Here is a 41,891-nt window from a genome sequence, read left to right as displayed (position 1 = left end):
AAGGTCTTCCTCTCCGCCGTCGCCCTCGCTGCAACCGTCATGTTCTGGCTATGACGCGAGAACGAGTCCTGACCGTAGCCGAATGCGGCGGGCGGCGTCGGAACCGATCAGCCCCGCATCGGCCTTTACCTGACCGGCCTCAACGCGGACGGGAGGGTCGGTGGCGAGGATATCCGGCTGGCGGCGAAAAAACCGGCCTTGTCCGGGACAGGATCGACCCCGGGCTGAAGGCGGCGCTGCTGGCGGGCGGGATCGGCGTGGACTTCATCCCACTTGTCGGGCAGGCCATCGCCGTCCCGGCCTTCGCCGGAACGACCGCCTGTGTCTATCCGGTGGCCGAACTACGGGGTATCGGCCGGGAATGCCCCGCCGCTACAGGATGAAATCCGCCGCCGTCAGGGCCGGCCTTCCCGTCAGTTCGATGCTGAAATCGGCGAGGCCGTCGCCGTCCAGATCGCCCTGCACCAGCCCGTTGCGGGTATAGCGGATCTCGCCCGCCCGGCCGGTGAAGGCGGCGGCGCCGATGAAGCTCAGCCCCTCCTGCATCGCGCGCAGGTTGATCCTGTCCACCCCCGCCTCGAAATCGCCGATCACGTCGCGCCCGCCGTCCGCGCCGCCGCCAGCCTCGGCGGCGGAGAGGAACACGAACTGGTCCACGCCTTCGCCGCCGAAAAGCCTGTCCTTGCCCAGGCCGCCCAACAGCCGGTCGTTGCCCGCGCCGCCGTAAAGCGTATCCACCCCGCCGCCGCCGAAGAGCGCGTCGTTGCCCTCGTCGGCGTGCAACATGTCGCCCGCCGCCCCGCCGTGCAGCACGTCGCGCGCCGCGCCGCCGGACAGGCTGTCCCGGCCCGCCCCGCCGTGGAGGTGATCCTCGTCCCCGGCACCGTCGAGAGTATCCGCCCCGAGGCCGCCTTGCAGCGTATCCCGGCCCGCGCCGCCCGAAAGGCTGTTGCCGCCCGCGTTCCCCACGATCAGGTTGTCGAGCGCGTTGCCCGTGCCGTCGATGTCCGCCGTGCCGGTCAAGGTCAGGGTGGCGGTGCGCCCGTTTTCCGGCAGCACGAAAGTGACCGCACTTTCGACGCCGGTCCCCAGGCCCACCGGGTCCGTCGGCGCGCTGGTCAGGGTTTCGTCAAGGCCCCGGCCGTCGGTATAGCCGACCCGCACGGTGATCGCCTGCCCGGCCTGCGCCGGGCCGGGCACGAAGGTCGCGCCCGTGGCCCCGGCGATTTCCACCCCGTCGGCGGACCACCGATAGGTGAAACCGCCGAGCCCGTCCGCATCCGCAACGGCCGAGGTATCTGCCGTCAGCACCCCGCCCTCCCACGGATCGCCGGCGATCGTCACCGATCCGGTCGGGGCGGCGTTGTCGGCAGGCCGCCCGTCGGCATCGAAGCGCTGGATGAAGATGTCGGTCCCCTGCCCGTCGGAGGTATCGCTCTCCCACGTGACCACGAACCCGCCACCCGCGAGCGCGGTGATCCGGGGGTTGTAGTCCACCAGACCCCCCGCCATCCCCTGCAATCGGGTCGGGCCGCCAGTCGCCACGCCAGCGGCATCGAAGCCTTGGACGATAATGTCGGTCCCCTGCCCGTCGGAGGTGTAGCCCAGCCATGTGATCACGAACCCGCCACCAGCGCGCCCGATGACCTGCGGGGAATAGTCCCCCAGATTCCCCGCCATCCCCTGCAACCGGGTCGGGCTACCCGCCGCCACGCCAGCGGCATCGAAGCCCTGCACAAAAATGTCGTATCCCTGCCCGTCGGAGGTATTGCCGTACCACGTGACCACGAACCCGCCCCCCCTCCAGCGCAGTGATCCAGGGGGCGTAGTCCACCAGATTCCCCGCCATCCCCTGCAACCGGGTCGGGCCGCCCGCCGCCACGCCAGCGGCATCGAAGCCCTGCACGAAAATGTCGTATTCCGGCCCGTCGGAGGTCTCCGCCGCCCACGTGACCACGAACCCGCCGCCATCCAGCGCGGTGATCCGGGGGGCGTAGTCCCCTAGATACCCCGCCATCCCCCGCATCCGGGACAGACCGCCACTCGTCTCGCCAGCGGCGTCGAAGCCCTGCACGAAAATGTCGTATCCCTGCCCGTCGGTGGTCTCCGCCACCCACATGACCACGAACCCGCCGTCATCCAGCGCGGTGATCCGGGGGGTGTAGTCTGTCAGATTCCCCGCCATCCCCTGCAGCCGGGTCAGGCCGCCACTCGTCTCGCCCGCGGCATCGAAGCGCTGAACGAAAATATCGAACCCCTGCCCGTCGGAGGTATTGCCGTACCATGTGACCACGAACCCGCCATCGTCCAGCGCGGCGATCTGGGGGAAGTAGTCCCCCTGAATCCCCGTCATCCCCTGCAACCGGGTCGGGCCGCCAGTCACCACACCTTCGGCGTCGAAGCCCTGCACGAAAATTTCGGCCTCTTGCCCGCCGTACCACGTGACCACGAACCCGCCACCCGCGAGCGCGGTGATCTGGGGGGAAAGGTCCGCCAGATGCCCCGCCATCCCCTGCAAGCGGGTCGGACCGCCCGTCGCCACGCCAGCGGCATCGAAGCGCTGCACGAAAACATCATGTGCCTGCCCGTCGGAAGTGTCGCCGTTCCACGTGACCACGAACCCGCCATCGTCCAGCGCGGTGATCTGGGGGGAGTATTCCTCCAGGTCCCCCGCCATCCCCTGAAGTCTGATTTCCGCTATGACCGCCATTTCCGTCCCCTCCGATACCCGAACCGCACCGCGGCCCCGCCCGCGCGGTTCGCCCATCGCATCGGCATATCCCCCGCGCCCCGCCGCTTCATCCCCCGAACGGGGGAGGCGCGCGCCTGCCCATCGGCGCCCCCGCCGATTGACGCCGCCCCCGGAACCCGCTACCGCCGGGGCGGGGCGTCTGTCGCGCCGCGGGTTCAGGGGGGCAGCATGGTGACATCCGGGCAACCGCCGCAGGCCGTCGCGGACAGCGTGGCCGCCACCGCCCGCCGCGTGCTGACGACAGAGGCCGACGCGCTGCGCCTGCTGGCCGACCTTCTGCCGCCCGATTTCGTCCCGGCGGTGGAACTGATCCTGAACGCGCAGGGCCGGGTGATCCTGTCGGGCATCGGCAAGTCCGGCCATATCGCGCGCAAGATCGCGGCCACGCTGTCGTCCACCGGCACGCCCGCCTATTTCGTCCATGCCGCCGAGGCCAGCCATGGCGATCTCGGCACGCTGACGGAACACGACATCTGCATCCTGCTGTCGAATTCGGGCGAAACCACCGAACTGTCGGATCTCATCGCCCATACGCGGCGGTTTTCCATCCCGCTGATCGGCATCACGGGGCGCGAGGGCAGCACCCTGGCCGAGGCCGCGGACCTGCGCCTGCTGCTGCCCCCCGCGCCCGAGGCCTGCATCATCGGCATGGCGCCCACGACCTCGACCACGATGGCGCTGGCGCTCGGCGATGCGCTGGCGATCGCGCTGATGGAACGGCGCGGCTTTGCGCCCGAACATTTCCGCACCTTCCACCCCGGCGGCAGGCTCGGCGCGCGGCTGGCCAAGGTCAGCCAGATCATGCGCGGGGCCGATGCGCTGCCGCTGGTCGCGCCCGACACGCCGATGACGGATACCATCCTGGTGATGACCGAAAAGGGCGCGGGCGCGGCGGGGCTGGTCGAGGGCGGGCGGCTGACCGGCATCATCACCGACGGCGACCTGCGGCGGAACATGGCCGGGCTGATGGGCAAGACCGCGCGCGATGTCGCCACCATGACGCCGCTGACCGCCCCGCCCGGGATGCTGGCGGCAGAGGCGGTGGCGCTGATGAACGCGCGCAAGGTCAACATGCTGTTCGTCGTCGATGACGACCGCCGCCCGCTTGGCACGCTGCATATCCACGACTGCCTGCGCGCGGGCGTCGCATGAACGGGGACCGCATGAAGACCGTCATCATCATCCCGGCCCGCTATGCCTCCAGCCGCTACCCGGGCAAGCCGCTGGTGGGGCTGCGGGGGCCGGACGGCGTGACGAAACCCCTGATCCGGCGCAGTTGGGAGGCCGCGATGGAAGTGCGCGGGGTGGCGGAGGTCCATGTCGCCACCGACGACGACCGCATCGCCGCCGCCGCCCGGTCCTTCGGCGCCAGCGTGATCATGACTGGCACGGACTGCGAAAACGGCACCGTCCGCTGCGCCGACGCCATGGCCCGCACCGGGATCGCCGCCGATCTGGTGGTGAACCTGCAAGGCGACGCGCCCCTGACCCCGCCGTGGTTCGTCGAGGCGCTGATCGGCGCGATGGCCGCCGACCCGGGGGCAGAGATCGCCACCCCCGTCATCCGCTGCGACGCCGAAACGCTGGCCCATTTCCTGGCCGACCGCCGCGCGGGCCGCGTGGGCGGCACCACGGCGGTGTTCGGGCGCGACGGGCGGGCGCTGTATTTCTCCAAGGAAGTGATCCCCTATACCGGCGGCGCGGTGCCCGACCCGATCCCGGTCTTTCACCATGTCGGCCTTTACGCCTACCGCCCCGCGGCGCTGGCGGCCTATGCCGGCTGGCCCGCCGGCCCGCTGGAGGCGCTGGAGGGGTTGGAGCAGTTGCGGTTTCTGGAAAACGGCCGCCCCGTGCTGTGCGTGCCGGTCGAGGGGCGGGGCCGGGTGTTCTGGGAACTCAACAACCCCGTCGATGTTGAACGGATCGAAACCGCCCTCGCCCAGATGAAGGAAACGCCATGACCCAGACCGTCCGCATCGGCGATTTCGCGGTCGGCGGCACCCGGCCCTTCGCGCTCATTTCCGGGCCCTGCCAGCTGGAATCGCTCGACCATGCCCGCCGCATGGCCGAAGGCATCGCCCAGGCCTGCGCCCCCACCGGCACGCGCTTTGTCTTCAAGGCGAGCTATGACAAGGCCAACCGGTCGTCCCTGTCGGGCACACGCGGCTTGGGGATGGAGCGGGGGTTGGAGATCCTCGACCGCATCCGCGACGAATTCGGCTGCCCGGTGCTGACCGATGTGCACGAAACCCACCATTGCGCCCCGGCGGCAGAGGTGGTGGACGTGATCCAGATCCCCGCCTTCCTGTGCCGGCAGACGGATCTTCTGCTGGCCGCCGGGGCGACGGGCAAGGTGATCAACATCAAGAAGGGCCAGTTCCTCGCCCCCTGGGACATGGCGAATGTCGCCGCCAAGGTGGAAAGCACCGGCAACCGCAACATCCTGCTGTGCGAACGCGGCACGACCTTCGGCTACAACACGCTGGTGACGGATTTCCGCGCCCTGCCGATCATGGCGCAGACCGGCTGGCCGGTGGTGTTCGACGCCACCCATTCGGTGCAGCAGCCGGGGGGACTGGGCACCGCCAGCGGCGGGCAGCGCGAATTCGCCCCGGTGCTGGCGCGCGCGGCCTGTGCGGTGGGGGTGTCGATGCTGTTCATCGAGACGCATCAGGACCCGGACAATGCGCCGAGCGACGGGCCCAACATGATCCCGCTGGATCAGATGCAGGGCCTGATCGGCAGCCTGCGCGCCATCGACGATCTGGTGAAGGGCCGCTGAGGGGATCGGGCGCACCCGGATAGGGCGCTATTCCTTTTCCATCGTGCATTGCAGCGGGTGCTGATGGCGGCGGGCGAAATCCATCACCTGCGCCACCTTGGTTTCCGCCACCTCGAAGGAAAACACGCCGACCACCGCCAGCCCCTTCTTGTGCACCATCAGCATCAGTTCGAACGCCTGCGCGTGGTTCATGCCGAAAAACCGTTCCAGCACATGGACGACGAATTCCATCGGGGTATAATCGTCGTTCAGCAACAGCACCTTGTAAAGCGGCGGGCGCTGCGTGCGGGTACGGGTCTTGGTGACAACCGATGTGTCGTTTCCGGGTCCGTCCTTGCGGTCCTGCATGGTCGGGGGACACTGGGTCACGCGCTGCTCCGTCGCTCTGTTCCGGTCTGGAATATGACGGCAATATAGCGTCCCGGTCCGCGAACGGAAAGGGCCGCAGGGGGAATGATGATCACTACCGTGGGCTTCGACGCCGACGACACGCTCTGGCAGAACGAGGCGTTCTTCCGCCTGACGCAGGCGCGCTTTGCCGGCCTGCTGGCCGAACATGCCGAACCCGGCCACCTGATGACCCGGCTGGAGGCGGCGGAAAGGCGCAACCTCGGCCAGTACGGCTATGGGGTGAAGGGGTTCGTGCTGTCGATGATCGAGACCGCGATCGAGGTCACGGGCGGCGACGTGCCCGCCAGCGTGATCGCAGAACTGATGGCGGCGGGGCGCGAGATGCTGGCCCATCCGATAGAGCTTCTGCCCCATGCCCGCGCGGCGGTAGAGGCCGCGGCGGCGGAATTCCGCGTGGTGCTGATCACCAAGGGCGACCTCTTGGACCAGGAACGCAAGCTGGCGCAATCGGGCCTCGGCGATCTGTTCCACGGGGTCGAGATCGTGTCGGAAAAGACGCCCGAGGTTTATGCCCGGCTTTTCGCCCGCCATGGCGCGGGGCCGGGGCGGGGGCTGATGGTGGGCAACTCGCTGCGTTCGGACGTGTTGCCGATGATCGCGGCGGGCGGTTGGGGGGTGCATGTGCCGCACGGGTCCGGTTGGGTGCTGGACCGGGCCGACCCGCCGGCGGGCCATCCGCGGTTCCACGAACTGCCCGATCTGGGTGCGCTGCCCGGGCTGATCGCCGGTCTGGGCTGAACCGCAGCATCTTGGGGCACAGGCCGCCCCCACCCCAAGACATCGTGTCGGCGGCCTGCGGCCTATCTGAACAATGCCGCGAAAGACCTTGAAAAAACAGGTTTTCCAACACGCCCCTTTCTGCTAGCCTTCTTCAAGGCACCCGGCACAGATCGGGGCCAGAGGCAGCAAAAGGGCAGTGACGTGGGACAGCGTTCGGGGCTTCGGGCCCTTTCCTTCTCCGTTCGGATCACCGATCGCGGTTTGGCTGCCATGACAGCGGTCATGGTCTGGCTGTGTCTGACGATGCTGCCGCTGGCGGCGGCGGCCGCGCCCTATGCGGCGGTGGTGATGGATGCGCGCAGCGGCAAGGTGCTTTACGCCCATAACGCCGACACGCGGCTGCATCCGGCCTCGCTGACCAAGATGATGACGCTCTATATCGCGTTCGATGCCGTGCGGCGGGGCGAAATCTCGCTCGACACCATGGTCACGGTCTCGTCCAAGGCGGCGGGCGAGGCGCCGTCGAAACTCGGCCTGCGCACCGGGCAGAAGATCGCGCTGCGCAACCTGATTCGCGCCGCGGCGATCAAATCGGCCAACGACGCCGCCACGGCGATCGGCGAGGCGATTTCGGGCAGCGAGGCGGCCTTCGCCAAGCGGATGACCCGCACGGCCAAGGCGCTCGGCATGAAGAACACAACCTTCCGCAACGCCAACGGCCTGACCGAAAACGGCCATCTGTCGACCGCACGCGACATGACCGTGCTCGGCCGGCGGCTGTTCTACGATTTCCCGGAATACTACAACCTCTTCTCGCGCATCACCGAGGATGCGGGGGTGGCCAGGGTGTCGAACACCAACCGGCGGTTCCTCGAATCCTACAAGGGCGCGGACGGGATCAAGACCGGCTACACCCAGGCGGCGGGGTTCAACCTGACCGCCTCGGCCGAACGCGGCAACAAGCGCATCATCGCCACGGTGTTCGGCGGCACCTCGACCGCGCAACGCAACGCCAAGATGGCCGAACTGCTGGATCTGGGCTTCAAGAACGCGCCCGCCGGCGGCGCGGTGCAGAAACCGCCGCTGGTGGCGATGGACGCGCTGGCCGAACCTTCTGCCCCGGCCAGGGCGCAGCCCGCGGCCAAGACGATCCGCGTGTCCGGCGCGGTGAAGAAATCGCCGCGCCCGATGCCCCGCCCCGCCGCGCCCGAACCCGAGGTTCTGGTCGCGCTGAACGAGGGGATCGAATCGGTTCTGGCCGAAGTGGCCGAAGACGCCCCCGCGGAAGCGGTGATGACCGCCTCGGCCGCGCCCAAACCCCGGCCCGAGATGCCGGTGGAAACGGCCGAACCCGTCGCCGAACAGCTCGCGCAGGCGGTGACAGAGGTCGTGACCGCGCCCGAACCCGCGCCCGCCGCCGAAACGCTGGTCGCGACCGGCCCCGACCCCGAGGCCGAAGCCGACACCCCCCAACCCCAGGCCGAAGCGGCAGAGGACGCCGACAGCCTGCCCGAGAACGTGCGCATGACCGCCGCCCTTGTGGTGCCCGAGACCGAGCCCCCCGTGACGCGCCCGCAGGCGCGGCCCGGCGAGATCGTGATGACGGCGGCCCGCACCACGACCGGCCCCGCCCCCCGCCCCAACCCCGGCGCCGCCCCCGAGGTGGTGACGCGCATCTCGACCTCGGGCGGGCGGCACTGGGGCGTCACGCTCGGCCGCTTCCCCTCGCGCGGGGCGGCGGAACGGGCGCTGTTGCAGACGGCGCTGACGGAAACGACGGCGCTCGACGGGGCGCTGCGCAAGGTGGTGTCGCGCGGCGGCGGCTATGACGCGAACTTTCTGGGGCTGAGCCAGGACCAGGCCGACCTCGCCTGCCGCCGCCTGCAGGCCCGCGCCATCCAGTGCTTCACGATGGGGCCCTGAGCGGCTGAACCTGCCATCCGTCACGCGCGGCGCCGGGGGCCAGCCCCCGGACCCCCGGAGTATTTGGGGCAAGATGAAGCCGCAGCAGCCGCTTCAGGAAGACGCCCTCTTCATTTTCTGTCCATAAATATCCCGGGGGTCCGGGGGCTGGCCCCCGGCGCCGACCGAAAGGCCGGGCACGACCGCCACCCGCACGAAAAAGGCGACCGGACGGGCCGGTCGCCTTGGAACAGGGGCCGCGGCGGCGGTCACATGCCGGCGGGTTGCGCCTCGATGAAGGCCTTCAGCACCGCGCTGCCCGGCAGGCCCTGGCCGTCCATGCGGGCGGCCCAGTCGGTGGTCACGTCCTCGAGCTGCTTCTGCCATTCGGCGGTTTCGGCCTCGGACAGGACATGCGGCTGATAGCCGTGCTTCTCGATCAGCGTGGCGCGCACGCGCTTGTCCTCTTCATCCATCCATTTGCAGAACTCGCCCTGGATCTCGTGGGCGATGCCGGTGATCTTCTGGCGGTTTTCTTCGGAAATGCTCTGCCATTTCTTGTCCGACATCACCATGATCACCGAGGACGAGCCCAGGATCGGCCCTTCGAGCCCGTATTTCAGCACCCCTTCCAGCCCGTAGGAAAACACCGCCTGATAGGGGAAGAAGGCCCCGTCCACCGTGCCCCGGCGCAGCGAATCGTTAATTTCGGAGGCCGAGATCGTCACCGCCACCGCGCCGAGCGCCCGCGCCGTGCGTTCCATCGCCGCGCCCGAGGCCCGGACCTTGAGCCCCGCCATGTCGGCCATCGACTTGACCTGTTTCGAAGTGGTCATGACGTTGTAGTTGGGCAGCACCGCCGTGAACACCGGATGCAGGCCGCGCTTGGCGAATTCGGCCTCGTAGAGCGGCCCGCCGGGCTTGGCAAGCTCCCACAGCTTGCCGCTGGCCTCGCAGCTGTCGGCGTAATGCACCGGCAGTTCCGAGACCGAGGTCAGCGGCAGCTTGTCGGACATGGTGGCGGGCACCACGATGGCCAGATCCGCGATGCCGGAATCGAGCTGGCCGATATAGTCCTTGCCCAGTTGCCCGCCGGGGAAGGGGGTGAAGGTGACTTCGCCGTTGGTCGCCTCGGTCACGCGGTCCATCAGAACCTTGCCGCCGCGCGCCCACATGTAGTGGGTTTCGGCGAACATATGGGTGAACTTGAGGTCCTGCGCCGCCACGGGGCCGGCGGCCAGCGCCGCAAGGGCGATGAGGGGGATGAGTTTCGGCATGGTGCTACTCCCTGACTGTGTTGTTGTCACGTCTCGTCGGCGGGGGGCGCGATGACGACGCCCGTTTCGATCAGCGCCTCGACCTCGGCGGGGTCCAGCCGCGCCTCGGCCAGGATCTCGCGGCCATGCGCGCCCTGGCGCGGCGGGACGATGCGATAGCTCACCGGCGTGCGGCTGAACCGCAGGGGCGAGGCGACGCCGCGATAGCCCTCGGCCCCCTCGACCACCGCGCCGCGCACGGCCGCATGCGGGTGGCTCAGCGCCTGCCCCACGTCCAGCACCGGGGCAACCGGCACGCCGGCGGCGTTCAGCCGCGCCACGGCCGCGTCCGTGGTCAGGCGCGCCAGCACGGGGACGATGGCGGCCTCCAGTTCGTCATTGTGCTGCACCCGGCCGGTCGTGACCTGCATCCGCGGGTCGTCGCGCAGCGCCGGCAGGCCGAGCGCATCGCACATGTTGTGGAACTGGCGCAATGTCACCACCAGCAGCACGATATGCCCGTCGCGCGTGGGGTAGATGTCATAGGGCGCGGCAGAGGAATGGCGGTTGCCCATCTGTTGCGGCACCACCCCGCGCAGCAGCCAGTTGCAGGCAAAGGGATGCAGCAGCGACAGGGCGGAATCGTAAAGCGTCACCTCGATCGCCTGCCCCTGCCCCGACCGCGCGCGTTCCAGCAGCGCGCCCTGGATGGCGATGACGGCATAAAGCGCGGTGGCGTAATCCACCGCCGGCAGATGCAGCCGCAGCGGCGGCCCCCCGGGAAAACCCCCGAAGCCGAGGATCCCGCCATAGCCCTGCGCGATCGGGTCATAGCCCGGCAGACCGCCGAGCGGGCCGTCCGCACCGAAAGCCGTGATCTGGCAATGGATCAGCTGCGGGAACCGCGCCTTCAGCACCGTTTCGTAATCGAGCCCCCATTTCGCCATCGTGCCGGGCTTGAAATTTTCCACCAGCACATCGGCGCCTTCCAGCAGCCGCAACAGCAGCGCGCGCCCCTCGGGTTTTTGCAGATCGACCGAGATGCTGCGCTTGTTGCGGTTGGTGTTCACATAGGCCGCGGCGCTGCCGTCGTGCCAGGCGGGGGCGCCCATGCGGCGGGTCTCGTCGCCCGCGGGGGGTTCGACCTTGATCACATCCGCGCCCATGTCGCCCAGGATCTGCGTGCCCGCAGGCCCCGACAGGACCGCGCTCAGGTCGATCACCCGAAGCCCCTGCAACGCACCGCCCTGCGCCTGTTCCGTCATGCTATCGTCCTTTCCACACCGGCTTGCGCCGTCCTTCGGCAAAGGCGCGCGGGCCTTCCTGCGCGTCCTCGCTGGCATAGACATCGCGGTAGATGTGCCATGCGGCCTCGCAGGCCGCGTCGCAGCCCATGCTCATCGCGTTGAGGATCGCGCGCTTGCCCGCCACCACCGACAGGGGCGCGTTGTCGCGGATGCGGGCGGCCAGCCGCATCGCCCGCGCGCGCACGGCCTCGGGCGTGTCCTCCAGATAGTTGATGAAGCCGAGGTCGCGGAACCTCTCGACCGGGTACAATTCGCCCGTCATCGTCATTTCCATCAGGATCGGCTGCGGCAGCATCCAGACCAGCGGGATCCCCCAGGGCGATCCGCGGCCGATCTGGGTTTCGGTGATGCCGATCCGGGTGCCCGCCAGCCCCACGCGGATATCGCTGTTGAGCGACATCATCATGCCCCCCGCCATGATATGGCCGGTCATCGCCGCGATGATCGGCACCCGCACCCGGCGCATGCGGGCCTGGAACGGATCCTTGAGGAAACGGATGACATCCTGCCCCGTTTCGGCCCTCAGCCGCGCGGCCTCGCGCAGATCGAGCCCGGCGCAGAAGGTGCCGCAGTCGGCAGAGGTCAGCACCGCCACGCGGATCGCCGGGTCGGCATCCACCTTTTCCCAGATCTCGTGAAGGCCGTTGCAGACGCTGGTGGACAGCGCGTTGCGCGCCTCGGGGCGGTTGATGGTGACGGTGGCGATGCCGTCCTCGACCGCGAACAGCAGGTCATCGGTCATGCCCTGTCCTCCAGCCGCGCGGGGCGGCCGTAATGCATGATCTTGCCGGTCAGCCGGCGGCCGATGATGCGTTCGGCCAGTTGCGCGGCCTCGATCAGCGCGTCGAGGTCGATGCCGGTGGCGATGCCCATCTCCTCGCACATGAACACCATGTCCTCGGTGCAGATATTGCCGGCGCCCTGCGCATTGCCGTGGCGCGCGAAGGGGCAGCCGCCGAGCCCGGCGATGGAACTGTCGATGTATCTTACCCCCATCTGCAACGCGGCATAGAGGTTCGCGCCGCCGAGGCCGCGGGTGTCGTGCAGGTGGACGCCGATCTCGGCCTCCGGCACCCGGTCGCGCACCGCGCCGATGCGGCGGCGCACCTCCTCGGGGTTGGCGCGGCCCACGGTGTCGGCGAGGTAGATCACCGGCAGCTTGCGGCCCGTCTCGCGGCACAGGTCCACGATATGGTCCACGATGCCGGTGACGCGCGACAGCGGCACCTCGCCTTCATAGCTGCATCCGAAGGCGGTGATGATGTTGGCGGCGACCAGCGGCACGCCGTATTCGTCATAGACCGCCAGCATCCGGCGCTGACGGTCGCGCATCTCTGCGGCGGTGCAGTTGTTGTTGCGCAGGCTGAAGCGGTCGGTGGTGTAGAACATCAGCGTGCCGTTCAGCGTGATGCCCGGCATGTCCGCCGCGCGGCGGAAACCCTTCTCGTTCAGCCACAGCGCGGTATAGGCGATTCCCGGGGCGCGGGTGAGCGCCTCGAACACCGCGGGGGTATCGGCCATTCCGGGAACTGCCCTGGGGTTGACGAAGGATCCGACCTGGATCTGCGGCAACCGGCTTTGCGACAGCGCGTCGATCAGCGCGGCGCGTTCGGCCGCCGGATAGACCTTCGATTCGATCTGAAATCCTTCGCGGGGGCCTTCCTCGTGGAATTCAACGGATTTCGGCAGGTCGCTCATCCCATCCTCCCATGACAGGCAGGCGGAACGTCCCACGCGGGGGGCGGGCTGTCAAAAGCGGCTAAAGCTGGATGGGGTGAAGGTTCGCCCTATGCCTTTCGGCGCAACGCGGCCACCGCCAGCAACCCCGCGAACAGGATCGCGGCCACGGCGATCACCGATGGCCCCGCCGGCGTGTCGAACCGCAGCGAGACCGCAAGCCCCCCGAGCGTCGCCAGCGCCCCGATGCCCACGGCGGCCAGCGCCATCGCCTCGGGCGTGCGGGCCAGCGTCCGGGCGGCGGCGGCGGGCACGATCAGCATGGCGGCGATCAGCAGCGCCCCCACCACCTTCAGCGCCACCGCCACCACCAGCGCCAGCGCCAGCGTCAGCACCAGCCGCTCGCGCCCCGGGTCGATGCCGGCGGCATGGGCCAGATCCTCGTTCAGCGTCGCGGTCAGCAGCGCCGACCAGCGCCAAGCGATCAGCCCGGCGACCGCGACCGCCCCCAGCCAGATCCAGCCCAGATCGCCCCGCCCCACGGCCAGGATGTCGCCGAACAGGAACGCCTGCACATCCACCCGCAGCCCGGGCACGAAGGACACCGCCACCAGCCCGAAGGCCAGCGCCGCATGCGACAGTACGCCCAATGTGGTGTCCATCGCCCATCCGCGCCCGGCGAGCCCCGATACCGTGGCCGCCATCGCCAGCGCCACCACCAGCGTCCCCGCCGCCACCGGCAGGCCGGTGGCCAGCGCCAGCGCCACGCCCAGGATCGCGGCATGCGCCGTCGCATCGCCGAAATAGGCCATCCGCCGCCAGATGACGAAGGCGCCGAGCGGCCCCGTGGCCACCGACACGCCGATCCCGGCCAGCGCGGCGCGGGCGATGAAATCGTCAAGAATGGGCATGATGGTCGTGGCCGCCGTGATGGTGGTGGTGATGATCGTGCCCCGGTTCGCCCGGATCATGCGCATGGTCGTGTTCGTGCCGGTAAAGCGCCAGCGCCCCTTGCGTGCCGAGCCCGAACAGCGCGCGGTATTCCGGCGCGTTCGACACCACCCGCGGCGTGCCCTCGCAGCACACATGGCCGTTGAGGCACACCACCCGGTCCGAGGCCGCCATCACCACATGCAGGTCATGGCTGACCATCAGCACCGCACAGCCGCTGTCGGCCCGGATCTCTTCGATCAGCCGGTAGAACGCGGCCTCGCCCGGCTGGTCGAGGCCCTGCGTTGCCTCGTCCAGCACCAGGATCTCGGGCGCGCCCATCAGCGCGCGCGCCAGCAGCACGCGCTGCAACTGCCCGCCCGACAGGTCCGTCAGCTGCCGGGTGCCCAGATCGGGGGCCAGCCCCACCCGGTCCAGCGCCGCCGCCACCTCTGCCGCGCTGCGCCGCCGCGGCAGCGACAGGAAACGGGCGACCGGCATCGGCAGGTTGCGGTCGATGGCAAGCTTTTGCGGCACATAGCCCACATGCAGGCCCGCCCGCCGGTCCACCCGCCCCGCCGCGGCCGGAACGATGCCCAGAAGCGCACGCAGCAACGTGGACTTGCCCGAGCCGTTGGGGCCGACGATGGTCACGATCTCGCCCTTGTCGATGTGGAAATCGACGCCCTGCAGAACCGCCGCGCCGCCCATCCGCACCACCAGCCCCCGGGCCGTGATCAGCCGCATCACGCCGCCCCCTGCGCGCAGGCGGGGCACAGGCCCTGCGCCTCGAGGCTCAGCCGTTCCACGGTGAACCCCACCTCGGCCGCCGCCGCCTCGAACGCCGCGCGGACGCGGGCGGCCGGCGCCTCTGCCACCATGTTGCAGGACCGGCAGATGAGAAAGGCGGGCTGATGCGCCTCGCCCGGATGCATGCAGGCGGCAAAGGCGTTGAGCCGCCGCACCCGATGCGCCAGCCCGTTTTCCACCAGAAAGTCGAGCGCGCGATAGACCACCGGCGGCTGGCGGGCGAATCCTTCGGCCACCAGCCGGTCCAGCACGTCATAGGCGCCAAGCGCCCGGTGCGATTCGAGCAGGATCTCCAGCACCCGCCGCCGGACCGGCGTCAGCCGCAGGCCGCGTTCGGCGACCAGCGATTCGGCCCGCGCCATCACGCCGCCGGCGCATTGCGCATGGTCGTGGGTGTCGAAGGCCGCAAGCGGCTGGAGAGGGACGGGCATGAAAGCTCCTTGACGAGGTACGTTATAATATATCACTACTGACGCCAAAGACAATGCTACCCGCCTTTGACGGAGGATTCCATGCGCCTTGCCCTCGCCGCCCTGATCGCCGCCACGCTGCCGCTTGCCGCCCTGCCGCTTGCCGCGCAGGCGGCGCCGCCGCAGGTGCTGACCGACACGCCGGTGGTCCAGTCGCTCGCCGCGCAGGTGATGGGCGACCTGGGGCAGCCGGGGCTGCTGCTCGACCGGGGGGCGGACCCGCACAATTTCCAGCTGCGCCCCAGCCAGGCCACGGCGCTGCGCGACGCCGGCCTGCTGGTGCAGGTGGGGCCGGAACTGACCCCATGGCTGACCCGCGCGCTGGACGGGATCGGGCGCAAGGGCCCGGTGCTGGCCCTGCTGACGGCAGAGGGCACCACCCTGCGCCGGTTCGGCGACGCCGCGCAGGCGCATGACCACAGCGACCATGGCCATGACCATGACCACGATCACGACCATGCCCATGACGATCACGGACATGACGATCACGGCCACGACCACAGCCCCGACGCCATCGACCCCCACGCCTGGCTCGACCCCGCCAATGCGCAGGTCTGGCTGAAGGCCATCGCGGCGGAACTCGCCCGGCTCGACCCCGAAAACGCCACCACCTACACCGCCAATGCCGCCGTCGCGGCGGCGGAGATCGCGGCGCTGGATGGCGCGCTGGCGGCCGAACTCGCCGCCCTCGGCGGGCGGCCCTTCGTCGTCTTCCACGATGCCTATGGCTATCTGGCCGACCACTACGGCCTGACCATCGCCGGCGCCATCGCGCTCGGCGATGCCGCGGCCCCCGGCGCGGCGCGGCTCGGCGCAATCCGCGATACCCTGCGGCAGGGCGGCGCGGTCTGCATCTTCCCCGAGGCGCAGCACGACCCCGCCCTTGTCGCCACGGCGACCGAGAGCACCGCGACCCGCGTCGGCGGCAGGCTAGACCCCGCAGGCACGACGCTGGAACCGGGCCCGGGGCTCTATGCCGATCTCATGCGCGGGCTCGTCACCACCATCGCGGATTGCCTGAAGGGCTGACCCCCGGGCGGCGCGCGCCATGCCCGGCGGCGCAGGGGGCATTCTGCCCCCTCTTGGCTGCGCCAATTCACCCCCTGAGGATATTTAAGGACAGAAAGTGAAGAAGGGCGCGCCCTGCACCACTTTCTGTCCTTAAATATCCCCGCCGGAGGCTCCCGCACTCTCCACCGAACCGAACGCCGGGCGGGGACGCACCATCAGCCCCGCATCCCGGTGCGGAACCAGGCGACGATCCGGGCGCGCTCGGTCTCTTCCATGAAGCTGAGGTTGGCGGGCGGCATCGCGTGGCTGACCCCGGCTTGCAGATAGATCGCGCGGGCGTGGCGGGCGATATCCGCGGGTGTGTCGAAGGCCACGCCGCGCGGCGGCCAGTGCAGGCCGGGCCAGCCGGGCTCGGCCGTGTGGCACATGGAACAGCGGCCCGCCACGATGTCCTGCACTTCGGCAAAACCCTCGGCCGCCGCCAGCCGGGCGGCCTGCCCGGTCAGCGCGGCGTCCCCGGCCGGCGCACGCATCGGCGCCAGCGACAGCCACATGATGACAAGGAAGATCAGCGCCGTCACCGCCCAGGTCCACCACGGCCGGCCCTTGCGGGCGTGCATGGTGTTGAAGAAATGCCGGATCGTCACCCCCATCAGGAACACCAGCCCCGCGATCAGCCAGTTCCAGCGGGTGGCGAACACCATCGGGTAGTGGTTCGACAGCATCAGGAACAGCACCGGCAGCGTCAGGTAGTTGTTGTGGGTGCTGCGCTGCTTGGCGATACGCCCGTATCGCGCATCCGGCACCCGCCCCGCCCGCAGGTCGGCCACCACGATCTTCTGGTTGGGGATGATGACCATGAACACGTTCGCCGACATCACCGTGGCCGTGAACGCCCCCAGATGCAGCAGCGCCGCGCGCCCCGTGAACACCTGCGCATAGCCCCAGGCCACCAGCAGCAGGAGGACATAGAGCCCGATCATCAGCCTCGTATTGTCCTCGCCCAGACGGCTTTTGCAGATCAGGTCATAGGCGATCCAGCCGAAGACCAGCGAACCGGCAGAGATCGCGACCGCGCCCCAGACCGGCAGGTCCATCACCGCCGGGTCGATCAGGTAGAATTCGGCCCCGAGGTAATAGACCAGCACCAGCAGCGCGAACCCCGACAGCCATGTGGAATAGCTTTCCCATTTGAACCAGATCAGGTGTTCGGGCAGCCGCGCCGGGGCGACGAGGTATTTCTCGATATGGTAGAACCCCCCGCCATGAACCTGCCATTCCTCGCCATCCGCACCCGAGGCGGGCTTCGGGTCGCGGCGCAGGCCGAGGTCCAGCGCGATGAAATAGAACGACGATCCGATCCAGGCGATGGCCGTGATCACATGGATCCAGCGCACCGCCAGTTCCGCCCAGGCCCCCAGCACCGCCAGATCCCACATGCCTGCCCCTTGCGCCTCAACTGCCCCGGTAGGTCGAATAGCCGTAGGGTGACAGAAGCAGCGGCACATGGAAATGGGCATCCGGGTCGGCGATGCCGAAGCGGATCGGGATCTGGTCGAGGAACGGCACCTCGCCCCGCGCGACCTGCTTGCTGGCGCGCAGATAGGCGCCGGCGGCGAACAGCAGTTCGTACCGGCCCGCCGCCATGTCCTCGCCCGTCAGCAGCGGCACATCGGTGCGCCCGTCGACATTCGTCACCGCCTCGGCCAGCAGGCTGCGCGCCCCCTTGTCCAGCCGGTAGAGCGTCACCGCCACGCCCGCCGCCGGCCGGCCGCGCGCGGTGTCGAGGACATGGGTGGTAATCCGGCCCTTGGGCATGGCGATCTCCGATTCCGCTTCATGGTGCCGCCAACGGGCGGCGGGGCCAGATTGCCGCCTTGCCCCCCGCCGCGCCACCCCCTTTTCCGAGAGGAAGAAGCACTGGATTATCGCCGCGCCCCGCGCGATCATCGCCGCGCCGCAGATCCGCCCGGACCAGCACAGGATGCCCCGATGACCCGTTACCCCCGCGACCTTCTGGGCCATGGCGCCACGCCCCCCGACCCCGCCTGGCCCGGGGGGGCGCGCATCGCCATCTCCGTCGTGCTGAACTACGAGGAGGGGGGCGAGAACTGCGTGCTTCACGGCGATGCGGCGTCGGAGGCGTTCCTGTCCGACATCGCGGGCGCGCAGCCCTGGCCGGGGCAGCGGCACTGGAACATGGAATCGCTCTACGATTACGGCGCGCGGGCGGGGTTCTGGCGGCTGCACCGGCTGTTCACCGGGCGGGGGATCCCCGTTACCGTCTATGGCGTGGCGACCGCGCTGGCCCGCAGCCCCGAACAGGTCGCGGCGATGCAGGCGGCGGATTGGGAAATCGCCAGCCATGGCCTGAAATGGGTCGATCACAAGGACATGCCCGAGGAAGAGGAACGTCGCCAGATCGCCGCCGCCATCGCCCTGCACACCGAGGTCACGGGCAGCCCCCCGCGCGGCTGGTACACCGGGCGCTGTTCGGCCAATACCGTGCGGCTGACGACGGAAACGGGCGCCTTCGACTGGATCTCGGACACCTATGACGACGACCTGCCCTATTGGCGCGCGGTCGGCGCGCGCGACCAGCTGGTGATCCCCTATACGCTGGAGGCGAACGACATGCGTTTCGCCACCGCGCCGGGCTATGTCACCGGCGAGCAGTTCTTCCAGTACCTGAGGGACACGTTCGACACCCTCTATGCCGAAGGGCTGGCCGGCGCGCCCAAAATGTTCTCCATCGGCCTGCATTGCCGGCTGGTCGGGCGGCCGGGCAAGATCGCGGGGCTGGTGCGGTTTCTCGACCATGCCGCGCGGCACCCCGGCGTCTGGTTCGCCCGCCGCATCGACATCGCCCGTCACTGGGCCGCGACCCACCCGCCCCGGCGGCGCGAACGCCCCTCGGCGATGGACCGCGAGACATTCGTCGCCCGCTTCGGCGGCGTGTTCGAACATTCGCCCTGGATCGCCGAACGCGCCTTCGGGCTGGAACTCGGCCCCGCGCATGACGGGGCTGTGGGGCTGTGGAACGCGCTGGCCCGGGTGTTCCGCACCGCCACCCGCGTCGAACGGATGGGCGTGCTGCGCGCGCATCCCGACCTTGCGGGGAAACTCGCCCGTGCCCGGCGGCTGACAGCTGAATCCGCCGCCGAACAGGCCAGCGCCGCGCTGGACGCGCTGACCGACGAGGAACGCGCGGCGTTCGAGGCGCTGAACACCGCCTATACCGCCAAGCACGGTTTTCCCTTCATCATCGCCGTGCGCGACCACGACAAGGCGTCGATCCTGTCGGCTTTCCGCACCCGCATCGCCAACGATACCGAAACCGAATTCGCCACCGCCTGCGCCCAGGTCGAACGCATCGCCCTGCTGCGCCTCAAGGAGCTGCTGCCATGAGCCCCTACTACACCCCGCCCGGCAGCCTGCCGCCCCAGAACCGGATCATGCCGGGCCGGGCGGTGTTCGCCACCGCCTATGCCTTCATCCCGCAGGGGGTGTTTTCCGACATCGTGACCAGCTTCCTGCCCGGGTGGAACGACACGAGGCTGTGGCTGATCGCGCGCCCCATGACCGGGTTTTCCGAAACCTTCAGCCATTACGTGATGCGGGTCGAACCCGGCGGCGGGTCGGACGCGCCCGACCCGGAAACCGGGGCGGAACATGTGCTCTTCGTCACCGAAGGGCTGGTGGCGCTGACCATCGGCGAGGCGGCCTTCGAACTCGACGCCGGCGGCTATGCCTATATCCCCCCGGGCACGCCGTGGCGGTTGCGCGCCGAAGGCGCGGCGCCCGCACGGTTCCACTGGATCCGCAAGCTGTGGGAACCCGCCCCGGGCCTGACCCCGCCCGAAGCCTTCGTGACCAACGAGACCGAAATCGCCCCCGTCGCGATGCCCGACACCCAGGGCCGATGGGCCACCACCCGCTTCGTGGACCCGGAGGACCTGCGCCACGACATGCATGTCAACATCGTGACCTTCCAGCCCGGCGGCACGATCCCCTTCGAGGAAACCCATGTCATGGAACACGGGCTCTACGTGCTGCAGGGCAAGGCGGTCTACAAGCTCAACCAGGACTGGATCGAGGTCGAGGCCGGCGACTACATGTGGCTGCGCGCCTTCTGCCCGCAGGCCTGCTACGCCGGGGGCCCGGGCGCGTTCCGCTACCTGCTCTACAAGGACGTGAACCGCCACGCGAAACTCCGCGGCCCCGGCGCCTTCGGCCCCGCGCGCTGAGCCGGCCCACCAAGCGGCAGAAAGCCTGCCCCCTCACTTTCTGTCCCCAAATATCCTCGGGGGGTCCGGGGGGCGAAGCGCCCCCGGCGCTGCCCTCCCCCCAAGCGAAAGGCCCCCCCGATGCGCCAGATCACCGCCGAACCGCTTACCCCCGCCGCCTTCGCCCCCTTCGGCGACATGATCGAGGCCGCGGGCCCGCCCGACCGGCTGATCAACGCGGGCCTTTGCGGGCGCTACCACGACCGCGCGCGGATGGATTTCGCGGATGGGCGCGCCGGGATCTCGGTCTTCCTGTCGGAACCCCGCGCCCTGCCCTATACGTTCGACCTGATCGAGCGCCACCCCGAGGGCAGCCAAGCCTTTCTGCCGATGACGCAGAACCCCTTTCTCGTCATCGTCGCAGAAAGCCCCGGGGCCCGCCCCCGCGCCTTCCTGACCAGCGGCGCGCAGGGGATCAACCTGCACCGCGGCACCTGGCACGGGGTCCTTACACCGCTGCACGGCCCCGGCCTTTTCGCCGTGGTGGACCGCATCGGCCCCGGCGCGAACCTCGAGGAAGTGCGCTACCCGGCCCCCTGGACCGTCATTGCATAGGCCGGGCCCTACGGGCCGTCGCGGAACCCGCCCATCCGCAGCGCCACATCCAGCATGCGGTTGGAAAAACCCCATTCGTTGTCGTACCAGCCGAAGACGCGCAGCGTGCCGCCCGGGGTGCGCACGGTTTCCGGCAGGGCCATGACGATGCTTTCGCCGCGCGCGCGCAGGTCGCTCGACACCAGCGGGCGGTCGGTCCAGCCGATCACGTTCCCCGCCGCCCCACGCAGGATCGCGTTCACCTCGGCCGCATCGGCCGCGGCCCGCGTCGTCACCGTCAGGTCCACCGCCGACACGCTCGCCACCGGCACGCGCACCGCGGCCCCCATGACGCGCCCCGCCAGTTGCGGCAACACCCGGTCCAGCAGGCGTTGCGCCGAACTCGTCGTCGGCACCATCGACAGCGCCGCCGCGCGCGACCGCGCCGGATCGCCGCGCGGGGCATCCACCGTGGGCTGGCTGCCGGTATAGCAGTGGATCGTGGTCATCCAGCCTGAGTCCACCCCCAAAGCCCCGTCCAGCACCCGCAACAGCGGCGCCAGCGCATTGGTGGTGCAGGACGCGTTCGACACCACCCGGAAATCCGGGCCCAGCCCCTCGTCATTGGCCCCCAGAACCACGGTGAACTCCGCCGCCTCGGAGGGGCCCGAGATCAACACCCGCCGCGCCCCGGCGGCGAGGCCCCGCCCCGACATCTCGACCGTATCGGCCTTGCCGGTGCATTCCATCACCACGTCGATGTCCGCAAGGTCGAGGGTGGAGATATCCGCCGCCCGCGTCAGCCGCAGCACCCGCCCGTCCACCGCCAGCGCGCCCGGGCGCAATTCCACCCGCCCGGGGAAGGGGCCGAAAACGCTGTCGTATTCGAAGAGATAAGCGCAGTCCTCGGCGCTGGCGATGTCGTTGACGGCGACGATCTCGATCCCCGGCCAGAGCCCCCGCGTGGCCCAGGCGCGCAGCACCGTGCGCCCGATCCGCCCGAATCCGTTGATCGCCACCCGCACCGTCATGGTCGCCTCCTGCCGCCGGTGCCCTCGTGCTACGCCTGCGCCGGGGTGGCTGCAAGCCCTCTGCCCGAGCGTCGTGAAGGTGGAGGGGGCGGTGGCCTCCGGCGGGGATATTTAGGGACAGAAAGTGACAGGGGCGCGACGGATGCCCGGCGGGGATATTTTTGTCACGGTGAAAGCGGGGCGCGCGGGCCTTCGCCGACGGGGCGGCCTGACAGGGGCGCGCTTTCATGGCAGGAGGGGCCGACCCGAGGAGTGACCGATGCCCGCCCAAGCCCCGATCCTGACCGTGACGCTGAACCCCGCGCTGGACCTGTCGGCCCATGTCGGCCGGGTCGAGGCCGGGCCCAAGCTGCGGCTGTCGGCCCCGCAGGTGGACCCGGGCGGCGGCGGGGTGAACGTGGCGCGCGCGGCCGGCATCCTCGGCGGGCAGGCGCGGGCGCTGGTGGCGCTCGGCGGCGCGGTGGGGGCACAGCTGGCGGCGCGGCTGCGCGAGGCGGGGGTGGAGGTGCTGCCGCTCGACGCCCCCGGCGAGACGCGGCAGAGCCTGTCGGTGACGGAAACCGCGACGGGCCGGCAGTTCCGCTTCGTGCTGCCGGGGGCGGAATGGGACGCCGGGACGACCGGGGCGGCGCTTGCCGCCATCGCCCGTGCCGCGACGCCCGACACGCTGGTTGTGCTCAGCGGCAGCCAGCCCCCCGGGGTCGGGCCCGATTTCCCCGCCCGGCTGGCGCGCGCGCTGCCGCAGGGCGCGCGGCTGGTCATCGACACCTCGGGCCCCGCGTTCGACCGCCTGCTGCATGCGCCCGACCCCGGCGCGCGGCCTGCCGTCCTGCGCATGGATCAGGCAGAGGCCGAAGGCGCCGCCGGCCGCCCCCTGCCCCGGGCCGCCGACACCGCCGCCTTCGCCGCCGGGCTGGTCGCGGCCGGAGTGGCGGAGATGGCGGTGGCGGCGCGGGGGGCGGATGGCTCGGTCCTTGCCGCGCCGGGGCTGCGGCTCCACTGCATCCCGCCCGAGGTGCCGGTGAACAGCAAGGTCGGCGCGGGCGACAGCTTCACCGGCGCCTTCACGCTCGCGCTTGCCCGCGGCGAGGGGGCGGAGGCCGCGCTGCGCCTCGGCACCGCGGCGGCGGCGGCGGCGGTGATGACGCCGGGGACGGAACTCTGCCGGCGCGCGGATGTCGAACGGCTGGCCCCCGCCTGCCGGATGGAACGGCTGTAACCCGCGCACCCGGCGGCACGGGCGCGCCGGGGCGCTGCCCCGGACCCCGGGATATTTGAGGACAGAAAGTGAAGAGCGCCGCGCCTCTTGCCCCGAAGCGGATGCGGCTTCATCTTGCCTGAAATACTCCGGGCGCGCCGGCGGGTAGCGCCACTGGTTCGAGAACCGGCAGGCGCGGGGCCGGCCCCCGGCGCTGTCCGCGCCCTACGCGGGCCGCCGGCGGATCACCCCCGCCGCACCGCCACCACCCGCAGTTCCGCCGGCATGAACCGCAGCAGCAACACGCCGAGCGCCAGCAGCATCGCCGCCGCCGTCAGGAACACCGGCGCCACGCCCCACCGGTCCATCACCTGCCCGGCGAGCCACACCCCCACCGCCTGCGACAGGAAATAGAACGTGGCGAAGATCGCCACCGCCGACCCGCGCACATCGGGGGCCATCTGCGTCGCCATCGTCTGCAACGTGTTGTGCAGCATGTAGAACCCCACGCCCATCACCGCGATCGCGGGGACATAGAGGTGATGCACCGGCGTCAGCGCCATCACCGTATAGCAGCCCGCCACCAGCACCGTCCCCCAGAACGCCAGCCGCTGCGAGCCGAGCCGCGCCAGCATCCGCCGCGACTGGCTGACATAGAACAGCCCGCCGAAGCAGTAGACCGCCAGATACATCCCCACCGAGGCGAAGTCGAAGCCGAAGCGGTAGTGCAGGCTCGCCCCCACATAGGTCAGCGCGCCGAACATGGCGAAGGCCTCGATCGACACCATCACCAGCACGAACCGCACCACCGGCCGCCGCCAGAGCCCGGCGAACACCCGCAGCGTATGGCGCATGCCGCCCGCCCCCGCCTCGGACACGATCACCACGGCGGGGTTGCGGCGCAGCTCGTAGCTCATGCCCACCAGCGCGAACAGATAGGCCGAACCGATCAGCAGGAAGGCCGAGCGCCAGCCGAAGAATTCCCCCAGCACGCCGCCGCCGATCTGGCCGGCCAGAAGGCCGAGGATCTGGCTCGACATGAACCGCGCGAGGATGGGCTGGCGATCCTCATGCGCCACCACGTCGCCCACCCAGGCGATGGCAAGGGGCACGATCGCCGCCGCCATCATCCCCGACAAGAGCCGCGCCCCCGCGATCTGGCCGAGCGTGGTGGAAAAGGCGCAGGCGAAGGTCATCGCGCAGGCGCCGAAGCAGGAAAAGAGGATCACCCGGAACTTGCCGAAACGGTCCCCCAGGGGCCCGAACACCAGCTGGAACGCCCCGTAGGCGAAGGCATAGGCGGTGGCGACGAAGGCGACCGAGCCGATGGAGACCCCGAATTCCACCGCCATCTGCGGCAGCACCGCATCCATCACCCGCGTCGTGGCGGCCGCGGCGAAAGAGGCCAGCGCCAGGAACAGGATCGCGCGGCGGTGGCCGCCCTGCGTGGCGGCGAACGATGCGTCCTGCGTGGTCAAATCCGTCTCCTTGCCTCTGGCGCACGCCGGTTGCGCCCCCCGGTTGCGCCCCGGCGTTGCGGGCGCCAGAATGCCGCCCCGCCCGGCGCCGGTCTGTACCCCCGGCAGGGACAGACAGCAACGCCGCCGCCCGCCATCTTCGCCCGGGGCTGCGGCAGAGGAGAACGCGATGATCTACGAAATGCGCCATTACCTGATGGACCGTGGCCGGATGAACGACAACCACGACCGGATGGAAAACCATACCCCCGCGCTGTTGCGCAAACACGGCGTCAACGTGATCGGCCGGTGGGCGGCGCTGACCGGGCCCGGCATGCCGATGTTCTGCTACATCATGGAATGGGAGGACTTCGCCGAACGCGAGGCCGCCTGGGGCGGGTTCTACGCCGACCCGGAATGGCCGCGCATCCGCACCGCGACCAACGCCGGGTCCGAAATGGTGCAGGAAAACAAGCTCACCTTCATGCGCCCCAACCCGGTGTTCCGGCAGGTGGACAGCGAACGCGACGCGCGCGCGGGCGGGCTGCACCAGCTGATCGTGCAGAAGACGGCGATCGGGCTGACCGGCGCGGTCAACGATTTCCTGGCCGAAACCTGGCTGCCCCGGGTGCAGGCGGCGGGCGCCCGGGTGATGGGGCTCTGCGACGTGATCAGCGGCCCGCCCATGCCCTCGGTCGTCACGCTGCTGTCCTGGCCGGACGAGACCGCCTGGTTCCGCGGCTGGCGCGCGTTCGAGAACGACCCCGCCGTCATCGCCGCCTATGCCGAACAGCGCCGCACCCACGGGCAGGCGCTGCTCGGCGCGGCGGAAACCTGGCTGATGGAACCCGCGGCCTATGCGCTGCCGGTCGCCAGCCTGCGCACCAGTCCGCGCTGAGAGGAGGCCCCGGCATGCTGCACACGCCCGTCACGCTCGGCGAGATCGCGCTGAAGAACCGCATCGTCATGGCCCCCATGACCCGTTGCCGCGCCGAACCGGGCCGCGTGCCCGGGCGGCTGATGGTGGACTATTACACCCAACGCGCCGGGGCCGGGCTGATCCTGACCGAGGCGACATCCGTCTGCGCCGACGGCGTGGGCTACCCGGATACGCCCGGGCTGTGGTCGGCCGAACAGGTCGCGGGCTGGCGCGCGGTGACGGGCGCGGTGCATGCGGCGGGCGGGCGGATCGTGGCGCAGCTGTGGCATGTGGGGCGGCTGTCGGATCCCTCCTACCTCGACGGCCGCGCGCCGCTGGCGCCAAGCGCGCTCGCCGCGCCGGGGGATGTGTCGCTGCTGCGCCCCAAACGTCCCTATCCGGTGCCCCGCGCGATGACCGAGGCCGATATTGCCACAACCATCGCCGCCTTCGCCGCGGCGGCGGCCAATGCCAAGGCCGCAGGCTTCGACGGGGTGGAGATCCACGCCGCCAACGGCTTCCTGCTCGACCAGTTCCTGCGCGACGGCACCAACCAGCGGGCCGACCGTTGGGGCGGCAGCATCGCCAACCGCTGCCGCCTGACGCTGGCGGTGGCAGAGGCCGTGACCGCCCACTGGGGCGCCGGGCGCGTGGGCGTGCATATCGCGCCGCGCTATTCCGGCAACGGCATGTCCGACAGCGATCCGCAGGCGCTCTATACCCATCTGCTGCACGAGTTGTCGGCGCGCGGCACCGGTTTCGTCTTCCTGCGCGAGGGCAAGCGCGACGACGGGATGCTGCCCGCCCTGCGCGCGGCCTTCACCGGGCAGATGGTGATCAACCAGGACCTGACGGTGGCCGAGGGCGAGGCGCTGATCAAGGCCGGCCGGGCCGATGCCGCCGCCTGGGGCAAGCCCTTCATCGCCAACCCCGACCTGCCCGCCCGCCTTGCCGCCGGCGCCCCCCTTGCCGCGCCGGACGCCGCGACCTTCTACGAGGCCGACCCGCCCGGGCAGGGCTATACAGACTATCCGGCGCTGGAAACCGCGGGCTGATCCTTCGGCGGCGCGCGGGTGGACGGGGCTGGCCCCCGGAGTATTTCAGGCAAGATGAAGCCCGACACGCTTCCCCGAGCGGAAAACGCCCCCTTCACTTTCTGTCCATAAATATCCCACGGGGGTGCGGGGGTGTGAAACCCCCGCCGCCGACCTCTCCACCCGCACCGCCGCCGGGCAGAGGCTCTTGCAGCCGCCCCGGCAGGGCGCGATGATGCCCCGCCGCATGGACCAGAGGAGCCCGCCATGACATCCGACCCGATCGTGATCGCCGCCATCGCCCGCACGCCGATGGGCGGGTTTCAGGGCGACCTCAGGGCGCTGGCCGCGCCACAACTGGGGGCCGCGGCGCTGGCGGCGGCGCTGGCGCGGGCCGGGGTGTCGGGGACGGAGCCCGACGAGGTGCTGATGGGCAACGTCCTGTCGGCGGGCGTGGGCCAGGCCCCGGCGCGGCAGGCGGCGATGGGCGCGGGGCTGGACCGCGGGGTGCCCTGCACCACGGTGTCCAAGGTCTGCGGATCGGGGATGAAGGCGGTGATGCTGGCCCATGACCTCATCGCCGCGGGCAGCGCGCGGATCGTCGCGGCGGGGGGGATGGAGAGCATGACCAACGCCCCCTACCTGCTGCCCCGGATGCGGGCGGGGGCGCGGCTTGGCCATGCGCAGGCGCTCGACCACATGTTCCTCGACGGGCTGGAGGATGCCTATGCCCGCGACGACCGCGGCGGGCCCCGCCTGATGGGCAGCTTTGCCGAGGATTGCGCCGACCATTACGGCTTCACCCGCAAGGCGCAGGACGATTTCGCGCTGGCCTCGCTGGAACGCGCGCTGGCGGCGATCAGCGCCGGGCATTTCGCGCAGGAAATCACCCCCGTCACCGTAGCGGGCGCGGCGGTGGATACCGACGAACAGCCCGGCCGCGCCCGGCCCGACAAGATCCCGACGCTGAAACCCGCCTTCCGCAAGGACGGCACGGTGACGGCGGCGAATTCGTCCTCGATCTCCGACGGCGCGGCGGCGCTGGTGCTGATGCACCTTTCCGAGGCCGAACGCCGGGGCGCGACGCCGCTGGCCGCCATCCGCGGCCATGCCGGCCATGCGCAGGCGCCCGAATGGTTCACCACCGCGCCGGTGGGCGCGATGAAGAAGCTGCTGGACCGCACCGGCTGGACCGCCGCCGATGTGGACCTTTACGAAATCAACGAGGCTTTCGCCGTCGTCGCCATGGCCGCCATGCGCGACCTCGACCTGCCGCATGACAAGGTGAACATCCACGGCGGCGCCTGCGCGCTCGGCCATCCCATCGGGGCGAGCGGGGCGCGGATTCTGGTCACGCTGGTCGCGGCGCTGCACACCCACGGGCTGCGGCGCGGCATCGCCTCGCTCTGCATCGGGGGCGGCGAGGCGACGGCGGTCGCGGTGGAACGGCTGGACTGAGGGGGACGCCATGAGGATCGACGGGGTAGCGGCGCTGGTCACCGGCGGGGGGTCGGGCCTTGGCGCCGCGACGGCAAGGGCGCTGGCCGAGGGCGGCGCCAAGGTCGCGCTGCTGGATTTCAACCTGGAGGCGGCAGAGGCCGTGGCGGCCGACATCGGCGGCATCGCGGTGCAATGCGATGTGGCCTCTGCCGCCAGCGCCGAGGCCGCGGTGGCAAAGGCCGCGGCGCGGCACGGCCCCGCCCGCATCCTGGTCAACTGCGCCGGGATCGCCCCCGCGCGCAAGATGCTGGGCCGGCAGGGCACCATGCCGCTCGACGATTTCCGCCGGGTGATCGAGGTCAACCTGATCGGCAGCTTCAACCTGCTGCGCCTCTTCGCGGCGGGCGCGGCGGCACTGCCGCCCACCGACACGGGCGAAAGGGGCGTGGCGATCAACACCGCCTCGGTCGCGGCCTATGAAGGCCAGATCGGCCAGACGGGCTATGCGGCCTCCAAGGGCGGGATCGTGGGGCTGACATTGCCGGCGGCGCGCGAACTGGCGGCGGATGCGATCCGCGTCATGGCCATCGCGCCGGGCGTGTTCGAGACCGCGATGCTCAAGGGCCTGCCCGAGGCCGCGCAGGAAAGCCTCGGGATCGCCGTCCCCTTCCCGCCGCGGCTCGGCCGGCCAGCGGAATATGCGGCGCTGGCGCTGCATATCATCGCCAACCCGATGCTGAACGGCGCGGTGATCCGGCTTGACGGCGCCCTGCGCCTGGGGCCCAAGTAGGCGACTCCAAACCAGAGGCCGCCATGACCGACCAAGACGCCCCCGTCCTGACCCGTTTCGACCCCGCGACCGGCATCGGCCGGCTGGTGCTGAACCGCCCCGCGGTGCTGAACGCCGCCGATGCGACGCTGGCGATGGGCGTGCGCGAGGCGGTGCGGTATTTCGCCGGGGTGGACGGGCTGCGCTGCCTCGTCCTCACCGGGGCGGGGCGGGCCTTCATGGCCGGGGGCGATGTGGCGAGCTTCGCCGCCGATCCCGCGCAGACCGAAACGGTGATGCATGCGATCCTCGACGCGATGAACCCCGCGGTGCTGGCGCTGCGCGACCTGCCGGCGCCGATCCTTGCCGCGCCGCACGGGGTGGCGGCGGGGGCGGGGTTTTCGCTGGTTCTCGCCGCCGATATCGTGATCGCGCAGGCGGGGACGAAGTTCCTGATGGCCTACGACCGCATCGGCACCGTGCCCGATTGCGGCGGGTCGTGGTTCCTGCCGCGCAAGGTGGGCATGGGGCGGGCGGCGGAAATGATGGTGCTGTCGCATACGCTGACGGCGGAACAGGCGCAGGACTGGGGCATCGTCAACCGCATCGCCCCGGCCGATGGCTTTGCCGCGGCGGTGGACGCGCTGGCGGCGCAACTGGCGCAGGGGCCGGGGCGGGCCTTCGCCGCGGGGCGCAAGCTGCTCGACGCCGCCTTCGGCGCATCGCTCGCCGAACATCTGGAGGCGGAGCGCAACGGCTTCATCGCCATGACCCGCACCGCGGATTTCCGCGAGGGCACGGGGGCCTTCCTCGCCAAGCGCCCGCCCGCCTTCACCGGGCGCTAGACCGCCGCCCGCGCACCCGGCGGAAAGCGGGGCGAGGGGGCCAGCCCCCTCGGCGCTGCGCGCCTCACCCCCGGGATATTTCCGGACAGAAAGTGAAACCGGCCGCACCCTTCCGGGAAGGGCGCGCCGCCTGTCTTTCACCGTGACCCAAATATCCCCGCCGGAGGCCGCCGACCGCGCCACCCGCACCACCGCCGGGCAAATGGCCTGACCTGCGCGCCCCGCAGGCCGGGGCCTGCCCGGCCTGCCTACCCCGCGAAAGGATCGGCGCAGGCGGCCTGCATCGCCGCGCGGTATTCCGCGATCAGCCGTTCGCACAGATCCGCCGCCCCCGGCAGGTCGCGCACCGCACCCACGCCCTGGCCGGCGGACCAGATGTTCTTCCAGGCCTTGGTTTCCTTTTCCATGTCGAGCTTTTCATGCGGCGGCAGGTTGTCGGGGTCGAGCCCGGCAGCCAGGATCGAGGGGCGCAGGAAGTTCGCATGCACGCCCGAGATGTTGGGCGTATAGACGACATCCGCCGCCCCCGCCGCCAGCACCATCTGCTTGTAGCTGTCGGGCACCATCGATTCCGTCGTGGCGATGAACCGCGTGCCGAGATAGCCCATGTCGGCCCCCATCACCCGGGCGGCGGCGATCTGGGCCCCGGTGCTCATCGCGCCCGACAGGATCACCGTGCCGTCGAAGACCTCGCGGATTTCCTGGATCAGGGCGAAGGGGCTTATCGCGCCCGCATGCCCGCCTGCACCGGCGGCGACGCCGATGATGCCGTCCACCCCGGCCTCGGCCGCCTTTTCGGCGTGGCGGCGGTTGATGACGTCATGGAACACCAGCCCGCCATAGGAATGCACCGCGTCCACCACATCCTTCACCGCACCGAGCGAGGTGATCACCACCGGCACCCGGTGCTTCACCGTCATCTCGACATCCGCGCGCAGGCGGGGGTTCGATTTGTGCACGATCAGGTTCACGCCATAGGGCGCGGCGCCGGGATGCGCGGCCAGCCTTCGTTCGATTTCCTCAAGCCATTCGCCATAGCCCTCCACCGTGCGCTGGTTCAGCGCCGGGAAGGTGCCGACAAGACCCGAACGGCAGACCTCGACCACCAGGTCGGGGCCCGAGGTCAGGAACATCGGGGCCGCGATCGCGGGCAGGCGCAGGCGGTTGCGGAACGCTTCGGGCAGGGCCATGAGATCCTCCATCGGGGGCAATGCGGGCAGAGGCTCGCCCCCGCGCCGGGCGGATCCTATCCCCGCCCCGGGTGACAGCGCAATTTCCTTGCGCCCTGCCCCGCCCATGACCTTGCGTCGCCGCCTGGGGCGGATTGACATTCACACCATCACCGGGCCGGGCGGGATGAGGAAACGCACCGCGTTTCCCCCGCCCGTTCGCGCGGCGGTGCCACTGGAAACCGTGACGCCCCGGATCCGAGAGGCCGGCGCCTGCCCCGGCGGGCGAGAAGCGCCCGCCATGGGCGGGGCGGGCGCTGGCCGGGGGCTTGGGGCCCCCGGCCGGGGCAACTCGATCTGAAGCGCTGTGGCGAAGGCACGCGCCTTCGCCGGACAGGGCAGAAGGGCCGAGCAGTCCGGCCTAGCGCCCCCCGGTCAGCAGCCAGAACACCGGAAACAGCGCCGCCGACGCCAGCAGGTTGAAGCGCAGGTTCCACACCAGCGTCATCCGCACCGGGCGGATGCCGGTCAGGCCGCTGGCCACCAGCACCACCGTGGCGAAGGGCGAGAAACTCGACGCCAGCCCCCAGCCACAGGAAATCGCCAGCGCCAGCAGCGTCGGATCCGCCGGCAGCACCGGCAATGCGGCGAAAAGGCTGCCGAAGAACACCGCGAGGATGATCGGGCTGAGGCCCAGAAGGCTCGACAGCGACACCGCCGGCGGGATCAGCGCCAGCAAGAGCCAGTCGGGCATCCGGTCCACGCCGAGCGCGGCCGCCAGCGCCTCTGCCGGCACGAAGGCCGCGCCGAGCCGCCCGATATAGCCCGAAGTGCCGAGCGTCACCGCCACCCCCGCCGCCTGCGGCAGCCGCGTGAGCGCGACATGGCGCAACCGCCGCCCCACCGCCCGCGCCGCCACGCCCGGCCCGCCCCGCGTCTGCGCCGCGATCCAGCCCGCCATCAGCAGCGGGCAGCAACAGATGAGCCCGAAGACGATCGTGTCCCCCGTCGCCCAGGCCACCAGTTCGGCCATGCCGAACAGCCACAGGCAGACCAGCGCGAACCGCGCCATGGCCGCCCAGGGCACGGCGGGCGCGGTGCGGGGGCGGCGTGTCCGCACGCCCCGCGCGCTCCACCGGTCCTCGGCCGCGCCGACCAGCAGCATCACGGCGAAGATGCCGAAGCCCATCAGGCTCCACCCCATGCGGTCCACATTCGGCAGGATCTCGAACAGCGCCAGCGGCGCGATGGCGGTGGGCGACCAGACCACCGCCCAGCCGAACCCGCGCAGCATGGCCGAAATCTGGCGGCGTTCGCGCACATGGTTCAGCCCGTCATCCGGCCCCGCGGCGGCGATGCCGCGCTGCACCAGCGGCAGCAGGAAGCTGATCGTGCCGAGGTTGAACAGCACCGACATGAAGCCCGTGCCCAGATACAGCGCATAGAACCGCCGCGTCGCGGGCTGGCGCGTCAGGAAGAGGCCGGTTTCCGACACGGCGGGCGAACTCGACGCAGCCTCGTGCAGAAGGCCCAGCATCAGCACGAAGGCCATGAGGAACACGCCCTGCCGGAAGGCCCCGGCCACCGCCGCCCCCGGATCGGGCGCGAACATCACCGTCGCCACCGTCAGCGCGCAGGCCAGGCCGATCAGGTAAAGTTCCCGCAATCCCTGCCCGCGCCAGTTCAGCACCGCGACGGCCACCGCCACGGCCCAGGACAGCACCTCGGCCGTCAGGATCCCGGTCAGCCGCGCCAACACCGGCAGGACCATCGCCCCGATCAGCGCCGCCACCAGCGGCCGGTTCGCCCCGCCCGCCGCATCCTTCGGTTCCGTCACGTTGCGCCCCTTCGCCGGTCCGTCGGGTCCGACAATGCCCGACCCTGCGGCAGCCGCAAGCCCCCGGATCGCCTGCCATAGGCCCGCCATATGGCCAAGGCCCGGGCAAGGGGCGCGGAACCATCCGGCCCGCGCCCCGCCGCCCCCGCCTATTTCAGCGCGATATCCGTCACCGCATGGGTCCAGGCGCCCTCGGGCGTCCTGGTGATCACCGGATCCGACCCGCCCGACATCAGCGCGGCCACCGTGCGGTCGTAATCCGCCGGGTCGAGCGTGCCGTCCGACCCCGCCGTCAGCTTGGCGATCTCGCCCACCATGCGTTTCTGATGGGTTTCGGTCTGGGCGCCGGTCTCGTCATTGTCCAGCACGATCATCGCGGCTTCGTCGGGGTTTTCCTCGGCGTATTTCCAGCCCTTCATGCTGGCGCGGACGAATTTCGCCATCGTCTCGACGAAGGCCGGATCCTTCAGCTTGTCCTCGATGACGTAGAGCCCGTCCTCCAGCGTCGCCACGCCCTCGTCTTCATACTTGAAGGTGATCAGGTCGTCGGGGCTGACGCCCGCGTCGATCACCTGCCAGTATTCGTTGTAGGTCATGGTGGAAATGCAGGCCGCCTGTTTCTGCAACAGCGGATCGACGTTGAAGCCCTGTTTCAGCACCGTCACGTCGCTGCCGTCGGTTTTCAGGCCCAGCTTGTTCATCCAGTTCAGGAACGGATATTCGTTGCCCCCGAACCAGACGCCGAGCGTCTTGCCCTTGAAATCGGCAGGCGAGGCCACGCCGGATTCCTTGAGGCAGGTCAGCATCATCCCCGACGACTTGAAGGGCTGCGCGATGTTGACCACCGGCGCCCCCTGTTCGCGCGCCGCCAGCGCCGAGGGCATCCAGTCCACCATCACATCCGCGCCCCCGCCGATCAGCACCTGCACCGGCGCCACATCCGGGCCGCCCGGCTTGATGGTGACGTTCAGCCCCTCTTCCTCGTAAAACCCTTTGTCGAGCGCGACGAAATAGCCCGCGAACTGGCCCTGCGTCACCCATTTGAGTTGCAGCGTCACGTCCTCGGCCTGCGCCGCCCCCGCCAGTGCCAGCCCCGAGACGGCCGACAGCATCCACATCCTCAGTTGCGTACCTTTCATCTCCGTACCTCCGTGTTGTGGGCCGCTACCGGCCTCGCTGTGAAGGGTGCCAGAACGTCACCCCTTTTTCCAATACCGCCACCAGCCCATAGAAGGCCGAACCCGCCAGCGCCGCCACCGCGATCTCTGCCCAGACCATGTCGAGCCGCAGCTTGCCGACCTCGGTCGAGATGCGGAACCCCATCCCCACCACCGGGCTGCCGAAGAACTCGGCCACGATGGCGCCGATCAGGGCCAGCGTGGTCGCGATCTTGAGCCCGTTGAAGATGAAGGGCATGGCCGCGGGGATGCGCAGTTTCAGCAGGCTTTGCCAGTAGCTGGCCGAATAGGTCGCCATCAGGTCGCGCTGCATCGCGTCGGTGGCCTTCAGCCCCTCGACGCAGTTGACCAGCATGGGGAAGAACACCATCACCACCACCACGGCCGCCTTCGACTGCCAGTCGAAGCCGAACCACATCACCAGGATCGGCGCGATGCCGACGATGGGCAGGGCGGCGACGAAATTGCCCACCGGCAGCAGGCCGCGTTGCAGGAAGGGCGAACGGTCGACGGCGACCGCGGTGGCGAAGGCGGCGGCGCAGCCGATGGCATAGCCCGACAGCGCGCCCTTGAGGAAGGTCTGCACGAAATCGGCCCAGAGGATCGGGGTGGATGCGGCAAAGGCCCGGGCGACATCCGTGGGCGCGGGCAGGATCACCGGCGGCACGGCGTAAAGCCGCACCGCCATTTCCCACAAGGCCAGCAGGGTCGCCCCGAACAGCACCGCCACCAGCGCCCGCGCGATCCGCCCCCGCGCCGCCGCCGCCAGCCGCGCGTTCACCGCCCAGGCCAGCACCCAGACCGCCAGCAGCGCCGCCGCCCGCCCGTCCAGCATCCCCGGCCGGGCCAGCGCCAGCACGGCCAGCAGCACCGCCGCCGCCCCCGCGCCCCAGACCACCGACCGCGCCCATGCCGGTATCGCCATCACCGGAACCCCGTCCGCCGCAGGGTCGCGCGCTGCACCACGCCGACCGTCCCCACCATGACAGAGGCCAGAATGGCCGCCGCGATTAGCGTGGCCCAGATCTGGATCGTCTGCCCGTAATAGCTGCCCGCCAGCAGCCGCGTGCCCAGCCCCGCGCCGCCCAGCGGCAGTTCCGCCACGATCGTGCCCACGAGGCTCGCCGCGATCCCGACCTTGAGCGAGGCGAAAAGATAGGGCATCGAGGCCGGCAGCCGCAGCTTCCACAACCCCTGCAACCCGCTGGCGTTCCAGGTGCGCAAAAGGTCGATCTGCATCGCATCGGGGCTGCGCAGCCCCTTCACCATGCCGACGACGACGGGGAAGAAGCTCAGATAGGCGGCGATGATCGCCTTGGGCACCAGCCCCGAGATGCCGACCGAGTTCAGCACCACGATGATCATCGGCGCGATGGCGACGATGGGTACCGTCTGGCTCGCGATGGCCCAGGGCATCACGCTCATGTCGGTGGCGCGGTTCCAGACGATGCCGATGGCCAGCAGGATCCCGAACCCCGCCCCGAACAGGAAACCGAGCGCGGTGGCCGACAGCGTGACCCAGCCGTGATAGATCAGGCTGCGGTTCGACAGGCTGCCGGTGTTGACGATACCGCGCCGCCCCTCGACCTCCTCGCCCCAGGTCAGCCTCCAGAATTCGGCCGCCACCTGATGGGGCGCGGGCAGGCGCGGGCGTTCCTGCACCATCGCGTCGCGGGCGATGCCGGACCACCCGACCTCGACCCCGGCGCGCGCCGCCTGGTCGCGGGTCCATTGCGCATTGAGCCCGACGGCCGCGACATACCACAGCGCAAGGATCGCCGCGACCACGGTCAGGACGGGAACCGCAGCCCTCATGCCCGCCCCTCCCCCGGCCCGTTCGTCCACACCTCCGGCAAGAGGAACCCCTCCGCCGCTTCATCTTGCCGAAAATACTCTCGGGAGGTTCTCAGGAGGGCAGACAGCCCTCCTGAGCGGGGGGTGCGGGGGGCTGGCCCCCCGCCGCCCTCTCCCCATGGCTCAATCCTCGACATGGCCCGCCCTCAACCCCTCGCGCACCCGCTGCGCGATCTCGATGAACTCCCGGCTGTCGCGGATATCGAGTGGCCGCTCGCGCGGCAACGGGCTGTCGATCACATCCGTGATCCGCCCGGGGCGCGGCGACATGACCACGATCTTCGTCGACAGATACACCGCCTCGGGGATCGAATGGGTGACGAAGCCGATGGTCTTGCCCGTCGCGGCCCAAAGCTTCAGCAGTTCCTCGTTCAGCCGGTCGCGCACGATTTCATCCAGCGCGCCGAAGGGTTCGTCCATCAGCAACAGATCCGCGTCGAAGGCCAGCGCCCGCGCGATGCTCGCCCGCTGCTGCATGCCGCCCGACAGCTGCCACGGGTACTTGCGCCCGAAACCCTCCAGCTCCACCAGCTTCAGCACCCGGTCCACCCGCGCCTGCTGTTCGGCGCGCGGAAAGCCCATGATCTCCAGCGGCAGGCGGATGTTGCCCGCGATCGTCCGCCAGGGGTAAAGCCCCGCCGCCTGGAACACATAGCCATAGGCGCGCGACCGCCGCGCGGCGTCGGGCGTCATGCCGTTCACCGTGAGCGTCCCGCCCGTGGGCTGTTCCAGCCCCGCGATACAGCGCAGGAAGGTGGTCTTGCCGCAGCCCGAAGGCCCGATGAAGCTGACGAAATCGCCGCGCCGGATGGTCAGCGTCACATCGCGCAATGCCTGCACCGGGCCATCGGCGGTCGCAAAGGTCAGGTCCAGCCCCTTCGCCTCGATCACCGCCTCGCTTGCCTGCGCTTGCTGGGACTGCATGTCTCTCATGCCAGAAGCTCCGCCTCCTTCAGCGCCATTTCCACCGCCTTGCGTTCCGCGCCTTCCAGCGGCAGCACCGGCAGGGGCGGGGCGCAGTGCCCGAACCCCGCGATCCCTGCGGCCGCGTGAATCGCACGATAGCTGGTCAGATCCGAAAACACCCGCCAGACCGGCGCCAGCCGCGCATCCAGCGCGGCGAGCCCCGCCCGGTCCCCCGCGCCCGCCGCCCGGCTCATCGCAAGGCAGGGGTCGGGGAACAGCCCCGCCAGCACCGAAAACCACGCCCCCGCGCCGGCCCGCAACGCGCCCGCGATCATCGCATCGCCGCTGTAGCCCAGCACCACCCCCGGCGGCAGCACCGCGCCAAGCGCCGCGATTTCCGCCGCCGGGTCGGGCCGGGGCGGCATCTTCACCGCCACCACCCCGGGCAGCGCCGCGATGCGGGCGATCAGCGCGGGGGAAAACGTCACCTTCGTCGTGCCGGGGTTGTTGTAGAGGATGACCGGCAAGCCCCCCTCGGCCGCCGCGATCCGGTAAAGGGTGAACACCTCATCCTCGCGCAGGGGCTGATAGGTCTGCGGCGCCAGCAGCGCGGCGGCGGCCCCGGCCCCGGCGGCATCGCGGATATTGTCCAGCACCTCGGCCAGCGCGGGCGCGCCCACGCCCACCGCGACCGGCACGCCCCGCGCGGCGGCGACCGTGGCCGCCACGATCTCGCGCCGCAGGCCGCGCGGCAGATAGGGCTGGCTGCCGGTACTGCCCAGCAGCCCGATCTGCCCCACCCCCGCCGTGGCCAGCCGGGCCGCCAGCCGTTCCACCGCGGCGACATCCACCGCGCCCCGCCCGTCCATCGGGGTGATCGGAAAGGCCGACAGCAGGGGGGATGCGTCCGCCACCTAGACCCCCGTCGCCGGAATGCCCGCCCGCGCCACCGGCCGCGGCGCGGTCAGCGCGCGCCAGGTGGAAAGCGCCCGGTTCACCGGCTGGTTCGCCTCGCGCGCGACGAACCGGCCGTGGCCTTCCTCGGTCCGCATCTCGCCGTCATGCACCACCACCTTGCCGCGCGACAGGGTAAAGCGCGGCAGGCCGATCACCTCCTGCCCCTCGAACACGTTGTAGTCGATGGCCGATTGCTGCGCCCCCGCACTGATCACCTTGCGCTTTTCGGGATCCCACACCACCAGATCGGCATCCGCCCCCACGGCCACCGCCCCCTTGCGGGGATACATGCCGAAGATCTTGGCGACATTGGTCGAGGTCACGGCGACGAATTCGTTCATCGTCAGCCGCCCCGTCCGCACCCCATGGGTCCAGAGCATGGGCAGCCGATCCTCCAGCCCGCCGGTGCCGTTGGGGATCCTGGTGAAATCCCCAAGGCCCACCCGCTTTTGCGCGGTGGTGAAGGCGCAATGGTCGGTCGCCACCACCGACAGGCTGCCCGCCGACAGCCCGGCCCAAAGGCTGTCCTGATGGCGCCGGTCGCGGAAGGGCGGCGACATCACGCGGCGGGCGGCATGGTCCCAGTCGGGGTTGAGGTATTCGCTGTCGTCCAGCGTCAGGTGCTGGATCAGCGGCTCGCCCCAGACCCTTTGCCCCGCCTGCCGCGCGCGCCGGATCGCCTCATGCGCCTGTTCGCAAGAGGTATGCACGACATAAAGCGGCACGCCGGCCATGCCCGCGATCATGATGGCGCGGTTCGTGGCCTCGCCCTCCACCTCGGGCGGGCGGGAATAGGCGTGCGCCTCGGGGCCGGTGTTTCCCTCGCGCAGCAGCCGGGCGGAAACCTCGGCCACCAGATCGCCGTTTTCGGCATGCACCATGGCGACGCCGCCAAGGCCGGACAGGCGGCGGAAACTGGCGAACATCTCGTCATCGTTCACCATCAGGCTGCCCTTGTAGGCCATGAAATGCTTGAAGCTGGTGATGCCCCTGTCCACCACCGCCTGCATCTCGTCGAACACCTGTTCGCCCCACCATGTCACCGCCATGTGGTAGGAATAATCGCAGTTCGCCCGCGTCGACTTGTTGTGCCACATCGCCAGCGCGTCCAGCAGCCCCTGACCGGGCGCGGGCAGCGCGAAGTCGATCACCATCGTCGTCCCGCCCGCCAGCGCCGCCCGGGTGCCGCTGTCGAAATCGTCGGCCGAATAGGTGCCCATGAAGGGCATTTCCAGATGCGTATGCGGGTCGATGCCGCCCGGCATGATGTAACAGCCGGTCGCATCCAGTTCCGTCCCGCCACCGGCCAAGCCCTGCCCGATCCCGGCGATGCGCCCGCCCTCGATGCGCACATCCGCCTTACAGGTCAGGTCATGCGTGACGATGGTGCCGTTGCGGATGATCGTGCTCATTGCCCTTCCTCCACTGCATCAGCCGGGCCCGCGCCCTTCATTTTCTGTCCGAAAATATCCTCGGGGGGTCCGGGGGGCAGACAGCCCCCCGGGGCCGGGGTCAGGATACCACCTGCGCCGTTTCCAGCACCGCGTGGAACAGCACATCCGTCCCCGCCGCCGCCCATTGGGGCAGGATATCCTCTGCCTCGTTATGGCTCAGCCCGTCCTTGCAGGGGCACATGATCATCACCGTGGGGGCGACGCGGTTGATCCAGCAGGCGTCGTGGCCCGCGCCCGACACGATGTCCATATGGCTGAACCCCAACCGTTCCGCCGCCGCCCGCACCACCGTGACCAGACCGGGGTCGAAGGTGACGGGATCGAAATGCCCCACCGCCTCGATTTCGCAGCCGAGGCCCAGTTCGGCCGCCACCGCATGGGCCGCCCGTTCCACCTCTGCCCGCATCGCATCGAGCTTGGCCTGATCGGGCGAGCGGATGTCGACCGTGAACACCACCTTGCCGGGGATCACGTTGCGGCTGTTCGGGAACACGTTGACCTGCCCCACCGCGCCCACGGCGTCGGGCTGGTGGCTCATGGCGATCTGGTGCACCCGTTCGGTGATCCGCGCCATGCCGAGGCCCGCGTTCACCCGCATCTTCATCGGCGTCGAGCCGGTATGCGCGTCCTTGCCCGTGAGGGTGATTTCCAGCCACCAGAGGCCCTGCCCATGGGTGACGACGCCGATGTCGCGGCCCTCTGCCTCGAGGATCGGGCCCTGTTCGATGTGCAGCTCGAACATCGCATGCATCCTGCGGGCACCCACGGTTTCGTCGCCGACCCAGCCGATGCGCGCCAATTCATCCCCGAACCGCTTGCCGTCGAGATCGGTGCGGGCATAGGCATAGTCCTGCGTATGCACCCCCGCGAAGACGCCCGAGGCGAGCATGGCGGGCGCGAACCGCGCGCCCTCCTCGTTCGTCCAGTTGGTGACGACCACGGGGTGCCGCGTGCGGATGCCGAGGTCGTTCATCGAACGGATGACCTCCAGCCCCGCCAGCACGCCCAGAACCCCGTCGAACTTGCCGCCCGTGGGCTGGGTGTCCAGATGGCTGCCGATATAGACCGGCAGCGCGTCGGGGTCGGTGCCGGGGCGGGTGGCGAACATGTTGCCCATCGTATCGACGCCCATGGTGCAGCCCGCGGCCTGACACCAGTCCCGGAACAGCGCGCGCCCCTCGGCATCGGCATCGGTCAGCGTCTGGCGGTTGTTGCCGCCCGCGACCCCGGGGCCGGCCTTCGCCATCTCCATCAGGCTGTCCCACAGCCGCGCGGAATCGATCCGCAGGTTCTCGCCCGGTGCCGGCATCCTTTTTCTCCCTGCGGGGCGGGGTCTTGCGCCCCTGCCCTCGACTCTTTCGTGGCCCGAATCTTTCGTGGCCGGTCTTTTCTGACCGGATGGTCAAGGAAGGCGACCATACCCGCGCCATCCGGTCAACAGCTTTCGCGGCGGCAGGGGACGGTTGCCCGTTCTTTCGGCGGGGGAAATGGTTGCGGGGGGAAAGACCTTGCAGGCAGTGCCCGGTGGATGGCGCAGGAGCGGGGGTTTCACACCCCCGCACCCCCGTGGGATATTTAGGGACAGAAAGTGAAGGGGCCGCAGCCCTACTTCAATTCCAGTTCCACGAAGCTCATCACCGCGTCGCCGTCGTTGATGACGTTATGTTCCACCCCCTCGGCCCGGCGATAGACGGTGCCGGCGGGGATCAGCACCTTGCGGCTGGCGCCGCCGGGTTCTTCCAGCAGCATCGGGCAATCCGTCAGCGCGGTGATGACATAATCATGCCCGTGCCGGTGCCAGCCGGTTTCGGCGCCGGGCGGAAAATCGAAACGGGTGACGCGGACCTGATCGTCGTCGATCAGTTGCGTCGCGGTGCAGGCGGGGCGCATGGGTGGGCCTTTCCTCAGAGCGTTTTCAGAACATCGCCAAGCGTGCCGATCAAATCGTCGATCTGCGCCCTGGTGATGATCAGCGGCGGCGAGAGCGCGACGATGTCGCCGGTGGTGCGGATCAGGATCCCCTTGTCATAGGCGGCGAGGAAGGCGTCGAAGGCGCGTTTGGTCGGCTGGCCGGGGATCGGGTCCAGTTCCACCGCGCCGATCAGGCCCATGTTGCGGATGTCGATCACATGCGGCAGGCCCTTGAGGCTGTGCAGCGCGTCTTCCCAATAGGGGGCGAGATCGGCGGCGCGCTGGAAAAGGCCCTCTTCGCGGTAGGTTTCCAGCGTCGCCACGCCGCAGGCCGCCGCGATCGGGTTGCCGGAATAGGTATAGCCGTGGAAAAGCTCGATCAGATGTTCGGGCCCGGTCATGAAGGCGTCGTGCACCTCGGCGGTGGTCAGCACCGCGCCCATCGGGATCACGCCGTTCGTCAGCCCCTTGGCGGTGGTGATCATGTCGGGCAGCACGCCGAAATGCTGCGCGGCGAAGGGGCTGCCGAGGCGGCCGAAGCCGGTGATCACCTCGTCGAAGATCAGCAGGATCCCGTGCTTCTTCGTGATCGCGCGCAGTTTTTCCAGATAGCCCTTGGGCGGCAACAGCACGCCGGTGGACCCCGCCATCGGTTCCACGATCACCGCGGCGATGGTTTCGGCGCCGTGCAGCGCCACGATGCGTTCCAGATCGTCCGCGAGGTTCGCCCCGTGTTCCGGCTGGCCGCGGGTAAAGGCGTTCTGGCCCGGCAGATGGGTATGGGGCAGATGGTCCACCCCCGTCAGCAGGCTGCCGAAGACCTTGCGGTTGTTGACGATCCCGCCGACCGAGATGCCGCCGAAGTTCACCCCGTGATAGCCGCGTTCGCGCCCGATCAGCCGGGTGCGCGCACCCTCGCCCCGGGCGCGGTGCCAGGCGATGGCGATCTTGAGCGCGGTTTCCACCGACTCGGACCCCGAGTTGGTGTAGAACACATGTTCGATCCCCTCGGGCGCGATGTCGATCAGGCGGTTGGCCAGTTCGAACGCCACCGGATGGCCCATCTGGAACGCCGGCGCATAGT

At 70.0% G+C, this 41,891-nt stretch carries 40 protein-coding genes (1 of these 40 only partly in view); 15 read left to right on the top strand and 25 right to left on the bottom strand.

The window, feature by feature from the left end; all coding sequences use genetic code 11:
• Positions 1 to 372 precede the first annotated feature (372 nt).
• Positions 373 to 1,788: a calcium-binding protein gene (locus RGD00_RS14180; RefSeq protein ID WP_310457992.1), complete on the bottom strand. Its 1,416-nt coding sequence runs from the start codon at positions 1,786 to 1,788 to the stop codon at positions 373 to 375.
• A complete protein-coding gene (locus RGD00_RS14175) occupies positions 1,700 to 2,677 on the bottom strand; it encodes a hypothetical protein (protein WP_310457991.1) in 978 nt (325 codons plus the stop codon). The genes RGD00_RS14180 and RGD00_RS14175 overlap by 89 nt, the downstream gene beginning before the upstream one ends.
• A gap of 243 nt (positions 2,678 to 2,920) precedes the next feature.
• Between RGD00_RS14175 and RGD00_RS14170 the strand changes: the two genes are divergently transcribed.
• From RGD00_RS14170 to kdsA, 3 genes are read left to right on the top strand one after another with little or no spacing between them, the layout of a single operon-like run.
• Complete coding sequence (locus RGD00_RS14170; protein ID WP_310457990.1) at positions 2,921 to 3,904, top strand: KpsF/GutQ family sugar-phosphate isomerase; 984 nt, start codon at positions 2,921 to 2,923, stop codon at positions 3,902 to 3,904.
• An 11-nt stretch (positions 3,905 to 3,915) separates the two neighbouring features.
• Positions 3,916 to 4,713, top strand: a complete 798-nt coding sequence (locus tag RGD00_RS14165; RefSeq protein ID WP_310457989.1) for a 3-deoxy-manno-octulosonate cytidylyltransferase — start codon at positions 3,916 to 3,918, stop codon at positions 4,711 to 4,713.
• A complete protein-coding gene (gene kdsA / locus RGD00_RS14160) occupies positions 4,710 to 5,534 on the top strand; it encodes a 3-deoxy-8-phosphooctulonate synthase (protein ID WP_310457988.1) in 825 nt (274 codons plus the stop codon). The genes RGD00_RS14165 and kdsA overlap by 4 nt, the downstream gene beginning before the upstream one ends.
• Before the next feature lie 27 nt (positions 5,535 to 5,561).
• Here the strand turns inward: kdsA and clpS are convergent, their stop codons facing one another.
• Complete coding sequence (clpS, locus tag RGD00_RS14155; protein ID WP_310457998.1) at positions 5,562 to 5,882, bottom strand: ATP-dependent Clp protease adapter ClpS; 321 nt, start codon at positions 5,880 to 5,882, stop codon at positions 5,562 to 5,564.
• Positions 5,883 to 5,987: 105 nt separating this feature from the next.
• Between clpS and RGD00_RS14150 the strand changes: the two genes are divergently transcribed.
• Together RGD00_RS14150 and RGD00_RS14145 are read left to right on the top strand one after the other, a co-directional pair.
• On the top strand, positions 5,988 to 6,683 hold the full coding sequence (locus RGD00_RS14150) for an HAD family hydrolase (protein WP_310457987.1): 696 nt from the start codon (positions 5,988 to 5,990) through the stop codon (positions 6,681 to 6,683).
• Between the two features lie 252 nt (positions 6,684 to 6,935).
• Positions 6,936 to 8,588 (top strand): serine hydrolase, encoded by a 1,653-nt coding sequence (locus RGD00_RS14145; RefSeq protein ID WP_310457986.1) that lies wholly within the window; start codon positions 6,936 to 6,938, stop codon positions 8,586 to 8,588.
• 248 nt (positions 8,589 to 8,836) lie between these two features.
• Here the strand turns inward: RGD00_RS14145 and RGD00_RS14140 are convergent, their stop codons facing one another.
• The 7 genes from RGD00_RS14140 to RGD00_RS14110 form a co-directional block, all read right to left on the bottom strand.
• Entirely contained in the window at positions 8,837 to 9,844 is a 1,008-nt protein-coding gene (locus RGD00_RS14140; protein ID WP_310457985.1) for a TRAP transporter substrate-binding protein, read from the bottom strand.
• 26 nt (positions 9,845 to 9,870) lie between these two features.
• Positions 9,871 to 11,088 carry a CaiB/BaiF CoA transferase family protein gene (locus tag RGD00_RS14135; protein WP_310457984.1) on the bottom strand — a complete coding sequence of 406 codons (1,218 nt, stop codon included), beginning with the start codon at positions 11,086 to 11,088 and terminating at the stop codon, positions 9,871 to 9,873.
• A 1-nt stretch (position 11,089) separates the two neighbouring features.
• Positions 11,090 to 11,872: an enoyl-CoA hydratase/isomerase family protein gene (locus RGD00_RS14130; protein ID WP_310457983.1), complete on the bottom strand. Its 783-nt coding sequence runs from the start codon at positions 11,870 to 11,872 to the stop codon at positions 11,090 to 11,092.
• On the bottom strand, positions 11,869 to 12,828 hold the full coding sequence (locus RGD00_RS14125) for a hydroxymethylglutaryl-CoA lyase (RefSeq protein ID WP_310457982.1): 960 nt from the start codon (positions 12,826 to 12,828) through the stop codon (positions 11,869 to 11,871). Before RGD00_RS14125 ends, RGD00_RS14130 begins: the two co-directional genes overlap by 4 nt.
• An 89-nt stretch (positions 12,829 to 12,917) precedes the next feature.
• Entirely contained in the window at positions 12,918 to 13,712 is a 795-nt protein-coding gene (locus tag RGD00_RS14120; protein WP_310457997.1) for a metal ABC transporter permease, read from the bottom strand.
• Entirely contained in the window at positions 13,705 to 14,484 is a 780-nt protein-coding gene (locus tag RGD00_RS14115) for a metal ABC transporter ATP-binding protein (protein WP_310457981.1), read from the bottom strand. Before RGD00_RS14115 ends, RGD00_RS14120 begins: the two co-directional genes overlap by 8 nt.
• Positions 14,484 to 14,978: a Fur family transcriptional regulator gene (locus RGD00_RS14110; protein ID WP_310457980.1), complete on the bottom strand. Its 495-nt coding sequence runs from the start codon at positions 14,976 to 14,978 to the stop codon at positions 14,484 to 14,486. The genes RGD00_RS14115 and RGD00_RS14110 overlap by 1 nt, the downstream gene beginning before the upstream one ends.
• Positions 14,979 to 15,059: 81 nt before the next feature.
• Here RGD00_RS14110 and RGD00_RS14105 point away from each other — a divergent pair, with 81 nt between their 5' ends.
• Complete coding sequence (locus RGD00_RS14105; RefSeq protein WP_310457979.1) at positions 15,060 to 16,046, top strand: zinc ABC transporter substrate-binding protein; 987 nt, start codon at positions 15,060 to 15,062, stop codon at positions 16,044 to 16,046.
• 197 nt (positions 16,047 to 16,243) lie between these two features.
• Here RGD00_RS14105 and RGD00_RS14100 read toward each other — a convergent pair whose 3' ends face one another.
• Both RGD00_RS14100 and uraH read right to left on the bottom strand, forming a co-directional pair.
• Entirely contained in the window at positions 16,244 to 17,467 is a 1,224-nt protein-coding gene (locus RGD00_RS14100; RefSeq protein WP_310457978.1) for a urate hydroxylase PuuD, read from the bottom strand.
• 16 nt (positions 17,468 to 17,483) lie between these two features.
• Positions 17,484 to 17,846 (bottom strand): hydroxyisourate hydrolase, encoded by a 363-nt coding sequence (gene uraH / locus RGD00_RS14095; RefSeq protein ID WP_310457977.1) that lies wholly within the window; start codon positions 17,844 to 17,846, stop codon positions 17,484 to 17,486.
• A 174-nt stretch (positions 17,847 to 18,020) separates the two neighbouring features.
• Here uraH and puuE point away from each other — a divergent pair, with 174 nt between their 5' ends.
• The 3 genes from puuE to RGD00_RS14080 all read left to right on the top strand — a co-directional run bounded on the left by puuE (position 18,021) and on the right by RGD00_RS14080 (position 20,869).
• Positions 18,021 to 19,436 carry an allantoinase PuuE gene (gene puuE / locus RGD00_RS14090; protein WP_310457976.1) on the top strand — a complete coding sequence of 472 codons (1,416 nt, stop codon included), beginning with the start codon at positions 18,021 to 18,023 and terminating at the stop codon, positions 19,434 to 19,436.
• Positions 19,433 to 20,275: a bifunctional allantoicase/(S)-ureidoglycine aminohydrolase gene (locus RGD00_RS14085; RefSeq protein ID WP_310457975.1), complete on the top strand. Its 843-nt coding sequence runs from the start codon at positions 19,433 to 19,435 to the stop codon at positions 20,273 to 20,275. Before puuE ends, RGD00_RS14085 begins: the two co-directional genes overlap by 4 nt.
• A 120-nt stretch (positions 20,276 to 20,395) precedes the next feature.
• A complete protein-coding gene (locus tag RGD00_RS14080) occupies positions 20,396 to 20,869 on the top strand; it encodes an ureidoglycolate lyase (protein WP_310457974.1) in 474 nt (157 codons plus the stop codon).
• 8 nt (positions 20,870 to 20,877) lie between these two features.
• Here RGD00_RS14080 and RGD00_RS14075 read toward each other — a convergent pair whose 3' ends face one another.
• Positions 20,878 to 21,879, bottom strand: coding sequence for a type I glyceraldehyde-3-phosphate dehydrogenase (locus RGD00_RS14075; protein WP_310457973.1), 1,002 nt, complete (start codon positions 21,877 to 21,879; stop codon positions 20,878 to 20,880).
• Positions 21,880 to 22,138: 259 nt separating this feature from the next.
• Here RGD00_RS14075 and RGD00_RS14070 point away from each other — a divergent pair, with 259 nt between their 5' ends.
• On the top strand, positions 22,139 to 23,098 hold the full coding sequence (locus tag RGD00_RS14070) for a 1-phosphofructokinase family hexose kinase (protein ID WP_310457972.1): 960 nt from the start codon (positions 22,139 to 22,141) through the stop codon (positions 23,096 to 23,098).
• Between the two features lie 224 nt (positions 23,099 to 23,322).
• Here RGD00_RS14070 and RGD00_RS14065 read toward each other — a convergent pair whose 3' ends face one another.
• Positions 23,323 to 24,555, bottom strand: coding sequence for an MFS transporter (locus RGD00_RS14065; RefSeq protein ID WP_310457971.1), 1,233 nt, complete (start codon positions 24,553 to 24,555; stop codon positions 23,323 to 23,325).
• Positions 24,556 to 24,724: 169 nt separating this feature from the next.
• Between RGD00_RS14065 and RGD00_RS14060 the strand changes: the two genes are divergently transcribed.
• The 5 genes from RGD00_RS14060 to RGD00_RS14040 all read left to right on the top strand — a co-directional run bounded on the left by RGD00_RS14060 (position 24,725) and on the right by RGD00_RS14040 (position 29,541).
• Positions 24,725 to 25,432: an NIPSNAP family protein gene (locus RGD00_RS14060; protein ID WP_310457970.1), complete on the top strand. Its 708-nt coding sequence runs from the start codon at positions 24,725 to 24,727 to the stop codon at positions 25,430 to 25,432.
• Between the two features lie 14 nt (positions 25,433 to 25,446).
• Complete coding sequence (locus RGD00_RS14055) at positions 25,447 to 26,508, top strand: alkene reductase (RefSeq protein ID WP_310457969.1); 1,062 nt, start codon at positions 25,447 to 25,449, stop codon at positions 26,506 to 26,508.
• Positions 26,509 to 26,754: 246 nt separating this feature from the next.
• Positions 26,755 to 27,945, top strand: a complete 1,191-nt coding sequence (locus RGD00_RS14050) for an acetyl-CoA C-acyltransferase (protein WP_310457968.1) — start codon at positions 26,755 to 26,757, stop codon at positions 27,943 to 27,945.
• A gap of 10 nt (positions 27,946 to 27,955) precedes the next feature.
• Positions 27,956 to 28,717, top strand: a complete 762-nt coding sequence (locus RGD00_RS14045; protein WP_310457967.1) for an SDR family NAD(P)-dependent oxidoreductase — start codon at positions 27,956 to 27,958, stop codon at positions 28,715 to 28,717.
• A 23-nt stretch (positions 28,718 to 28,740) separates the two neighbouring features.
• Entirely contained in the window at positions 28,741 to 29,541 is an 801-nt protein-coding gene (locus RGD00_RS14040) for an enoyl-CoA hydratase-related protein (protein WP_310457966.1), read from the top strand.
• 248 nt (positions 29,542 to 29,789) lie between these two features.
• Here RGD00_RS14040 and RGD00_RS14035 read toward each other — a convergent pair whose 3' ends face one another.
• From RGD00_RS14035 to aptA, 11 genes are all read right to left on the bottom strand, one after another.
• Complete coding sequence (locus tag RGD00_RS14035; protein ID WP_310457965.1) at positions 29,790 to 30,731, bottom strand: NAD(P)H-dependent flavin oxidoreductase; 942 nt, start codon at positions 30,729 to 30,731, stop codon at positions 29,790 to 29,792.
• A gap of 400 nt (positions 30,732 to 31,131) precedes the next feature.
• Positions 31,132 to 32,547 (bottom strand): hypothetical protein, encoded by a 1,416-nt coding sequence (locus RGD00_RS14030; protein ID WP_310457964.1) that lies wholly within the window; start codon positions 32,545 to 32,547, stop codon positions 31,132 to 31,134.
• Positions 32,548 to 32,696: 149 nt separating this feature from the next.
• The gene (locus RGD00_RS14025) at positions 32,697 to 33,665 is read right to left on the bottom strand and encodes an ABC transporter substrate-binding protein (protein ID WP_310457996.1); all 969 of its coding nucleotides are present in this window, start codon (positions 33,663 to 33,665) and stop codon (positions 32,697 to 32,699) included.
• A gap of 46 nt (positions 33,666 to 33,711) precedes the next feature.
• The gene (locus tag RGD00_RS14020) at positions 33,712 to 34,560 is read right to left on the bottom strand and encodes an ABC transporter permease (protein WP_310457995.1); all 849 of its coding nucleotides are present in this window, start codon (positions 34,558 to 34,560) and stop codon (positions 33,712 to 33,714) included.
• A gap of 89 nt (positions 34,561 to 34,649) precedes the next feature.
• On the bottom strand, positions 34,650 to 35,540 hold the full coding sequence (locus RGD00_RS14015) for an ABC transporter permease (RefSeq protein WP_310457963.1): 891 nt from the start codon (positions 35,538 to 35,540) through the stop codon (positions 34,650 to 34,652).
• Between the two features lie 162 nt (positions 35,541 to 35,702).
• Positions 35,703 to 36,512, bottom strand: coding sequence for an ABC transporter ATP-binding protein (locus tag RGD00_RS14010; protein ID WP_310457962.1), 810 nt, complete (start codon positions 36,510 to 36,512; stop codon positions 35,703 to 35,705).
• The gene (locus tag RGD00_RS14005; RefSeq protein WP_310457961.1) at positions 36,509 to 37,399 is read right to left on the bottom strand and encodes a dihydrodipicolinate synthase family protein; all 891 of its coding nucleotides are present in this window, start codon (positions 37,397 to 37,399) and stop codon (positions 36,509 to 36,511) included. The genes RGD00_RS14010 and RGD00_RS14005 overlap by 4 nt, the downstream gene beginning before the upstream one ends.
• Positions 37,400 to 38,854: a dihydropyrimidinase gene (hydA, locus tag RGD00_RS14000; protein WP_310457960.1), complete on the bottom strand. Its 1,455-nt coding sequence runs from the start codon at positions 38,852 to 38,854 to the stop codon at positions 37,400 to 37,402.
• A gap of 100 nt (positions 38,855 to 38,954) precedes the next feature.
• Entirely contained in the window at positions 38,955 to 40,205 is a 1,251-nt protein-coding gene (locus RGD00_RS13995; protein ID WP_310457959.1) for a Zn-dependent hydrolase, read from the bottom strand.
• A gap of 296 nt (positions 40,206 to 40,501) precedes the next feature.
• Positions 40,502 to 40,786 (bottom strand): cupin domain-containing protein, encoded by a 285-nt coding sequence (locus tag RGD00_RS13990; protein ID WP_310457958.1) that lies wholly within the window; start codon positions 40,784 to 40,786, stop codon positions 40,502 to 40,504.
• 14 nt (positions 40,787 to 40,800) lie between these two features.
• Positions 40,801 to 41,891: the 3' portion of an omega-aminotransferase AptA gene (aptA, locus tag RGD00_RS13985; protein WP_310457957.1), read on the bottom strand. Its footprint extends 235 nt past the window's final position; 1,091 of the gene's 1,326 nt are visible here — the last part of the coding sequence; the start codon falls outside the window, past its right edge; the stop codon is at positions 40,801 to 40,803.

Origin of the sequence: Ruixingdingia sedimenti (assembly GCF_031432425.1) — a bacterium.
Classification (GTDB): Bacteria; Pseudomonadota; Alphaproteobacteria; order Rhodobacterales; family Rhodobacteraceae; genus Ruixingdingia; species Ruixingdingia sedimenti.
This window is presented reverse-complemented; position numbering and strand designations above follow the sequence as displayed.

What these genes read in the sequence shown, in the direction of transcription:
- uraH (WP_310457977.1), bottom strand. Translation starts at nt 17,846, where the DNA reads ATGCCCAAGGGCCGGATTACCACCCATGTCCTCGACACCGCGCGCGGC.
- RGD00_RS14115 (WP_310457981.1), bottom strand. Translation starts at nt 14,484, where the DNA reads ATGCGGCTGATCACGGCCCGGGGGCTGGTGGTGCGGATGGGCGGCGCG.
- RGD00_RS14140 (WP_310457985.1), bottom strand. Translation starts at nt 9,844, where the DNA reads ATGCCGAAACTCATCCCCCTCATCGCCCTTGCGGCGCTGGCCGCCGGC.
- RGD00_RS14175 (WP_310457991.1), bottom strand. Translation starts at nt 2,677, where the DNA reads ATGGCGGGGGACCTGGAGGAATACTCCCCCCAGATCACCGCGCTGGAC.
- hydA (WP_310457960.1), bottom strand. Translation starts at nt 38,854, where the DNA reads ATGAGCACGATCATCCGCAACGGCACCATCGTCACGCATGACCTGACC.
- kdsA (WP_310457988.1), top strand. Translation starts at nt 4,710, where the DNA reads ATGACCCAGACCGTCCGCATCGGCGATTTCGCGGTCGGCGGCACCCGG.
- clpS (WP_310457998.1), bottom strand. Translation starts at nt 5,882, where the DNA reads ATGCAGGACCGCAAGGACGGACCCGGAAACGACACATCGGTTGTCACC.
- RGD00_RS14145 (WP_310457986.1), top strand. Translation starts at nt 6,936, where the DNA reads ATGACAGCGGTCATGGTCTGGCTGTGTCTGACGATGCTGCCGCTGGCG.
- RGD00_RS14130 (WP_310457983.1), bottom strand. Translation starts at nt 11,872, where the DNA reads ATGACCGATGACCTGCTGTTCGCGGTCGAGGACGGCATCGCCACCGTC.
- RGD00_RS14150 (WP_310457987.1), top strand. Translation starts at nt 5,988, where the DNA reads ATGATGATCACTACCGTGGGCTTCGACGCCGACGACACGCTCTGGCAG.
- RGD00_RS14045 (WP_310457967.1), top strand. Translation starts at nt 27,956, where the DNA reads ATGAGGATCGACGGGGTAGCGGCGCTGGTCACCGGCGGGGGGTCGGGC.
- RGD00_RS14020 (WP_310457995.1), bottom strand. Translation starts at nt 34,560, where the DNA reads ATGCTGGACGGGCGGGCGGCGGCGCTGCTGGCGGTCTGGGTGCTGGCC.
- RGD00_RS14110 (WP_310457980.1), bottom strand. Translation starts at nt 14,978, where the DNA reads ATGCCCGTCCCTCTCCAGCCGCTTGCGGCCTTCGACACCCACGACCAT.
- RGD00_RS14010 (WP_310457962.1), bottom strand. Translation starts at nt 36,512, where the DNA reads ATGAGAGACATGCAGTCCCAGCAAGCGCAGGCAAGCGAGGCGGTGATC.
- RGD00_RS14055 (WP_310457969.1), top strand. Translation starts at nt 25,447, where the DNA reads ATGCTGCACACGCCCGTCACGCTCGGCGAGATCGCGCTGAAGAACCGC.
- RGD00_RS14075 (WP_310457973.1), bottom strand. Translation starts at nt 21,879, where the DNA reads ATGACGGTGCGGGTGGCGATCAACGGATTCGGGCGGATCGGGCGCACG.
- RGD00_RS13995 (WP_310457959.1), bottom strand. Translation starts at nt 40,205, where the DNA reads ATGCCGGCACCGGGCGAGAACCTGCGGATCGATTCCGCGCGGCTGTGG.
- RGD00_RS14105 (WP_310457979.1), top strand. Translation starts at nt 15,060, where the DNA reads ATGCGCCTTGCCCTCGCCGCCCTGATCGCCGCCACGCTGCCGCTTGCC.
- RGD00_RS14170 (WP_310457990.1), top strand. Translation starts at nt 2,921, where the DNA reads ATGGTGACATCCGGGCAACCGCCGCAGGCCGTCGCGGACAGCGTGGCC.
- RGD00_RS14125 (WP_310457982.1), bottom strand. Translation starts at nt 12,828, where the DNA reads ATGAGCGACCTGCCGAAATCCGTTGAATTCCACGAGGAAGGCCCCCGC.
- RGD00_RS14025 (WP_310457996.1), bottom strand. Translation starts at nt 33,665, where the DNA reads ATGTGGATGCTGTCGGCCGTCTCGGGGCTGGCACTGGCGGGGGCGGCG.
- RGD00_RS14035 (WP_310457965.1), bottom strand. Translation starts at nt 30,731, where the DNA reads ATGGCCCTGCCCGAAGCGTTCCGCAACCGCCTGCGCCTGCCCGCGATC.
- RGD00_RS14040 (WP_310457966.1), top strand. Translation starts at nt 28,741, where the DNA reads ATGACCGACCAAGACGCCCCCGTCCTGACCCGTTTCGACCCCGCGACC.
- RGD00_RS14100 (WP_310457978.1), bottom strand. Translation starts at nt 17,467, where the DNA reads ATGTGGGATCTGGCGGTGCTGGGGGCCTGGGCGGAACTGGCGGTGCGC.
- RGD00_RS13990 (WP_310457958.1), bottom strand. Translation starts at nt 40,786, where the DNA reads ATGCGCCCCGCCTGCACCGCGACGCAACTGATCGACGACGATCAGGTC.
- RGD00_RS14165 (WP_310457989.1), top strand. Translation starts at nt 3,916, where the DNA reads ATGAAGACCGTCATCATCATCCCGGCCCGCTATGCCTCCAGCCGCTAC.
- puuE (WP_310457976.1), top strand. Translation starts at nt 18,021, where the DNA reads ATGACCCGTTACCCCCGCGACCTTCTGGGCCATGGCGCCACGCCCCCC.
- RGD00_RS14135 (WP_310457984.1), bottom strand. Translation starts at nt 11,088, where the DNA reads ATGACGGAACAGGCGCAGGGCGGTGCGTTGCAGGGGCTTCGGGTGATC.
- RGD00_RS14015 (WP_310457963.1), bottom strand. Translation starts at nt 35,540, where the DNA reads ATGAGGGCTGCGGTTCCCGTCCTGACCGTGGTCGCGGCGATCCTTGCG.
- RGD00_RS14050 (WP_310457968.1), top strand. Translation starts at nt 26,755, where the DNA reads ATGACATCCGACCCGATCGTGATCGCCGCCATCGCCCGCACGCCGATG.
- RGD00_RS14080 (WP_310457974.1), top strand. Translation starts at nt 20,396, where the DNA reads ATGCGCCAGATCACCGCCGAACCGCTTACCCCCGCCGCCTTCGCCCCC.
- RGD00_RS14070 (WP_310457972.1), top strand. Translation starts at nt 22,139, where the DNA reads ATGCCCGCCCAAGCCCCGATCCTGACCGTGACGCTGAACCCCGCGCTG.
- RGD00_RS14060 (WP_310457970.1), top strand. Translation starts at nt 24,725, where the DNA reads ATGATCTACGAAATGCGCCATTACCTGATGGACCGTGGCCGGATGAAC.
- RGD00_RS14085 (WP_310457975.1), top strand. Translation starts at nt 19,433, where the DNA reads ATGAGCCCCTACTACACCCCGCCCGGCAGCCTGCCGCCCCAGAACCGG.